The 52,231-nt window shown below is 69.4% G+C and carries 41 protein-coding genes; 21 read left to right on the top strand and 20 right to left on the bottom strand.

What is annotated here, in order from left to right; translation table 11 throughout:
- Nucleotides 1-360 precede the first annotated feature (360 nt).
- Nucleotides 361-645, bottom strand: a complete 285-nt coding sequence (locus tag ACWEKS_RS40970) for a DUF2631 domain-containing protein (RefSeq protein WP_379386585.1) — start codon at nt 643-645, stop codon at nt 361-363.
- 93 nt (nt 646-738) lie between these two features.
- Here ACWEKS_RS40970 and dxr point away from each other — a divergent pair, with 93 nt between their 5' ends.
- Nucleotides 739-1,878 carry a 1-deoxy-D-xylulose-5-phosphate reductoisomerase gene (gene dxr / locus ACWEKS_RS40965; protein WP_354837629.1) on the top strand — a complete coding sequence of 380 codons (1,140 nt, stop codon included), beginning with the start codon at nt 739-741 and terminating at the stop codon, nt 1,876-1,878.
- Nucleotides 1,879-1,900: 22 nt separating this feature from the next.
- Complete coding sequence (locus ACWEKS_RS40960) at nt 1,901-3,103, top strand: M50 family metallopeptidase (RefSeq protein WP_452345093.1); 1,203 nt, start codon at nt 1,901-1,903, stop codon at nt 3,101-3,103.
- On the opposite strand, the gene ACWEKS_RS40955 is transcribed toward ACWEKS_RS40960, so the two are convergent.
- A complete protein-coding gene (locus ACWEKS_RS40955) occupies nt 3,078-3,752 on the bottom strand; it encodes an endonuclease V (protein ID WP_452345092.1) in 675 nt (224 codons plus the stop codon). The two genes, ACWEKS_RS40960 and ACWEKS_RS40955, sit on opposite strands and share 26 nt — an antisense overlap.
- Before the next feature lie 256 nt (nt 3,753-4,008).
- Here ACWEKS_RS40955 and ispG point away from each other — a divergent pair, with 256 nt between their 5' ends.
- From ispG to ACWEKS_RS40940, 3 genes are all read left to right on the top strand, one after another.
- Nucleotides 4,009-5,142: a flavodoxin-dependent (E)-4-hydroxy-3-methylbut-2-enyl-diphosphate synthase gene (ispG, locus tag ACWEKS_RS40950; protein ID WP_379386894.1), complete on the top strand. Its 1,134-nt coding sequence runs from the start codon at nt 4,009-4,011 to the stop codon at nt 5,140-5,142.
- Nucleotides 5,143-5,375: 233 nt separating this feature from the next.
- The gene (locus ACWEKS_RS40945; RefSeq protein ID WP_452345091.1) at nt 5,376-6,239 is read left to right on the top strand and encodes a GNAT family N-acetyltransferase; all 864 of its coding nucleotides are present in this window, start codon (nt 5,376-5,378) and stop codon (nt 6,237-6,239) included.
- Between the two features lie 87 nt (nt 6,240-6,326).
- The gene (locus ACWEKS_RS40940; RefSeq protein ID WP_452345090.1) at nt 6,327-8,126 is read left to right on the top strand and encodes a penicillin-binding transpeptidase domain-containing protein; all 1,800 of its coding nucleotides are present in this window, start codon (nt 6,327-6,329) and stop codon (nt 8,124-8,126) included.
- 19 nt (nt 8,127-8,145) lie between these two features.
- On the opposite strand, the gene ACWEKS_RS40935 is transcribed toward ACWEKS_RS40940, so the two are convergent.
- From ACWEKS_RS40935 to ACWEKS_RS40900, 8 genes are all read right to left on the bottom strand, one after another.
- A complete protein-coding gene (locus tag ACWEKS_RS40935; RefSeq protein WP_379402444.1) occupies nt 8,146-8,343 on the bottom strand; it encodes a hypothetical protein in 198 nt (65 codons plus the stop codon).
- A gap of 223 nt (nt 8,344-8,566) precedes the next feature.
- Complete coding sequence (locus tag ACWEKS_RS40930) at nt 8,567-9,076, bottom strand: peroxynitrite isomerase (RefSeq protein WP_452345100.1); 510 nt, start codon at nt 9,074-9,076, stop codon at nt 8,567-8,569.
- A 74-nt stretch (nt 9,077-9,150) separates the two neighbouring features.
- Entirely contained in the window at nt 9,151-9,972 is an 822-nt protein-coding gene (locus ACWEKS_RS40925) for an ABC transporter permease (RefSeq protein WP_452345089.1), read from the bottom strand.
- Between the two features lies 1 nt (nt 9,973).
- On the bottom strand, nt 9,974-10,807 hold the full coding sequence (locus ACWEKS_RS40920) for an antibiotic transporter (RefSeq protein WP_452345088.1): 834 nt from the start codon (nt 10,805-10,807) through the stop codon (nt 9,974-9,976).
- A complete protein-coding gene (locus ACWEKS_RS40915; RefSeq protein WP_452345099.1) occupies nt 10,804-11,844 on the bottom strand; it encodes an ATP-binding cassette domain-containing protein in 1,041 nt (346 codons plus the stop codon). Before ACWEKS_RS40915 ends, ACWEKS_RS40920 begins: the two co-directional genes overlap by 4 nt.
- A 65-nt stretch (nt 11,845-11,909) precedes the next feature.
- A complete protein-coding gene (locus ACWEKS_RS40910) occupies nt 11,910-25,172 on the bottom strand; it encodes an amino acid adenylation domain-containing protein (protein ID WP_452345087.1) in 13,263 nt (4,420 codons plus the stop codon).
- 37 nt (nt 25,173-25,209) lie between these two features.
- A complete protein-coding gene (locus ACWEKS_RS40905; RefSeq protein ID WP_354837609.1) occupies nt 25,210-25,617 on the bottom strand; it encodes an AMP-binding protein in 408 nt (135 codons plus the stop codon).
- Nucleotides 25,618-25,764: 147 nt separating this feature from the next.
- Entirely contained in the window at nt 25,765-26,628 is an 864-nt protein-coding gene (locus ACWEKS_RS40900) for a helix-turn-helix domain-containing protein (RefSeq protein WP_452345086.1), read from the bottom strand.
- Between the two features lie 262 nt (nt 26,629-26,890).
- On the opposite strand from ACWEKS_RS40900, the gene ACWEKS_RS40895 reads away from it, so the two are divergent.
- Together ACWEKS_RS40895 and ACWEKS_RS40890 are read left to right on the top strand one after the other, a co-directional pair.
- A complete protein-coding gene (locus tag ACWEKS_RS40895; RefSeq protein WP_452345098.1) occupies nt 26,891-27,250 on the top strand; it encodes a DUF4254 domain-containing protein in 360 nt (119 codons plus the stop codon).
- A gap of 320 nt (nt 27,251-27,570) precedes the next feature.
- On the top strand, nt 27,571-27,933 hold the full coding sequence (locus tag ACWEKS_RS40890) for a hypothetical protein (RefSeq protein WP_452345085.1): 363 nt from the start codon (nt 27,571-27,573) through the stop codon (nt 27,931-27,933).
- A 22-nt stretch (nt 27,934-27,955) separates the two neighbouring features.
- Here the strand turns inward: ACWEKS_RS40890 and ACWEKS_RS40885 are convergent, their stop codons facing one another.
- Nucleotides 27,956-28,162, bottom strand: a complete 207-nt coding sequence (locus ACWEKS_RS40885; RefSeq protein ID WP_452345084.1) for a hypothetical protein — start codon at nt 28,160-28,162, stop codon at nt 27,956-27,958.
- A gap of 305 nt (nt 28,163-28,467) precedes the next feature.
- Between ACWEKS_RS40885 and ACWEKS_RS40880 the strand changes: the two genes are divergently transcribed.
- Both ACWEKS_RS40880 and ACWEKS_RS40875 read left to right on the top strand, forming a co-directional pair.
- Entirely contained in the window at nt 28,468-28,950 is a 483-nt protein-coding gene (locus tag ACWEKS_RS40880) for a hypothetical protein (protein ID WP_452345083.1), read from the top strand.
- On the top strand, nt 28,947-29,300 hold the full coding sequence (locus tag ACWEKS_RS40875) for a hypothetical protein (RefSeq protein ID WP_379402455.1): 354 nt from the start codon (nt 28,947-28,949) through the stop codon (nt 29,298-29,300). Before ACWEKS_RS40880 ends, ACWEKS_RS40875 begins: the two co-directional genes overlap by 4 nt.
- A gap of 12 nt (nt 29,301-29,312) precedes the next feature.
- Here the strand turns inward: ACWEKS_RS40875 and ACWEKS_RS40870 are convergent, their stop codons facing one another.
- From ACWEKS_RS40870 to ACWEKS_RS40840, 7 genes are all read right to left on the bottom strand, one after another.
- Nucleotides 29,313-31,010, bottom strand: a complete 1,698-nt coding sequence (locus tag ACWEKS_RS40870; protein ID WP_452345082.1) for a hypothetical protein — start codon at nt 31,008-31,010, stop codon at nt 29,313-29,315.
- Nucleotides 31,011-31,186: 176 nt separating this feature from the next.
- Complete coding sequence (locus ACWEKS_RS40865; protein WP_379386556.1) at nt 31,187-31,984, bottom strand: ABC transporter permease subunit; 798 nt, start codon at nt 31,982-31,984, stop codon at nt 31,187-31,189.
- Between the two features lie 3 nt (nt 31,985-31,987).
- Nucleotides 31,988-32,881, bottom strand: coding sequence for a 2-aminoethylphosphonate ABC transporter permease subunit (locus ACWEKS_RS40860; RefSeq protein ID WP_452345081.1), 894 nt, complete (start codon nt 32,879-32,881; stop codon nt 31,988-31,990).
- A 166-nt stretch (nt 32,882-33,047) separates the two neighbouring features.
- Nucleotides 33,048-34,229, bottom strand: a complete 1,182-nt coding sequence (locus ACWEKS_RS40855; RefSeq protein WP_452345080.1) for an ABC transporter ATP-binding protein — start codon at nt 34,227-34,229, stop codon at nt 33,048-33,050.
- A gap of 41 nt (nt 34,230-34,270) precedes the next feature.
- Complete coding sequence (locus tag ACWEKS_RS40850; RefSeq protein WP_452345079.1) at nt 34,271-35,335, bottom strand: 2-aminoethylphosphonate ABC transporter substrate-binding protein; 1,065 nt, start codon at nt 35,333-35,335, stop codon at nt 34,271-34,273.
- A gap of 109 nt (nt 35,336-35,444) precedes the next feature.
- Nucleotides 35,445-36,131, bottom strand: coding sequence for a phosphonatase-like hydrolase (locus tag ACWEKS_RS40845; protein ID WP_452345078.1), 687 nt, complete (start codon nt 36,129-36,131; stop codon nt 35,445-35,447).
- A gap of 25 nt (nt 36,132-36,156) precedes the next feature.
- The gene (locus ACWEKS_RS40840) at nt 36,157-37,272 is read right to left on the bottom strand and encodes a TIGR03364 family FAD-dependent oxidoreductase (protein WP_452345077.1); all 1,116 of its coding nucleotides are present in this window, start codon (nt 37,270-37,272) and stop codon (nt 36,157-36,159) included.
- Nucleotides 37,273-37,432: 160 nt separating this feature from the next.
- On the opposite strand from ACWEKS_RS40840, the gene ACWEKS_RS40835 reads away from it, so the two are divergent.
- The gene (locus ACWEKS_RS40835) at nt 37,433-38,164 is read left to right on the top strand and encodes a GntR family transcriptional regulator (protein ID WP_452345097.1); all 732 of its coding nucleotides are present in this window, start codon (nt 37,433-37,435) and stop codon (nt 38,162-38,164) included.
- Nucleotides 38,165-38,170: 6 nt separating this feature from the next.
- Here the strand turns inward: ACWEKS_RS40835 and ACWEKS_RS40830 are convergent, their stop codons facing one another.
- Entirely contained in the window at nt 38,171-39,184 is a 1,014-nt protein-coding gene (locus ACWEKS_RS40830) for an LLM class flavin-dependent oxidoreductase (protein WP_452345076.1), read from the bottom strand.
- 128 nt (nt 39,185-39,312) lie between these two features.
- Between ACWEKS_RS40830 and map the strand changes: the two genes are divergently transcribed.
- From map to ACWEKS_RS40810, 4 genes are all read left to right on the top strand, one after another.
- The gene (gene map, locus ACWEKS_RS40825; RefSeq protein WP_452345075.1) at nt 39,313-40,176 is read left to right on the top strand and encodes a type I methionyl aminopeptidase; all 864 of its coding nucleotides are present in this window, start codon (nt 39,313-39,315) and stop codon (nt 40,174-40,176) included.
- 8 nt (nt 40,177-40,184) lie between these two features.
- Nucleotides 40,185-40,526, top strand: a complete 342-nt coding sequence (locus ACWEKS_RS40820; RefSeq protein ID WP_452345074.1) for a hypothetical protein — start codon at nt 40,185-40,187, stop codon at nt 40,524-40,526.
- Between the two features lie 307 nt (nt 40,527-40,833).
- Complete coding sequence (locus tag ACWEKS_RS40815) at nt 40,834-42,375, top strand: cobyric acid synthase (RefSeq protein WP_452345096.1); 1,542 nt, start codon at nt 40,834-40,836, stop codon at nt 42,373-42,375.
- Between the two features lie 66 nt (nt 42,376-42,441).
- Nucleotides 42,442-43,005 (top strand): alpha/beta fold hydrolase, encoded by a 564-nt coding sequence (locus tag ACWEKS_RS40810; RefSeq protein WP_452345073.1) that lies wholly within the window; start codon nt 42,442-42,444, stop codon nt 43,003-43,005.
- On the opposite strand, the gene ACWEKS_RS40805 is transcribed toward ACWEKS_RS40810, so the two are convergent.
- A complete protein-coding gene (locus ACWEKS_RS40805) occupies nt 42,985-43,923 on the bottom strand; it encodes an alpha/beta hydrolase (protein WP_452345095.1) in 939 nt (312 codons plus the stop codon). The genes ACWEKS_RS40810 and ACWEKS_RS40805 overlap by 21 nt on opposite strands.
- Before the next feature lie 263 nt (nt 43,924-44,186).
- On the opposite strand from ACWEKS_RS40805, the gene mqo reads away from it, so the two are divergent.
- The 7 genes from mqo to ACWEKS_RS40770 form a co-directional block, all read left to right on the top strand.
- Nucleotides 44,187-45,719 carry a malate dehydrogenase (quinone) gene (mqo, locus tag ACWEKS_RS40800; RefSeq protein ID WP_452345094.1) on the top strand — a complete coding sequence of 511 codons (1,533 nt, stop codon included), beginning with the start codon at nt 44,187-44,189 and terminating at the stop codon, nt 45,717-45,719.
- A gap of 18 nt (nt 45,720-45,737) precedes the next feature.
- Nucleotides 45,738-46,187: a GNAT family N-acetyltransferase gene (locus ACWEKS_RS40795; RefSeq protein WP_354837578.1), complete on the top strand. Its 450-nt coding sequence runs from the start codon at nt 45,738-45,740 to the stop codon at nt 46,185-46,187.
- A gap of 140 nt (nt 46,188-46,327) precedes the next feature.
- Entirely contained in the window at nt 46,328-48,484 is a 2,157-nt protein-coding gene (locus ACWEKS_RS40790) for a magnesium chelatase subunit D family protein (protein ID WP_452345072.1), read from the top strand.
- 191 nt (nt 48,485-48,675) lie between these two features.
- The gene (cobO, locus tag ACWEKS_RS40785; RefSeq protein ID WP_354837574.1) at nt 48,676-49,296 is read left to right on the top strand and encodes a cob(I)yrinic acid a,c-diamide adenosyltransferase; all 621 of its coding nucleotides are present in this window, start codon (nt 48,676-48,678) and stop codon (nt 49,294-49,296) included.
- Complete coding sequence (locus ACWEKS_RS40780) at nt 49,290-50,675, top strand: cobyrinate a,c-diamide synthase (RefSeq protein WP_452345071.1); 1,386 nt, start codon at nt 49,290-49,292, stop codon at nt 50,673-50,675. Before cobO ends, ACWEKS_RS40780 begins: the two co-directional genes overlap by 7 nt.
- On the top strand, nt 50,662-51,036 hold the full coding sequence (locus ACWEKS_RS40775; RefSeq protein WP_452345070.1) for a cobalamin biosynthesis protein: 375 nt from the start codon (nt 50,662-50,664) through the stop codon (nt 51,034-51,036). Before ACWEKS_RS40780 ends, ACWEKS_RS40775 begins: the two co-directional genes overlap by 14 nt.
- Before the next feature lie 69 nt (nt 51,037-51,105).
- Nucleotides 51,106-52,231, top strand: a 1,126-nt coding sequence (locus ACWEKS_RS40770) for a DUF222 domain-containing protein (RefSeq protein WP_452345069.1), incomplete at its 3' end; no start/stop codon positions are given.

The following is a 52,231-nucleotide window of genomic DNA, read 5'->3' as shown; positions in this document are numbered from 1 at the left end:
GCCGCGATCGGCATCCCGCTGGGCGCCGCGGCCGGTCTGATCGGTGTCGGCGGGCCCGCCGCCATCGCGGTCGGCATCGGCCTGTTCAACCGCCTGAACGCACCGGACTCCACCCCGGCCAGCTAGCCGCTGAACGACTGCCGGACCGGGACCACCACGGTCCGGCCGGGCCGCGGCGGGCGGCGCGCCCGCCGCGGCGAGCAGCAGTGCCGGTGCAGGAGGCATTGCGTGACAACAGAATTCGGGCCGGATCGCTTGGGGGCGATCCGGCCCGAATTCGTTGGCGGTGCTGCCGGAAGGGTCCGGCAAAACCCGAATGCCCCACGGACATGTCCGTGGGGCAAGGGATTTCGTATCGAACTAGCGCGGGCGGCGCGACACGATGGAGTCGCGGATCAGCACGAAGGCGAGACCGGCTGCGAACAGCACCAGGAAGATGTAACCGACATTGCCGGTGCCCGAGGAGCTGCCCTGCTGGTTCTCGAACAGCATGGCCAGCAGGATCACGACGACGACCCAGCCGGCGGCGCGAGCGGTACGGCGCGACTCGCCGCTCCAGCCCCACGCGGCGGACGGAACCTCGGCGGTGTCGACCTTGGTGACAACCTCAGAGGGGTGCGCGGGTTCCAGTTCCGTGGCGGCCACTGTGGCTCCTTTACGGCTCGAATCGATTGCTGGCCAATATCGTGACATACGACCCAGCGTCGTAGCGAGCAGGGGGCAGGGGACAATGGATCCGTGTCCGACGTTGTGAGAGTTCTGCTGCTGGGCAGCACCGGTTCGATTGGTACGCAGGCACTGGAGGTGATCGCGGCCAACCCCGACCGCTTCGAAGTGGTGGGTCTCGCGGCGCGCGGGGGCAATGCGGACCTGCTGGCCCAGCAGATCGCGGCCACCGGGACCGGCAACGTGGCGGTGGCCGATCAGGCGGCGGCCGCGAAACTCGGTGTCGCGCTGTCGGGTCCGGACGCCGTGACCGAGCTGGTCCGGCGCACCGACGCGGACGTGGTGCTCAACGCGCTGGTCGGCTCGCTCGGCCTGGAGCCCACCCTCGCCACGCTGGAATCGGGGCGGCGACTCGCCCTGGCCAACAAGGAGTCTCTGGTGGCGGGCGGCTCGCTGGTGACCCGGGCGGCCAAGCCGGGACAGATCGTGCCCGTGGACTCCGAACATTCGGCGCTGGCCCAGTGCCTGCGCGGCGGCACCGCGGGCGAGGTCGCCAAACTGGTGCTCACCGCCTCCGGTGGACCCTTCCGCGGCTGGACCACCGAGATGCTGGAATCGGTGAATCCGGCCGAGGCCAAGACCCATCCGACCTGGTCCATGGGGCCGATGAACACGCTGAACTCGGCGTCGCTGGTGAACAAGGGCCTCGAGCTGATCGAGACGCACCTGCTGTTCGGCATCGACTACGACCGCATCGACGTCACCGTGCACCCGCAGTCCATCGTGCACTCCATGGTCACCTTCACCGACGGCTCGACCCTGGCCCAGGCCAGCCCGCCCGATATGAAGCTGCCCATCGCGCTCGCCCTGGGCTGGCCGGACCGCGTTCCCGGCGCGGCCGCCGCGTGCGACTTCTCCACCGCCTCCACCTGGACTTTCGAGCCGGTCGACAACACGGTCTTCCCGGCCGTCGAGCTGGCCCGCCAGGCCGGTAAGGCCGGCGGCTGCGTGACCGCGGTCTACAACGCCGCCAACGAGATCGCCGTGCAGGCCTTCCTCGACGGACTCATCCGATTCCCCGACATCGTGCGCACCGTCGCGCGCGTCGTCGAGTCCGCCGACCGCTGGAGCGCCGAACCCGGTAGCTTGGACGAGGTGCTCGCGGCCGATACGTGGGCGCGCGACACCGCACGCACGATCGTGCGCGGCTGACAGCAGGAGGGCTCGGAACCGGATGGTCTACGCGATCGGCTTCGTACTGTTCGCCCTCGGGATCACGGCCTCGGTCGCCCTGCACGAATGCGGCCACATGTGGACCGCGCAGGCCACGGGCATGAAGGTGCGGCGCTACTTCATCGGTTTCGGGCCCAAGGTCTTCTCCTGGCGGCGCGGCGAGACCGAGTACGGTCTCAAGGCGCTGCCGCTGGGCGGGTTCTGCGATATCGCGGGCATGACCGCCCTCGACGAGCTCGAACCCGAGGAGCTCGACCGGGCCATGTACCGGCAGGCCACCTGGAAGCGGCTGCTGGTGATGTCCGGCGGCATCCTGATGAACTTCCTCATCGGCTACCTGCTCATCGTGCTGCTCGCGGTGGGGTGGGGGCTGCCGCGTTTCGATCAGCCGCCGGCCACCCAGCTCGGGGCGATGAGCTGCGTGGCCAACATGGCTCCCGACCAGTCGCTGCTGCCCTGCACCGGGCAGGGCCCGGCCCAGCTCGCGGGTCTGCAGCGCGGCGACCGGGTGACCGCGGTCGCCGGCGTCCCGATCAAGACCTGGAACGACTTCCGCACCCAGACCGAGAAGCAGACCGGCACCTTCGAATACACCGTCGAGCGCGACGGCAAGACGCTGCCGATCCAGGTCACCCCGCAGATGGCAACGGTCTACACCGACAAGAACGGCACCCCGAAGACCGTCGCCAAGGTCGGCGTCGGCCAGGACTACTACGCGCCGGTCCAGCACAACATCCTCAGCGCGATTCCCGCATCGGGCGCGTTCACCGGCCAGATCGCGGTGCGCACCGTCGAATCCCTGGCCCAGATGCCCTCCAAGGTCGTCGACCTGTGGCACGCCGTCACCGGCGGCACCCGCGACCCCGAGACCCCCGTCAGCGTCTACGGCGCCTCCAAGATCGGCGGCGAGACCGCCGAACACGGCCTCTGGTCGATGTTCGTCCTGACCCTGGCCAGCCTGAACTTCTTCCTCGGCGCCTTCAACCTGCTCCCGCTGCTCCCCCTCGACGGCGGCCACATGGCCGTCGTCATCTACGAAAAGCTCCGCAACCTCTTCCGTAACCGCAAGGGCCTCCCCGACGGCGCCCCGGTCGACTACCTGAAGCTGCTCCCCGCAACCTACGTCGTAGTCGTCATGGGCGGCGCCTACATGATCCTCACCCTGGTCGCCGACATCGTCAATCCGGTGAAACTGTTCCCATAGCCGTTGGCGCGCTTGCGGATTCTATGGCGATCTCGCGCAGCAGGGTGCGGCAGAGCCGATCCGCCCGGCGGGTGGTTTCGGGCTGACGGTACTCCGGGGTCAGGGCCAGGACCTGTGCGCAGGCCGTATCCAGGTCGATCAGGTGGCCGACCGAGACGTAGACCGGTTTGACGTTGGTGCGGGTGCGAAGGGCGCGGCCGACCGGGTCGCCGTCGATGGTGATGACGGTGGAGGCGCCGCGCTCGGGAGCGGGCTCCTCGAAGTCGCCCCAGGCGTTCTTGGCGACTCCGATGGTCGGCACGCCGGTCAGGAGGCCGAGGTGGCAGGCGAAGCCGAAGCGTCGCGGGTGGGCCAGGCCCTGGGAATCGCAGACGAGCAGATCCGGTGTGACGGTGAGGTTTTCGAGTGCCGCCAGGGTGGTGGGGAGCTCCCGGAAGGCGAGCAGGCCCGGCACGTACGGGAAATCGGTGGTGCCGCGCGCGGTGGCGGTCTCGACGGTCTCGAGCGTGGTGGCGTCCAGCACCACAATGGCGGCCGCCACATTGCCGTCGTCGTCATAGGCCGAGTCAAGCCCCGCGATCGTCCGGAATTCCGGGGGCCGGGGGTTGGCGGCGATCACCCGGGCGCGCAGCCGATCTTGCAGTGCCACTGCCTCTTCCGGTGTCGCCGGCCACGGATCTGGATTCGCTACCTTCACTTTTCGGAGCGTAAACCTTCGCGTCGATTGCAACGAATATGAACCGTAGGCCCCGGGCCGATTCCGAGTCCTGTAGCCGGCGCGGGTACCCTTGTCGCCGCCGTCACAGGGCGACCGGTATTCGAGTCTCGGTAAGCTCGGAGCCGGTAAGGGTGAGGACTTAGTCGAAAGTAGGCAGCCGATCGTGAGCAGTGCCATCGCTTTGGGGATGCCGGCCGCACCGGCGGCCGTCCTCGCACCACGGCGCAAGACGCGCCAGCTGATGGTGGGCAATGTCGGAGTGGGGAGTGAGTTCCCCGTCTCGGTCCAGTCGATGACCACCACCAAGACCCATGACGTCAACGCCACCCTGCAGCAGATCGCGGAGCTGACCGCGTCGGGCTGCGACATCGTGCGTGTGGCCTGCCCGCGTCAGGAGGACGCGGACGCGCTGGCGACCATCGCCCGCAAGTCGCAGATCCCGGTGATCGCCGACATCCACTTCCAGCCGCGCTACATCTTTGCCGCCATCGACGCGGGCTGTGCCGCGGTGCGCGTCAACCCGGGCAACATCAAGGAGTTCGACGGCCGCGTCAAGGAGGTCGCCAAGGCGGCCGGTGACGCGGGCATTCCGATCCGGATCGGCGTCAACGCCGGCTCCCTGGACAAGCGGATGCTGGAGAAGTACGGCAAGGCCACCCCCGAGGCGCTGGTCGAGTCCGCGCTGTGGGAGGCGGGCCTGTTCGAGGAGCACGGCTTCGGCAATATCAAGATCTCGGTCAAGCACAACGACCCGGTGATCATGGTCGAGGCCTACCGCCAGCTCGCCGCGCAGTGCGACTACCCGCTGCACCTGGGTGTGACCGAGGCCGGCCCGGCTTTCCAGGGCACCATCAAGTCGGCCGTCGCGTTCGGCTCCCTGCTGAGCGAGGGCATCGGCGACACCATCCGCGTCTCCCTCTCTGCCCCGCCCGCCGAGGAGATCAAGGTCGGCACCCAGATCCTCCAGTCCCTCAACCTGCGCCCCCGCAAGCTGGAGATCGTCTCCTGCCCGTCGTGCGGCCGCGCCCAGGTCGACGTCTACACCCTCGCCGACCAGGTCACCGCGGGTCTCGAAGGCATGGAGGTCCCCCTCCGCGTGGCCGTCATGGGCTGCGTCGTGAACGGCCCCGGTGAGGCCCGCGAGGCCGACCTCGGCGTTGCCTCCGGCAACGGCAAGGGCCAGATCTTCGTCAAGGGCGAGGTCATCAAGACCGTCCCCGAGCACCTCATCGTCGAGACCCTCATCGAGGAGGCCATGCGCCTCGCCGAGGAAATGGGCGACACCACCGAATCCGGCGCTCCGGTCGTCACCGCCGGCTAGCCACACCTCAACCCGGCCCGGTCCGCATCGGCATCACCGCCGCTGCCGCCCGGGCCGTTCGTCGTTCGCGCCTCGGCCCGGGACCCGTACCGGCCGCCGCGTTCCGGAGTGATGTGGGGCGGATGTCGTACCGAGGGGTTGGATTGGGTTGGGGGTTGGGGCTTTTGCCTGATGGGTGGGCGGTTGGGGACAATCGTGCGGCGCGGGGCGGGAAGTTCTGGCAGGCTGTGAGCGTGCGGAGTGTGCTGGAGCCGACTCGCAGGGGCCGGACGTCCGGGACCCGTCAGCTCGCGAACCGCGATCTGACGCAGGTCTTGCGTGTGCTCGACACCGATCCGGTGGCGACCTGTATGGTCGCCGCGCGCCTGCAGGAGTACGGGCTGGACCCGCGCGGGGTGTACGGCGAACTGTGGACCCGGGGTGGGCCGGCGGAGTCGCTGTGTTTCTCGGGCGCGAATCTGGTTCCGCTGCGCGGTGGTCGCGACGATATGAAGGCCTTCGCGGAGCGTGCGATCAAGGGCCCGCGCCTGTGCTCGTCGGTGGTGGGGCGGCGTGAGCTGGCTCTGCCGCTGTGGGAGTTGCTGGCCGAGCACTGGGGGACGCCGCGGGAGGTGCGCGAGGATCAGCCGCTGCTCGCGCTGGAACGGCCCGCGAATATTGCGCCGGATTTGCGGGTGCGCCGGGTGCGGCCCGAGGAGATCGACCGGTATCTGGTCGCGGCGGTCGCCATGTTCACCGAGGAGATCGGGATCGATCCGCGCACGGGCGACGGCGGGCGCAGTTATCGCCGCCGGGTGTCGGGGCTCATCGAATCCGGCCGGGCCTGGGCACGATTCGAGGACGGTGAGGTCGTCTTCAAGGCGGAAGTCGGCGCGTTGTCGCGACGCACCGGACAAATTCAGGGCGTATGGGTCCATCCGGACAAGCGCGGCCAGGGTTACGGCACGGCGGGGACCGCGGCCGTGGCCAATGTGGTGGTCTCCTCCGGGCGCACGGCCAGCCTATATGTCAACTGCTACAACAAAATTGCGCGCCGTGCGTACAGCAAGGTGGGGTTCCGTCAGGTCGCCACCTTTGCGACCGTGCTGCTGGATTGAGCCACACTCTGTGATGTGAGCATGAAATCCGTTCCGGTGCAGTGTGTCGCGCCGGTTTGCCAGTAGTTGGCTCTAGCATCTGACTCGATGTCAACACGGGTCTTCATCACGCTGATCGCCGCCGCGGTCGCCCTCCCGGTCACCGTCGCCGCGGCCGGTTGCTCGTCGGGTCCGCAGGGCCCCGCGCAGGCGGCCGAGGCCTTCGTCTCCGCCTTCGCCGACCACGAGGTGCAGGCGGCGGCCGACCGCACCAGCCAGCCCGAAAAGGCCGGTGCCGCACTGGCTTCGGCGTGGGACCAGCTGCAGGCGGAGAAGCTGGTGGCCACCACCGGCGCCGCCCGCGTCACCGGTGACACCGCCATCGTCGACTACACCTACGAATGGCATCTGCCCAAGGACCGCGTCTGGACATACCAGGGCCAGCTGCAGATGGGCCGCGCCAACGGGCAGTGGCAGGTGCGCTGGTCCTCCGCCGACATCCACCCGCAGCTGGGCAATACCCAGACGCTGCAACTGCGTTCGAATCCCGCGCCCCGGGCGCGGGTGAACGAACGCTCGGGCAGTGACGTGATGGTGCCGGGCACGCTGTACCGGGTGCTGTTCAAACCGTCGGCATCGTCCGATCCGACCAGGGTCTCCGCGGCGCTGGCGAACGCCCTGCATCGCTTCGACGCGCATCTCACCCCGGACTCGCTGTTGCGCGCGGCCGGCAAGGCCGACGGCGCCTACACCGCGGCGCTGCTCTCGGAATGGGAGTTCGGCGAGGTGAATTCGCAGCTGCTGGGGCTGTCCGGGGTCACCTTCAGCAAGGAATTCGATCTGGTCCCCACCGACCGCCACTTCGCCCCCGACCTGATGACCCAGGTCCGCACGACCGTCATCGACGAGGTGGACGGCAAGGCGGGCTGGAGCGTGGTGACCGTGAATGCCAATGGCGTCGACACCGATGTGCTGCAGGAGGTCGATCCCCAGACCTCCCCGTCGTTCTCGCTCAGCGTCGACCGCTACATCCAGAACGCCGCCCAGAGCGCGGTGGATGCCCGCACCGAGCAGACCATGATGGTGGTGCTGCAACCGTCCACCGGCGCGGTGCTGGCCATCGCCCAGAACGAGGCGGCCGATGCCGACGGCCCGGTGGCGGCGATCGGCCTCTATCCGCCGGGCTCGACCTTCAAGACGGTGACCGCCGCCGCGACCATGACCGCCGGCCACGCCACCCCGGACACCGTGGTGCCGTGCCCGAGTCGAATCGTGGTGGGGGAGCGCACGATTCCCAACTACGACCTGTTCAGCGTCGGCAACGTGGCCATGGCGACCGCCTATGAGCGTTCCTGCAACACGTCGTTCGCCAAGCTCGCCTCGGAGCTGGGTGGCCAGGATCTGCGCACGGCCGCGGCCGCGCTGGGGCTGGGTCCGGACTACACGATGGCGGGCCTGCCGACGGTGTCGGGTTCGGTGCCGGCCGACGATGATCCGGTGCAGCGCGCCGAGGACGGCATCGGTCAGGGCAAGGTGCTGGCCAGCCCGTTCGGCATGGCGATGGTGGCGGCGACGGTGGCGCACGGTTCGACGCCTGTGCCGTATCTGATCGCGGGCCATCCGACCCAGGTGTCGGGTGATCGGCCGAAGTTGAAGCCGGAGATCATCGACGGGTTGCGGTTGATGATGCGCAAGGTGGTGCTCGGCGGTACGGCCGAGCGCATCGTGGATCAGGGTGAGGTCTACGGGAAGACCGGTGAGGCCGAGGTGGACGGCGGTTCGCACTCGTGGTTCATCGGCTACCGCGGTGATCTGGCCTGGGCGACCCTGCTGGTGCGCGGTGGCAGTTCGGACAATGCGGTGGTGGTGACGCGGGACATGCTCGCGGCGCTGCCTCCGGGCTACTGAGGACGACCGCCCGGCGGGGTCAGCGCTCGCTGTAGGTGTCGAGTCGCGAGCAGGCGACGGGATGGATCGCGCCGAAGTTGTCGGTCACGAAGCGTTGGTCGGCAAGGGCTTGGACGGGTGGTCCGTCACTGGACGCGTCGCCGAGGATCTCGGTGACGCCCGCACCGGCGAGGATCATGCCTGCGGTGGTGATCAGCAGAAGGGCCGAGCGCTTCATGTCCCTCTCCCTTGTTTGGGGATGAGTTGGGAGACCCGAACGTTCGCCGCTATCGGCGAACACGGTGGTGATCCGATGCTCATTAAGGGTTGGCTGACTGTTTGCCAATGGAAGAAACGGTAATCGGTCACTTATGCCGAGGCAACCCGCAAGTGTGCTGCCGCATTCCGGTTGGACGGAGATGCGGCAGGTTACGGGCCGGGTTGGAGTCCGAAGTTCCCTGTCAGTTTTGCCGCTGCATGGTTGCCGCGAGGTGATGGGTCAGCGGTTGCTCGACTGCGGCCATGCGCAGCGAGTACTCGAGGGTGTCGCCCGTGACGGTGATGGTGCGGCCCAGCGCGGTCACCGATTTCGCGGTGCTGCTGAGGCCGATCGAGGTGGAGTCGAGTTCCAGGCGCAGCTCGCCGTCCTCGGTCACCAGGCTGCCCTCGCAGATCTCGGTGATACCGGTGGGATGGGCCAGGATGAGCTCGATGCGGCCGGGGCTGATCGCCCGCAGGTATCCGGCCTCGCTGTGCATGGCCCGGCTGCCGTCGGCGGCGCGGGTGCGCTGCCGGTAGGTGAGGAAGGGGCGGCCGACGTGGCCGAAGTGCACTTCCTCGAGGTACTCGAACGGTTCGATGGTCGGGTATTCGCCGCGGCCGCGGCCGCGCCAGCTGCCCAGCAGCGGGGCCAGGTGGGCGATATCGGGGTGCGGCGCGACGGTGGTTTCGGGTTCGAGCACGGCGGACAGCTTAATCGGCCGACCCGTAGCTGCGGGAGGTAGCCGCGCCTGGGCGCCGACATTCCCGGATAGGGGTATTGATCTCAGCGGCGGCTGGCCCGGCGGTAGCCGTAGGCGGAGGGGATGGCGAACACGATGATCAGGCCGGCGGTCCAGGCGAGGGTCCGCGTCAGCGGGCCCGCCACCGGTCCGCCCTCGGCCAGCGCACGCATGGTGTCGACGGCGACCGACATGGGCTGATCGCGGACCACGGGCTGAATCCACTGGGGGTAGGCCGGGAGCGGCACGAATCCGGTGCTGAAGAACATGAGCAGTGACGACAGCAGTGCGACGGCCTCGACCAGGGTGGACTTGGCGGTGAACACGGCGATGGCGGTGACCATGGTGGCGAAGGCCAGCCCGAACAGCACCGGAATCCACAGGAAGGCGAAGGCCTGCAACGGTCCCTGCCGGAAGCGGAAGCCGAGCGCGGTGCCGAAGCAGATGATCACGACGGTTCCGGCGAAGATGCGGCAGCCCTCGGCGATGATGCGCGCGGCGAGCCCGGATGCGCGGTGCACCGGCAGCACCCAGAAGCGGGACAGGATGCCCGCCTCCCGTTCCCGGCCGAGCATGACGCCGCTGGCCACGGTTCCGGAGAGCGCGCCGACCAGGGTCACCATGGGGGTGGATCCGTAGAGGGCGCTGTGGCCGGAGAACTTCTGGATCTGTGAGCCCACCACGATGTCGAGCATGAGCAGCAGCAGGCACGGCACGATGAGGGTTTCGAGCAGCGTGATGGGGTCGCGGACCCAGCGCAGCAGCAAGCGCTGGGTCTGAATCCAGGTGTGCCGCAGCAGAGCTGGGGCCGAGCCTTCGCCGAAGACGATGGTGTCGGCGAGTTCGGGGTGGTCGAGGGTGGCCATATCAGGACCTCTTCAGGTTCTGCCGGGCGATGAAGTAGCAGGCCAGCGCGGTGCTGCCCACGAGCCACAGCAGCGGCGGCATCATGAGGGACCAGGTCACCGGGTGGGCCTTGCCGAGGGTGTCGCCGCCGAACGCGCGCAGTCCCTCGGCGAATTGGGAGACCGGCTGGTTGCGGACGAAGAACTGGACCCAGTGCGGGAATTGGTGGGCGGGGGCGAGACCGGTGGAGAGCATGCCGAGGATGAGCGGCGGCAGTACCAGCACCTGGGTGGTGGCCTCGGGGCTGTGGGTGGCGGTGCCGATGGCGTCCGCGCCGAGACAGAACGCGATGCCGATGGCCAGTCCGAGAGCCAGGAAGCCCAGGGTGTGCACCGTGCCGCCGACGAAGCGGAACCCGATCACGTGGGTGCTGACCACGGCCGAGGCGAGCCCGATGAGCAGCCGGAACACATTGGAGGACATGCGCGCCGCGGCGGGGACGAGCGGGTGCATGGGCATGGCGTCGAAGCGCCGGTCGAGGCCGGAGACCGCGTCGGTGGCGGCGCGGAAGGCGGCGGAGACCGCGGTGAAGGCACACGCCTGCAGGATGACGATCGGCGCCATGAACTGCGCGTAGCTGCTGAATCCCAGTCCGGCGAAGGACATCACGCGGTTGAGCGGGATGTAGAAGCTGGCGGTGAAGGTGATGGGTGCCAGGATGGCGGTGATGATTTCGCCGGTTTTGACCGAGGGCACGATGAGCCGCACCGTGAGCACCCACCACTGGGCGAGGGTGGCGGGGGTGGCGCGGACGTTGGTGAGCCACCCGGCGGGTGCGGCCTCGACGGCGGTCATGCCCGGGTCCGATCCTCGGCGCTGAAGCCCCCGTCCGTCGTCCGGAACCGGACCGACGGCGAATCATCTTCGGCCTCTTCGGATTTGGCGATGTGCCCGGTGAGCTCGAGGAAGACGTCGTCGAGGGAGGGGCGCCGCAGCGCGATGTCGACGAGTTCCATTCCGGCCGTGTCGAGCCGGCGCAGCGCCTCGGCGAGGGTCTTGGCGCCCTCCGGCGCGGGGATGGCGATCCGGTCCGAATCCCCGGTCAGCGCTTCGCGATTGGCGGCGGGCAGCAGGTCGCCGAGGGCGCGGGCGATGGCGGGCAGGTCCTCGATGCGCAGCGGCACGATCTCGCAGTAGCTGCCGCCGGTGCGGGCCTTGAGTTCGTCGGCGGTGCCGTCGGCGATGACCAGGCCGTGGTCGATGACGATGATGCGGTCGCAGAGCGCGTCGGCCTCTTCGAGGTACTGCGTGGTGAGCAGGGTGGTGATGCCGTGTTTGCGGAAGCCGCCGACCAGGTCCCAGACGCCCTGCCGGCTGCGCGGATCCAGGCCGGTGGTGGGTTCGTCGAGGAAGACCACCTCGGGCCGCACCACGAGTCCGCAGGCGATGTCGATGCGCCGTCGCATGCCGCCGGAGTAGGTGCCGACGCGGCGTCCGGCGGCCTGCACCAGGTCGAATTCCTCGACGAGTTCGTCGGCGCGGGCGCGGGCGGCGCGTTTGCGCAGGCCCATGAGGCGGCCGAACATGACGAGGTTCTCGTACCCGGACAGGGCGTCGTCGAGGGCGGCGAACTGCCCGGTCAGCATGATGGATCGGCGGACCGCGGCGGCGTCGGTGACGACGTCGTGCCCGGCGACCAGGGCGCGCCCGCTGTCGGGCGCGATGAGGGTGGACAGGATATTGACCGTGGTGGTCTTGCCCGCGCCATTGGGTCCGAGGATGCCGAGTACCTCGCCGGGCGCGGCCTTGAAGGTGATGCCGCGCAGCGCCCGGACCGCGCCGAAGGATTTCTCGACGTCTTCGACGACCACGCCGTCGACGCCGGTGTGCACGCTGCTCGGGGGTGCGACCGTCCTGGTTTCCACGTTTGTTGTATCGGGTTTGCCACTGTCGATGTTCACGGCGTCCCTCCCAGGTGTGCGTCGAGAATGCGTGCGATGGCCGCGAGCGCGTGCGGTGCGGTGAGTTCGTCGTGGCTGACGTCGATGTCGTGGTTGCTGATGGTCCCGGTGATCCAGGGTCGCCAGCCGGCGGGTCCGAAGATGTCGGAGGTGTGCACGGTGGCGCTGAAATACAGTGCGTCGCCATGGAATACGGGCCGCTGGTAGCCGGTGCGGGTGGCGGCGGAGGCGTTGTAGGAGGCGGCCATGCGTTCCAGGGTCTGCGCGTCGACCAGGCTGACGCCGCTCATGCGGTCGCGGATCATGGCCGCTGCCTGTCCGGCGCTGGTGTCGGCGGGGATGTCGGTGATCCCGAAGACCGAGCCGAAAGCCGCGACGAAGGAGCCGGCGGTGAGCTTGTCGATGCTGTCACCGTCGATATCGGTGCTGTCCGCGTCGAGCAGGGCCAGGGTGCCGACCTCGTCTCCGGTTGCCGCTAGCTGGGCGGCCATTGCGTGGGCGATCAGGCCGCCGAAGGACCATCCGAGCAGATGATAGGGGCCGCGCGGTTGCAGTCGGCGAATTTCGGCCACGTAGCGCGCGGCGAATTCGGCGATGCTGCGGGCGTGCGGTTCGCCGGACAGGTCCGGGGCCTGCAGGCCGTAGATGGGACGACCGGGGTTCAACACGTCGGCCAGGCCGAGGTAGGTCCAGGCGATGCCGGAGGACGGATGGATGCAGAACAGGGCGGGCTCGTCGCCGCCGGGCCGGATCGGCAGCACCACGTCCAGGCCGAGTCCCGGCGTCGAATCCGCCCGGATGGCAGCGAGTTCGGCCGCGGCCTGCTGGTCGCGCAGATACTGGCGCTCGGCCTCGGCGGCGAGCTCGGCGGCCGGTGAGGTGGCGAAATAGGCTGCGGCGGCGAGCGCGTCGGTCCACAGGTGGGCCAGCATGGTGATCTCGTGGCGGGGCAGCAGGGTTTCGGGGAAGGTGAAGGCGGCCTGTAGACGGTCCCCGGCCACGACGGCATTGATCTCGATCTCGGCGGTGACGGGCACGTCGGCGTGCTCGGTGGCGTGCAGGTCGCCGAACTCGTCGGTGGGCAGCCAGCCGAGATCTTCGAGCCCGGCCGGAATGTCGGCGGTGGCGTAGCGGCCGAGGTAGTTGAACCCGATGCGGCCGGGCACCCGGTCGGGCAGTTCGGCGGCGGTCTCGGGGTTGAGGTAGCGCAGCATGCCGTAGCCGATGCCCTTGTCCGGCACGGACATCAGCTGGTGTTTGACCGCCCGGATGGCCGTGCCCATGGCCGGTCCGCCGGCGAAGGCGTCGCGAATCGGGATGTCGGACAGGGCGAGTCGCACCGGGTACACGGTGGTGAACCAGCCGATGGTGCGCGACAGATCGGCTCCCGGAACGATTTCCTGCTGTCGCCCGTGCCCTTCGAGCCGGATCAGCACCGCCGCGCCGGGTTCCATGCGCCAGCGCATGACGGCCAGCGTGAGCGCGGCCAGCAGGGTGTCCTCGACGGTGCCGTCGAACAGTGCGGGCAGGGTGGTGAGCAGGGCGGTGGTGACGTCGGCGTCGAGTTCGATCTCGACGGTGCGGACGGCCGGCACCCGGTCGACGGCGGGATCGAGCGCGCGCGGCCCGATCGGCGGGTCGGGGGTGGCGGCCACCTCGCGCCAGTAATCCAGTTCGGCCGTGCGGGTTTCGCATTGCGCGGCCTCCTCGAGCGCGTGCGCCCAGCGGCGCAGGGAGGTGCCGGTCGCCGGCAGGATCGGTGGCGTGTCCCCGCTGATCTGCGCCCAGGCGGCGATCAGGTCCGGAATGAGGATGCGCCAGGACACGCCGTCGATGACCAGGTGGTGGGCGACCAGGATGAGGCGGCCGCGGCGGTCGGCGGGGCTGCCCGGGGCCGGGTCCAGCCACACCAGCTGCAGGACGGTCCCGGTGGCCGGGTCGAGGCGGCCGAGCGCGGAATCCAGTTCGGTGACGGCGTATTCGCGCAGGTCTACCGCATCGGCGGTGTCGAATTCGATGCGATGCAGGAGCGTGTCGACATCGACTGCGCCGGGTTCGCGGATGCTCATCCGCCAGTCGCCGTCCGCGTAGGCGAGCTGGGCGCGCAGGGCGTCGTGGTGGTCCACGACGGCGGTGACGGTGGCGACGAGCTGCTCGCGCCCGATGCCCTGCGGCAGTTCCAGCACCGCGGTCTGCGCGAATCTGCGGTGGTCGCCGCCGCGTTCGAGCATCCAGCGCACGATGGGGGTGAGCGGCAGCTCGCCGACTCCGCCGCCGGGCAGCTCCGCGAGGACGACGGTCTCGCCCGCGGCCGCCGCGAGCGCGGCCAGCGCTGCGACGGTGCGATGCTCGAAGATCTGCAATGGCGTGAGTTCGATGCCGCGCAGCCGGGCGCGGGAGACCAGCTGGATGGCGAGAATGCTGTCGCCGCCGAGGGCGAAGAACGAGTCGTGCACGCCGACCCGGTCGCGGCCGAGCAGTTCGGCGACGAGTTCGGCGAGCACGGTTTCCAGCTCGGTGCTCGGTGCCCGGTATTCGGTCGCCGCCTCGAACACCGGCGCCGGCAGCGCCTTGCGGTCGAGCTTGCCGACGGCATTGAGCGGGATGGCGTCGAGCACCACGAACGCGGTCGGCACCATATAACCGGGCAGCCGGTCGGCGGCGTGGGCGCGCACGGCGGCCAGGTCGACCTCGCACCCCGGCTCCGGCAGCAGATACGCCGCGAGCGCGGTGGCGCCGCCGGGTCCGGGAACGCCCAGGGTGACGGCGAATTCGACGCCCTCGGCGGCGGACAGCGCGGCATCGATCTCGCCGAGTTCGATGCGCTGGCCGCGCACCTTGACCTGGAAGTCGGTGCGGCCCAGGTATTCCAGGCGCAGTTCGTCGAGGTAGCCGGTCCAGCGCACCAGATCGCCGGTGCGGTAGAGCCGTTCACCGGGCCGCCCGTACGGGTCGGCGACGAAGCGGGCCGCGGTGAGACCGGGTCGCGCGTGATAGCCGCGCGCCAGGGCCGGTCCGGCCAGGTACAGCTCCCCGGCCACACCCATCGGCACCGGGCGCAGGCGATCGTCGAGGACGAGGGTGCCCGCACCTCGGATCGGAGTGCCGATGGTGACCGGCTGCCCGGCGGTCAAGGGTTCGGAAGCCGTTGCCCAGATGGTGAATTCGGTGGGCCCGTAGAGGTTGATCAGTGTGCGCCCGCTCGACCACCGGGCCACCAGGTCCGGGCCGATGGCCTCGCCGGCCACTGCCAGCACCCGCACGCTGGACACCGCCTCCGGGTCCAGGGTCGCCAATGCCGACGGCGTGATCACCAGGTGCGTGACACCCTGCGCCGCAATGAGATCCGACAGCGCCTCGCCGCCGAACACCTCGGGCGGGGCGACCACGGCGGTGCCGCCGGACCCGAAGGCCATGAGCGCCTCGAAGGCCGAGGCGTCGAAACTCGGTGAGGCGACCTGGAGTACGCGGCAGTGCTCACCCAGGCCCAGCAGTTCCCGCTGGGCCCGCACGAGGTCGGCGATGCCTCGATGCGAGACGGAGACGCCCTTGGGTGTGCCGGTGGACCCGGAGGTGTAGATGAGCCATGCGGGCTGATCAGGGTACGTGGTCATGGCACGGATCCGGCTCTGCCCCACTGCGATCCGCACGCTGGAGGCGGCGGGATCGTCGAGTACCAGCCAGCCGACGGTGTCGGGCAGCAGCGGCCGGTGGGCGCTGGTGGTGAGCCCGAGCACCGCACGCGAGTCGGCCAGCATGTGATCGATGCGGTCCAGGGGGTGACGCGGGTCGATGGGCAGGAAGGCCGCCCCGGCCTTGGCGCAGGCCCAGATCGCGGTGATCAGTTCGACGCCGCGCGAGAGGGCCAGCGCCACAATTGTTTCCGATCCCGCTCCGGCGGCCGAGAGCTGCATGGCCAGCCGCTGGGAGGCGGTGTCCAGCTCGCGATAGGACACCGCGCGCCCGTCGGCGATGATGGCCGGGCACAGGCGGTGGGCGGTGGCGGCGGCCCGGAAAACCTGGGCGAGTGTGGTGATCCGTTGGTGGCTCGGGCCGCGCAGCGGCACCAGGGCGGTCCGTTCGGCGGCGTCGAGCAGGTCGATATCCGACAGCCGGACCCCGGGGTCGGCGGTGACGGCGGTGAGGATCCGCTGCCACCGGGTCACCAGCCGCGCGGCGGTGGCCTCGTCGAACAGGTCGGTGGCGAAGGTGAGCGTGCCGTCGAGCCCGGCGGCCTCGGTGCCGGGCAGCGGGGTGCGCAGATCGAAGGTCAGGTCGAACTGCGAGGCGTCCCGCTCGATGGGCTCGACCGTCACCCGCAGACCGGGGAATTCGACGGTCGGTGGCTGGAAGTTCTGCAGCGACAACGACACCTGGAACAGCGGATGCTGGGCTGTCGACCGCGGCGGGTCCAGAACCTGCACCAGCCGCTCGAACGGCACCTCCGCGTGCGCGAAGGCGTCCAGATCGGTGGCCCGCACCTGCGCCAGGAACTCCCGGAACCCGGTGGCGGGATCCACCGGTGTGCGCAGGGCGAGCGTATTCACGAACATGCCGACCAGGTCGTCGAGGGCCGCCTCGCCGCGCCCGGCCACGGCGGTCCCGATCAGAATGTCGGGCGTGCCGGACAGCCGCGACAGCAGCACCGCCAGCGTCGCATGCAACACCATGAACAGGCTGGTGTCGGTCGCGGCCGCCAATTCGGTGAGCGCAGCGTGCAATCCGGCGTCGAGCCGGAACTCCAGATCCATGCTCCGCAGGCTCTGCACCGCCGGTCGCGGCCGGTCGGTCGGCAGCTCCAGCACGTCGGGCGTCGCCGCCAGCCGTTCCTTCCAGTACCGAATCTGCTGTGCGGCACGCGATTCCGGATCGGCCTCGTCGCCCAGTAGTTCCCGCTGCCAGATCGAATAGTCGGCGTACTGCACCCGCAACGGCGGCCGCTCGGCTTCCGCGCCGCCACTGCGCGCGAGATACGCCGTCACCAGGTCGGTGGCCAGCGGTGCCATGGAGGCCCCGTCCGCGCTGATGTGGTGCACCACCAGCACCACCACGTGCACCTCGGCCGGGCCGGTCAGCCGGAGCACACGGACCCGCAGCGGGGCTTCGCGGGTGAGATCGAAACCCGCCCCCGTGCTTTCGGCAATGGCCGCGCGCAGGTCCGGGCCGTAGTCCGTCTCGGCGAAGCTGATCTGCGGCGCGGCCGCTTCGGCGCCGAGCACCACTTGCCGGGGGCCGTCCGCGTCGGCGGGGTAGATGGTGCGCAGCGATTCGTGCCGGGCGACCACGTCGGCGACCGCCGCGCGCAGGGCCGCAGTATCCAGCTCGCCGGTCAGGCGCAGGGCCGCGGTGATGTTGTAGGCGGCGGAGCCCGGGTCCAGGCGATTGAGGACCCACATCCGTTGTTGCGCCGGGGACAACGGGATTCGGTCCGGGCGGATGCGCGGGGCCAGTACCGGCAGCCCGGGAGTCTCGGTGCCGGGGACGATGCGGGACGACAGTTGCGCGACGGTGGGCGCGTCGAAGAGGTCGCGCAGGGCGATGGTCGCGCCGAGGGCGGCGTTCACCCGGGCCACCACGCGGGTGGCGGTGAGCGAGTTGCCGCCGAGGTCGAAGAAGGAGCGGTCGATGCTGACGCGCTCGGCGTCGAGGACGTCGGCGAAGACCTGGGCGACGGCCGTTTCGACGGCGGTGCGCGGGGCCAGGTAGCGCTGGTCGAGGGTCGCGAAATCCGGTGCGGGCAGCGCATTCCGGTCGAGCTTGCCGACCGGGGTCAGCGGCACATCGTCGAGTGCGATCAGGTAGCTCGGCACCATGTAGCCCGGCAGCGCGGCGGCGACGCGGGTGCGCAGCAGTTCGGTGTCGAGGGTGTGCCCGGCCGCGGCGACCACGTAGGAGACCAGCACCGTCTGCCCGCCCGGGCCGGGGCAGCCCAGGGTGGCGGCGTAGTCGACCTGCTCGTCGGCGGCGAGCACCGCGTCGATCTCGCCGAGTTCGATGCGCAGGCCGCGGATCTTGACCTGGAAGTCGCTGCGGCCCAGGTATTCCAGCTCCAGCTGTGCGCCGTCGGGTGTCTTGACCTCCACCCAGCGCACCATGTCGCCGGTGCGGTACATGCGCGCGCCGGGCGCGGCATACGGGTTGGCGACGAAACGGGCGGCGGTGAGCCCGAATCGGTTGAAGTAGCCGCGCGCCAGTGCGGGCCCGGCCAGATACAGCTCCCCGGTCACCCCGATGGGCACCGGCCGCAGCCAGCCGTCGAGTACCAGGGCGGCCGCGCCGCGAATGGGCGCACCGATGGTGATCGGCTCGCCCGCCAGCAGCTCACCCGGTCCGGTGGCCCACACGCTGAATTCGGTGGGGCCGTACAGGTTCACCAGGCGCCGCCCGGCGGACCAGGTGGCCACCAGTTCGGGCCCGGCCGCCTCACCGGCCACCGAGAGGCAGCCGAGTTCGTCGAGTCCCGCCGGATTCATGGTGGCCAGTACCGACGGCGTGATGACCGCGTGTGTCACCCCTTCGGTGCGCAGCAGTTCCTCGAGTGCGCTGCCGCCGTACACATCCGGCGGTGAGATGACCAGCCGCCCGCCCGCGCCGTGCGCCATGAGCAGTTCGTGCACCGAGGCGTCGAAGCTGGGGGAGGCCACCTGCAGGGTGCTGGAGGTCTCGTCCAGGTCCAGCAGACTCTGCTGCGAGGCAACGAGATTGGCGAGTCCACGATGGCTCAGCAGCACCGCCTTGGGCTTGCCGGTCGAGCCGGAGGTGTAGATGAGGTAGGCGGTCTGGGCCAGGTTTATGGGCCCGCCGCGTTCGGCGTCGGTGATGTGCGCGTCGGACACCGTCATGACCCGGCGGATGGTGTTGAGGTCGTCGAGCAGCAGCCAGTCGATACTGCCGGGCAGGGTCTCGCCGACCGCGCACACCGTCACCCCGATGGGCGCGCGGGAGTCGCTCAGGATGTGCTCGATGCGCTCGACCGGATAGCTGGGGTCCAGCGGCAGGAACGCCGCCCCGGTCTTGGCCAGCGCCCACACCGCCACCACGGATTCCACCGACCGGGTCAGGGCCAGCACCACGAAGCTCTCGCGGCCGACCCCGCGCCGCAACAGGACTCGCGCGAAGCGGTTGGACCAGGCATCGAGGTCGCGGTAGGTCATGCTGAGGGCGCCCGAGCTGAGGGCGATGCCGTCCGGATTGACACGCGCGCCCGCGGCCAGGATGTCGGGCAGGGTGCGCAGGGGGCTGGGCGTGCCGCCGCGGACGGGCAGCAGCTGGGTGCGTTCGATGGGATCGCAGTGCTGCAGTTGCGCGGTGCGGCGCTCGGGATGGTCGGCGATCTGGTCGAGCAGCAGCACGAACCGGTCGAGCAGCCGGCGCGCGGCGGCCTCGGGCAGCTCATCGGCCATGAATTTGACGGTGATGGTGAGGCTTTCGCTGCCGTCGGCGGCGCGCTGCGGGATCACCATGAGGTTCAGTGGGTAGGGGGTGGCGTCGGTGCCGGACACGTCGAGGATCCGCATGCCCGCGATATCCAGTGCGCGCGAGAGGGTTTCGCGGTCGATGGGATAGGACTCGAAGACGGTGAGGGTGTCGAACAGCTCGGGCAGCCCGACCGCCCGGTGGATGGCGGCCAGCCCGACGTGCTGGTGGTCCAGCAGCCGCGCCTGCTCGGCCTGCACCCGGGCCAGCAGATCGCCCACGCGCTCACCGGGATCCAGCCGCACCCGCACCGGCAGGGTGTTGATGAACAGCCCCACCATCTCCTCGACCCCGGCGAGCTGCGGCGGCCGCCCGGAGACGGTGCCGCCGAACACCACGTCGGTGCGGCCGGTGAGCATGGTCAGCAGCAGCGCCCACGCGGCCTGCACGGCGGTGTTCACCGTGGCCCCGGCGCTGCGCACGGTGTCGGTGAGCCGTTCCAGTCGCGCCGAGGTGAATTCGGCCGAGACCATGCCGGATTCGGTCGAGGTGATGCCCGCGAGGGTGGGCACCGCGCGGGTCGGTGCGTCGACCCCGGCCAGCGCCTCGGTCCAGGCCGCCAGGGACGCGGCGTCGTCCTGCTGATCGAGCCAGGCCAGGAATTCGCGATACGAGTGTGCCGGAGCCTGCGCGATCTCGTGCCCGGTGACCGCGGCCAGGTAGCCGGCCAGCAGCTCGCGCACCACCAGCGGCGTGGACCAGCCGTCCAGGGCCAGATGGTGATTGGTCATGAGCAGCGTGTACGCCTCGGGTTCGGTGCGTACCAGGCTGAAGCGCAGCAGCGGCGGCCGGGCGAGGTCGAAGCGGGTGCCCGCGTCCACGGCGATGAGCCGGGCCAGCTCCCGCTGCCGTTCGGCCGGTTCCTCGATGGTGGTGAGATCGATGTCCTGCCAGGGGATCTCGGCCTCCCCGAGCACCAGCTGCCGGGGGCCGTCGGCGGTCTCGACGTAGGCCACCCGGAGCACCTCGTGCCGAGCCGTCAGCGCCGCCGCGGCCGTGCGCAGCCGCCCGGCATCGACCCGGCCGGCCAGCGACAGCCGGGTCTGGACGGTGTACCCGTCGGCGGTGTCGGTGTCGTAGCGGGCGTGGAAGAGCAGGCCGTACTGCAGCGGCGACAGTGGCCAGACCTCGGTGAGGTCCGGGTATTCCCGCTCCCAGGCGTCGATCTGCGCCTGATCCACCGTGACCAGCGGGAAGTCCGAGGGCGTGTGCCCGCCGGCTCCGGTGTGCCGGGCATGGGCCACCAGCGCGGTGACCGCCCGCCCCCACAGCCGCGCGAACTCCCGCACCTGCCCGGGCGTGAGCAGCCGCGACGCGTAGGCCCAGGTCACCTCGAGGCCGGCGGCGGTGTGGAAGGCATTGATGTCGACGACCGCCGCCAGCGGTGCGCGATCGTCCTGGGTGGCGGCGAATCTGACCGGCACCCACGGGGTTTCCGCGCCGCCCGGATGTTCCACCCCCGCGCCCGTGCGGCCGAGATAGTTGAAACTGATCTGCGGCGTGGGCGAATCGTCGAGCCGGTTGGGTCCCGTGCCGAGGTAGCGCAGCATGCCGAAGCCGACGCCCTTGTCGGGAATCGCCCGCAGCTGCTCCTTCACCGCCTTCAGTGCCGCGCCCGCCGCGGGCCCGCCCCGGAAGGCGTCGTCGAGGTCGAGGTCGCCGAGGTCGAGCGCCACCGGGAACACGCTGGTGAACCAGCCGATGGTGCGTGAGATGTCCGCACCCGGCAGCACCGATTCCTCGCGTCCGTGCCCCTCCACGGTGAGCAGCGTCCGGCGGGTGCGCCGCCAGCGGCTCGCCGCCAGCGCCAGCGCGGTGAGCAGGGCGTCGTCGAGTCCGCAGTGGAAGCGCGCCGGAATGAGTTCCTGTGCGGCCGTGGCGGTATCGCTGTCGATGACGGTCCGCAGCTGGCCCATGGTGGCCACGGTGTCGAGCTCCGGATCCAGGGCCCGGGTGCCCAGCCGCGGGTCCGGTGTGGTGAGGATCCGCCGCCATTGCGGGATCTCGGCCGCGCGCGCCGGGGTCTGCTCGACCTGCCCGTGCGCCCAGCGCCGGAAAGAGGTCCCCACCGGCGCGAGCGGTCCGCCCGCCCAGGCGGTGGCCAGATCCGGCAGCAGGATGCGCCAGGACACGCCGTCGGTGACCAGGTGGTGCAGCACCGCCCACAGCAGTGGCGGGGCGTCCTCGCGGTCGATGAGCACGAAGCGGGCCACGATGCCGGCGGCGGGATCCAGCAGGTCGGCCGCGCGCTGCAGTGCATCCTCGCCGTCGGTGCCGGGTGCGGCGGTCACGGTTTCGATGAGGGCCCCGGCCTCGATCGTGCCGGGCGCGCCGACCCGCCACTCCCACGGGCCGCTGCCGTTCGCGGGCCGGTGGGTGAGGGTGCTGCGCAGCAGGTCGTGCCGGTCGAGCAGGGCCTGCACCGCGGCCGTGAGCCGGGATCGGCCGGCTTCGCCGGAGGCGAAAGTGTGTTCAGCGCCGGAGGCGAAAGTGTCTTCAGCGCCGGAGGCGGAAATGTCTTCAGCGCGGGGGAGCGGAATCAGCACGGCCTGAGCGAATCTGGGCCAGGTCTCGCCCTGCTCGAGCATGGCATGCACGATCGGGGTGAGCGGCACCGGGCCCACCGCGCCGCCGGGCAATTCCTGGACCACCGGGCCGGTCACCTCGGTGGCGACGACGGCCAGCGCCGCGACGGTCTTGTGCTCGAACACATCCCGGGCCCGCAGCCCGAGTCCGGCCGCCTTGGCGCGCGCCACCAGCTGGATGGCCACGATGCTGTCGCCGCCGAGGGCGAAGAAATTGTCGTCCGCCGCAACCGATTCCACCCCGAGCACCGCGGCGAAGACCTCCGCGAGCGCCCGTTCCCGCTCGGTGGCGGGCGCGCGACCGGCGCGGGGGCCGGATCCGAAATCGGGTCTGGGCAGCGCGCGGCGATCCACCTTGCCCGCCGGGGTGAGCGGCAGCGAGTGCAGCACCATCACGACCGATGGCACCATGTGCGCCGGAAGTGACTGGGCCACGGTGGCTTTCACCTGCTCCGGCGCGACCACCGAATCGGCCGCCAGCACATAGGACACCAGCGCGGTGGCACCGCCGGGCGTGGTCGCGCCCACCGTGACCGCCATCTCGACCCCCGGATACCGCGCCACCGCGGCGTCCACCTCGCCGAGTTCGATACGGAAGCCGCGCACCTTCACCTGGGTGTCGCCGCGGCCCAGGTACTCCAGTTCCCAGCGGCCGCCGCGCCGGCGCCACCGCACCAGGTCGCCGGTGCGGTACATGCGCGCGCCCGAGTCGAACGGGCTGGCCACGAAACGCTCGGCGCTCAGGCCGATGCGCTGGTGGTAGCCGCGGGCCAGACCCGGCCCGCACAAATACAGTTCACCCGTCACGCCCGGCGGCACCGGACGCAGCCACGGATCGAGGACGACCGCACCCATGCCCCGCGAGGGCGCGCCGATCGTAATGGGATCGCCGGGGGCGAGCGGGGCGCTCAGGGTGGCGGTGACGGTGGCCTCGGTCGGGCCGTAGCCATTGATGACACACCGCCCGGCCCAGCGGACCGGCAGCTCGGGCGGGCAGGAGTCGCCGCCCACCACCACGGTGCGCAGCCGCGGCAGCGTGTCCGGTTCCAGCGAACCCGCCACGGCCGGTGTCACATTCAGGTGGGTGACCTCCAGGTGCCGCAGCACCCGCGCCAGCTCGTCGCCCGCGTAGGCGGCCGGCGGCACCACGGCCACCGTCGCGCCGACCGCGAGGGCGACCAGCAGTTCCTCCACCGAGATGTCGAAACTCGGCGAGACCGCGTGCGCCACCACGGCATCCGGTCCGACGCCGAATGCGGCGCCCGAACCGGTGACCAGATTCGTCAGGCCGCGATGGGTGACGGCGACGCCCTTGGGCAGCCCGGTCGAGCCGGAGGTGTAGATGAGATAGGCGACCTGGTCCAGGTGCAGGGGCGCGCGCCGGTCGGCGTCGGTGATCGGACCGGAATCGCTTGCGGCGATGAGTTTCTCGGTGGCCGGGTCGTCCAGCACCAGCCACTCGACCCGATCCGGCAGGGCCGCCCGGGAACCCGCCACCGTCACGCCCGCGACCACGCCGCTGTCGGTGAGCATGTGCTCGATGCGGTCGACCGGATAGCCGGGGTCGACGGGCACGAACGCCGCGCCGGTCTGGGCGACCGCGCACATGGCCAGCACCGACTCCGCGGAACGCGGGATCGAGATCGCCACCGTGCGTTCCGGTCCGGCCCCCGCCGCGATCAGCACCCGGGCCAGCCGATCGGTGTACTCGGTGAGCTCACGGTAGGTGAACGCGGTGCCGTCCACCCGCAGGGCGATGGCCGACGGGTCCCGGCCCGCCCCCGCCGCGAGGATCTCGGGCAGCGTGCGCGGACCGGCGCCGTCGCGGCCCTGTGCGGGGGCCAGTTCGGCGCGTTCGGTTTCGGAGAGCGCGGTCACCGCCGCCAGCGGTTGTTCGGCGCCACCGGCCAGGAAGCGGTGCAGGAACTCCAGGAAGCGCGCGTGCAGCACCGCGAGTTCGGGCTCGTCGTAGCGGTTCGGATTGGCCTGGAAGTCGATGTGCGTGCGTTCCGCGCCGCCGCCCGGATAGACGTTCACGAACAGGTCGTCGATGAGGCCCGAGGTCAGCACGTGCAGCTGCCCGGTGACCCCGCCCAGGCGGATGCGGGTGTCGGCGAGCATGAGATTGACCGTCGGGCCGAAGCCCGCGACCTCGTCCATGGCCCAGCCGAGGTCGCGGATGATGTCCTCCTGCCGGTACCGCTGGCGGCGCAGCGCGGCGGTGAGCTCACCCTGGGTGGCGCGGACGAGATCGCCGACCGTGGCGGTGGGGGAGGGACGTAGCCGCAGCGGCACCACATTGGCGACCATGCCGCCGGAGCGGCGCAGGACGGCGGTGGTGCGGCCGGACACCGGCAGGCTCAGCACGATCTCGCCCGCCCCGGTCATGGCGCCGACGTAGGCGGCGAAGGCGGCCACCACGACCGGCGCCGGACTGGTGGACAGGGCGGTGGTGAGCGAATCCAGCAGGGCCGCCGTGGATTCCGGCAGTGTGCCGCTGAGCAGGCGGGGGTGGGCGTCGACCGCGCCGGTGCGCTTGCCCAGCAGCGCCGGTTCGGGCAGGCCCGCCAGATGCGCGCGCCAGTACTCCCGGTCGGCCTGGAGCTTGTCCGAATCCCGGTATGCCGCATCGGCTTCCACGATGCGCTGCAACGGCTCGGCCCGGCCGGGCGGAATCTCGTGCCCGGCGGCGGCCTCGTTGTAGATCTCGGAGGTGCGCTGCAGCATGGTGAGCGCGCCGACGCCGTCGATCAGGATGTGGTGGAACCGCGAGTACCAGTACCAGTGGTCCGGGCCCAGGCGCAGCATGGCGATCAGGCACAGCCGGTCGCGGGTCAGGTCCAGTGGCGCGGTGTATTCGGCGTGCATCCATGCCCGGGCGGCGGCCACCGGATCGGGCGCGTCGCTCAGGTCGACGGTGTCGATCGTGTCGTCGAGCGTGGTGTCCACGAGCTGCCGGGGCAGCTCGTCGATTTCTGTCAGGCGCAGGTATCCGGTGCCGAACTCGCGCCCGGCGCGGCGGATCGCGTCGGCGAGCAGTTGCACGTCGACGGGGCCGGTGAGCTCCACGTACTGGGCGATCGAGACGGGCGTGTCACCCGCCAGCTGCTGGGCGAACCAGATGCCGCGCTGGGCCGCCGAGAGAGCGAAGGCCGCGGACGAATCAGGGGTGGATGTGGACAGGGTGCTGAAAACCATTCTGAAACATCCTGCGGGCGAGATTGATTCGGTACGGTCAGGCTGCGGCCTCCCGTGCCGGCGGCAGTTCCGCCGCGGTGAGCGGGGCGTCCGAACCGGTGAGGTACTGCACCAGCGTGGAGCGGTCGTCGAGCACCAGCCAGCGGCTCGGATCGGTGATCCGCTCCCGGCCGTCCTTGGTGGTGACGCCGAAATCGGCACGGGCCACCGTGGTTTCGGTGGTGAGCGGCACCGGAATCGCGCCGATCTTGGTGATGGCCAGACGGGACACCGCGGCCTCCAGCTGCGGAGTCTCCGCGATCGCGATGCGGGCCCCCGGGTGGGCTCCGAGCCGCAGCAGCATGCGCGCGAGGCGGTTGCTCCAGCGATCCAGTTCGGCGTAGCTCAGTTCGCAGTCGGCGGCGGTCATCGCGATGGCGGCGGGCGATTCGACCGGCTTGCACATCGAACATCATCCTCTCGGAGGGGCGCTTGCGGTGGCGTTCGGTATGTATCTACTGTCGCCGCCGCGCGCCGCGGCCGATAGCGACCACAGTGCTGCCGAAACCCGCTCCGAGGGTGCGGATGAACCCACCCTGGGGTGGGTGGAAGATCAGCCGCCCAGGCCCTCCATGGTCTGGGAGATCATGGCGATGGAGTCGCGCGGGCTCAGCGCCATGGCCCGGAGCTGGTCGAACATCACGCCGTAGCGGCGCACCTCCGGGTGGCCCTCGATCAGTTCGTCACTGGCGATGCCCTCCACGTAGACCAGCTCCGGGTCCGCGGGGTCCGGGAAGTCCAGCAGCGTGAAGGAGCCCAGCATGCCCGGGTGCGCGCCGGCGTCGAAGGGCAGGATCTGCAGGATCACATTGCGCTTCTCGGTGTGCTCCAGCAGCAGGGTGAATTGCTGGAACATCACCTCCGGGCCGCCCACCAGCCGGCGGATGACGGCCTCGTCCAGCACCACCCACAGCTCCAGCGGATCGTCCTTGGTGAGCACCTTGGCCCGCTCCTGGCGCGCCCGGATGCGTTGCTCGATAACCTGATCCGAGATCTTGGGCATGGTGGTCTGGTACACCGCGTTCGCGTACGCCTCGGTCTGTAGCAGGCCGGGGACATAGGTGGACTGGAAGAACCGAGCCGAGAGCGCCTCGGCTTCGAAGTTGATGTAGGCGCCGTAGACCTCCGACACCGCATCCTCGAAAGACCGTGCCATGCCTGGGCGGAGCGCATCCACCAGCAACTGCAAGGCATCTGAACGTTGCGGCTCGCCGATGCCGTAGAGGTCCAGCATGGCCGTCAGGGTGCGGCGCTGGGGCCTGGCCTGTGCGGTTTCGATGCGGTAGAGGGTGGTCACGTTGATGCCGGTCTTCGCGCTGACCACTTCTTTGCTGAGCTGCGCATTCTCGCGCATCTCGTGCAGCATCGCGGCGAGCCGCCGCAAACGGACGGTGAGCACGGTGCGCTTGCCTGCCATGACAACCCTTTCCCTTGTCGCACTTGCTAGAACGCAGTATTGCGTTCTTGCATTTGTAAGAGCATGATCCAGCTAGCCTATTCGTGAACAACCGATCCGATGACCGGTATAGCTGAATCCGGAGACCAATCATGTTGGTGCGATTAGTGATGCTGTCGGGTGCGTATAGGGAGTCTCGATGACCATGTCGATAGCCGGCGTCCTGCCGACCGCTCCGCAATTGCTCTGTGCCTTCCAGGGGAGGCGATTTCAAGATCGAGTGTTGCTACGGTCGGCGCACGCTCTCGCCGAACTGCACGAACGTCGCGGCCAGCTACGGGATCCCATGATGATCAACGAGATCGATTGTCGCCGCAGCGAACTCGTTGACGATATCAATGATTGGGTGGAACAGGAACTGCCGCAACACCGCAACGGCGCCACGCTGCACACCGAGAGCCTGGGCGCGGTCGTCGACCGTATGGCCCGGAGCTGGGTGGAGGCCAATCAGGTGATCGATCACGAGGGCGCGGCCAGTGACAACACCCATAAACACTGGTACCACCTGGCCGAACTGGTGGACGGCTACACTGATCTCGTAATCGACGTGGCCGGTGGCCGCCGCCGTTTACCAGAACAATGATTCCAAATGCATTGACACAATTGATGTATTGCCACCGAATCGTTGATCGTCAGCGGTGACGTCAGCCGAGTCGTGTTATCGGACCAATAGGTCGCTCGAACCGTAGGACGTCGCCCGCCCGAGACGGCGGGCGCAACGGGGCGCCCCGCCCGGCGTGCCGCGTGGTCGACTGGCGCGGCACGCCCGCCTGGATAAATCGCGGAGCGCCCCAAAACCATCCGTGCGGTTTTTGTTCACGCCATGTTTCATTCACATGGCGGCGGATTCACAAAATTGCGGGTGTAATACGGCGTTTCACATTTCGAGGGAGGGAGTTCGTCATGAACACGGGCGAGGGCACGGCCACCGAGCTCTACCGGCGGGCCCAGGACGGCACATTCCGCCTGGAGGTGGGGGCGGCGCGAACCTGCGCCGCACACTTCCTGCGGTTCGCAGACGCACTGGACCCGCAAATCGAGCGCAGCCACGATACCCATACTCTCACCGGCTTCGGGGATTTCGACTCCGCCCACCAACTCCGGCGCGGTTTCGAACACAAGGGCCGCCAGCTCACCGAGGCCCTGAGCGCCCTGCAGCACTCCGCCCTCGACATGGCCGCCGCCTGCCTGCTGGCCGCCGGCCTGATCGAGGACACCGACGCCACCTACTCGCGCACCCTGCTGGCCGCCACCGCCGGCCTCTGAGACTTCGGGTCTTGTTGATCCCTCACCCGGAGAAGGTTGGGCCGGTATCCGCCGAACGGGTACCGGCCCAATTCTTGTCGCACACCACATCCGAAGGCACCTGCAGCACCGCGAAGATCGCCCCTACCACCAGGAACTGCACCGGCAGCCACCCGTTGGCGCACACCGCGAACTGCGGCAGCACCGCCGCGAAGAACACCACCGTCTTCGGATTCGTCGCCCCTACCACCCCGAATGCCACCACATGCGACAGGCGCTATCACCCCGAGGTAATGGCCCGCAACGGCCGTGAGTGCCGAAAACCGTTGCCCCGCTGATGATCATCCATCGAGCTCCTCCGATAGCAGCCACGCTCGACCGCCGCCCGGCAGCCACGCTCTCCACTCCGAGGCCTGCGCGTGCACACGGATCAACTGGTCCCGCAGACGCCCCGCCGCAGAAACTTGCAGACATCCCGTGGTGGCGTCGCCGATCCAGGTCGTATTTCACCTGATCAGTGGCCGATTGTCAGACATCCGAGGTAGTGTGGATGTCATGAGCGCTGCCTATGACGTGGTCCCATTCAGCGATTTGCTACACAAGCCGGCGGTGACCGCCGGCCGGTTGGATCGGGTTCGCGCGCTGCGGTTGCGGCGGCGCGACGCCGGTGATCTGGCGCTGATGCGGGTGGAGCAGTTGGATGCCGAGGGAGCGGTCGTCGATTTCACGTCCCGGCTGCTGGCCGGGCTGGTCCGGCGTCTGGGTGCGGACGCGGTCCGGGAGGTGCTGCCCGACGCGTTGCCGTGGGTGACATTCCTGCCGGATTCGGATGTCGATCGGTTTGTGGCCGAGCTGGTATCGGTGGCGCAGGGTGCCGCGTCGCTGGAGAACCTGGCCCCCCTCGCCACCCTGCTGAATCAATGGCGGCACACCGCGGAAATCCATGCGGACCCCGCCCTGCTGGCGCTCCTGACTCGCGAGCCCGAAGGCGATCTGGGTGCGGTCGAACCGCCGGACCTCCCCGGGGGTGACGAGTGAGTCCCAAGCGAGGTGATCGCGCTGCCCCGCCTGCCATCGACCCGGAATATGAAATTCGTTTCGCTACAACCGAAGCCGTTGCCGGATGGGAGGACCTCACTCGACAGGCCGCGGCCAACCTGCGCCGTGCATTCGACACGATCCGCGACGATCCGCGGTCCACCGCGAATCCGGACCGGCACCACCGTCTCAAGGGCGCACTGGGATCAGCACTGTGGAAGGGGGCTACCTTGGAGCGCTGGCAGTACGAGGTGACCGGCGGTGGCCGCATCTGGTACCTGATCGACGACGACAAACGAACCGTGTGGATCATGCACGCCGGCACGGGTCATCCCAAGCTCACCGATTGAGATGGGTTGGGGTCAGCGGTCTTTCCAGTAGTTGTCGGGGCCTACCAGGTTGAGGATGGTGCGGGAGGGGGCCTCGAGGTTGGGTTCGAGGGAGGCGTCGACTGCGAGGTTGATATAGAGGGAGTAGGACTCGTAGAGGTAGCGGTATTCCTGGCTGCCCCAGCTGGAGTAGGTGGCCTTGAAGAGGGTGTCGGTGTTGGCCTGGCAGACGCTGGAGCCGACGCCCTGGGTGGGGCACCAGACGTCCCAGATCTGGTCCTGGCCCTTGAGGCCGTTGTAGAGGGTTTCGGCCTCGGTGTTGGAGGGGAAGGCGAAGACCTCGATGGAGGTCAGGATCTTCTCGGAGGCGTCGAGGTAGACGCCGGTCATCATCTGCTGGCACTTGTTGTTCTGCAGCGCCGTCTTCACGTTCTGCGACATATTGCTGGAGACGCAGTCCTTGGGGCCGAAGGAGTGACGGGTGAACACCACGCCCTTGCTGTCGGTGAAGCTCTGCGGCAGTAGGGCGTCCGCCGTGAACGGGGTCTTGTCGGTGGACTGCTTGTTGAGGGTGTTCTTGTCGAAGCCCGCGGTGGTGCTCGTCGGCGGGGCCGTCGTGGTGGTGGTCGTGGAGGTGCCGGCGGCCGAGTTCTTGCTGGAGTCCTTGCCGGTGAGCACCACCGCGCCCACCGCGATGGCGATGACCAGTACCACCAGCAGGGCGCCGAGGATCACCTTGAGTGCCGTGTTCGCTGAATTGGACTGCGGTGCAGTCGAATACGCCACCGGCTGCTGCGGGGCGGACCAACCGCTCGGTGGGCTCGGCGTGGTCGGCGCGCCGAACGCCACCGTCGGCATGGCGGGCGCACTGGCCGGCTGTCCGGCGTGCCGATCCAGCACCGCCAGCGCCTCGGGCACATAGTTCGCACCGTCGGGCGTCAGATACACCGCCCGCAGGGTGTCACTCCACTCCGTCGCGGAGGGCCGGGCATCCGGCCCGAATCCGCCATTGCCGAAGGCCCGGTCGAACAGCGCCCGCACCCGCGGGTCGAGATCGGCGGGCACCCCGGACGGCTGCCACGGCGCACCGGGCGCCCCCGCCCCGGCATCCGGCAGCAACGTCCGATACACCAGCACCGCCAGGTCGTACCGATCCTTGAACCGGTCGTGGGTCGCTTCGAGCGTCGTCGGCCCGGCCGTGTCGATGACGTACACCAGCGGCGCGGCCGGCTGCCACAGCACGTTCCTGGCGGACAGGTCCCCGTGCACGAATTGCCGCTCCTCGAGCACCCGCGCGATGTCGCTCAGCCGGATCGCCAGCCCGGCCCGGAAATACGACGCCACCTGCCCGGGCGCGGCCCACAGCTGATCCAGCGTGCGCGGCCGCCCGTCCGGCTGCAGGAAGTCCATGGGGATCAGCGGCAGCACGGTCCCGGCCAGCATCCCCTCGTGCAGCACCAGATCGATCGGCCAGTTCACCGCCTCGGCGGCGTCCCCGGTGGATCCGCCCGCAGCCTCGGCGGCGAGGACGGTCTGCCGCCCGAAGAGCATGGCCTGCCGGGCTGATTCGATGACGTCGGGACCGGTGACCGGGGTCCGGTACAGCTTGTAGAGCCGCTGCTGCCCGCGCGGATCCCGGCACAGGTACTGCACCGACCGGTTGCCCCCGGTATAGAACGGTTCGCTGTCCACGTCATAGGACTCACCGGACAACCCTGCTACGACCACCATCGAACTACCCCCGCCCGAGCAGTAACTCCGACAACGCGAACGAACGCGACAACGCGGCGAGCCTAACCGTTCAACTGTCCGCCACGCCCGGCAATAAACGCAAGACACCGCTGACCGTCCCCTCACTGGCAGCGGTCAGCGGTGTGGTGCGGTCGACCCGAAAGCTGACCCGGCAGTCAGCGCAGCGCCGCACGACCTTTCAAGCGGCCCAGGATCACCAGGGCGAGGAGCGTGACCAGCACCAGCAGCGTGGTACTGGCCGCGGCATCGAAGACTTCGCCGCGGTCGGTGGCCGCGAAAATGGCCACCGGCAGGGTTTTCCAGGTCGCGGGGTAGACCATGATGGTCGCCCCCAGCTCACCCATGGACAGTGCGATGGCCAGCCCCGCCGCCGCGCCGAGCGCGGGCAGCAGCAGCGGCAGCGTGATCCGGAACAGGACCCGCGCCGGTCCGGCGCCGAGCGATTCGGCGGCCTGCCGATAGCCGGGGTCGAGCCGGTCCAGCGCCGCGGAGACCCCGCTGAAGGCGTAGGCCAGCACGAGCACCGTATGCGCCAGGATCACGATCCATTTGGTGCCGCCCAGCAGCAGCGGCCGCTCGTTGAAGGTGATGAGCACGCCCAGGCCGATCGCCACCGATGGCACCGCGACCGGCACATGGAACACCGCGTCGGTGAGCCGCCGCAGCCAGCCGGGCGCCTCCATCGACGCCAGCGCCGCCCAGGTGCCCAGCGCCAGCGAGAGCAGACCCGCCAGCAGCGCGGTCTGCAGGCTCACCGACAGGCTCGCGGACTCCTCACCCGACAGCGCCCGGGAGAAGTTCGCGAACCCCAGCTGCGAGGGCAGCGGCCCGTTCCAGCGTCCGGCCAGTGCCGCCGCCACCACGGTCGCGATGGGTGCCACGAACACCACGGCCACCACGACCCCGAACACGGCGAGCACCGCGGCCCGCCCGCGCCTGGTCCACACCAGCATGGTTCAGCTCTCCTTCCGCGCACCGGTGAGGCGCGCGAACAGCAGTCGGTATCCGAGATACAGGCCGAGCGACAGCAATACCTGCACCGAGGCCAGCACCGCGGCCCCCGGCAGATCGAAGGTGACGATGCCGCGCGTGTAGATCAGCGCGGGCAGCGTGATGACACCCTTGGCCCCGGTGAACAGCACGATGCCGAATTCGTTGAGGGTCAACAGGAGCGTGAGGCTGCCGCCTGCCGCCAGCGCGGGCCAGGCCTCCGGCATCACCACCTGCGCCAGCACCCGCCACGGCGAGGCGCCCAGACTGGAGGCCACATCCAGCTGTTCGCGCGGCAGCTGCGCGAACGCTGCCAGCAGCGGCCGCACCACGAACGGCGTGAAGAAGGTGACCTCGGCGAGGATCACGCCCCAGGGCGTGCTGAGGAAGTTCACTACCGGCCGCGTACCACCGGTGATCTGGTTGATGAGCGCGTTCACCGCCCCCGCTGTCCCGTACAGGAACGTGAAGGCCAGTGTCACGAGGAAGGACGGCAGGGTCAGCACCGAGTCGATGAGCCGACCCACCAGTTGCGCACCGGGAAACGGCACGAATGCCAGCACGATTGCCAGGAATGTCCCCAGCAGCAGGCAGCCGATGGTCGAGCTGACCGCGATGGTCACGGTGCGCATCAGCGCATTCCGGAACGACTCTTCGGCCAGCACCGCCGACCAGGTCCCGACCCCTCGCCCGGACTTGGTCTTGGTCGATTCCAAGAGCACCCGCACGATCGGATACGCCGCGATCAGCAGCACCGTCAGCACCGGCGGCAGTGTCCACAGCACCGGCCGCCATGACCGTCCCGGCTCGCGAGTCCCGGGAGCCTCTGCCGCGGAAGGAGATTCGAGCAGGGCGGTCACGACGGCCTCCCGTCCCGCATCGCGGCCGACCCGGCGAACCGCTCGGACCCCTCGTCGGCGGTCACCGCGCGCCGTCCCGACACCGTCCGCCGTTCTTCCCGCAGCGGACTCGATGTCACTGCGGCATAGTCGAATTCACCCGTGGCTCGACGGGTCGGCGGGGCGGTCATGCGCGGACCTCGCCGTCGGCGGCGGAGTCGGTGCCGATGCCCGGCGGGATGAGCACCCCGGCCGGGTCGGGGAAGCGTACGCCGATGTGGTCGCCGGGCGCGATCTCGGTGTGGCCCAGGACATCCGCGGTGAGTTCGGCGGGGATGCCCGCCACATCGAGGTGCAGCCGGGTCGAGGCGCCCTTCCAGACGCTGGTGATCACGGTGGCGCGCAGCGCATCTCGTTCGGTGAGCGGCACGATGCGCACGGTATGCGGCCGGACGCACAACTGGGCGTCGGCATTCGGTGCCCAGTCCGGGCGTCCCACGCCGGGCGGCGGCGCGTCCGTGCGCAGCGTGTGCTCGCCGACGGTCACCAGGGCGGCGGTGCCGGAGACGTGTTTGACCGTGCAGGCCAGCAGATTCGCGCCGCCCAGGAAGGATGCGGTGAATTCGGTGGCGGGTTGCTGCCACAGTGTGTGCGCGGTATCGATGTCGACCAGCCGCGCGTCGCGCATGACCGCGATGCGGTCGGCCAGCGCGAGCGCCTCGGCCTGGTCGTGGGTCACGTACAGCATCGCCGTGTCCGGCAAGGCCTTTCGCAGCTGCTGCAGCTCGCCGAGCATGTTCTGGCGCAATTGCGCGTCCAGCGCCGCGAGGGGCTCGTCGAGCAGCAGCACCCGGGGGCGGATGGCGAGCGCCCGCGCGATGGCGACGCGCTGCTGCTGCCCGCCGGACAGCTCCCGCGGCAGCCGCTTGGCGTAGGCGCCCATGCCGACCATGTCCAGGGCCTCGGTCACCCGGGCCCCGATCTCGTTGCGCGGCACGCGATGTGCCTTCAGTCCGAAGGCCACATTGTCGTGCACCCGCATGTGCGGGAACAGCGCGTAGGACTGCACCACCACCCCGATGCCGCGCTTGGCGGGGGAGAGGTCGGTGACGTCGCGGCCGGCCAGCCGCACCGCGCCCGAGGTGGGCCGGACGAACCCGGCCAGCGCCTTGAGCGCGGTGGACTTGCCGGAACCGCTGGGCCCCAGGAGCGCGACCGTTTCCCCCGCGGCCACCCGCAGGTTGAAATCGGCCAGTGCCACAGTGGATCTACGGCCGTGGCCGTAGGTGACTCCGACCCGGTCGAACACGATGGCCGGTTCGTCGGTGGTCTCGCCGGCCACCGTGGATGTCGTCAACGCGGAGGACATGGTTGCTGCTCCTGGGGCTGGTATCGGACTGACGCCGTGCGCTAGCTACCGGTGGCCTTGGTGTAGGCGGCCACGTCGGCGTCGAGGTTGTCGAGCACGGAGGTCCAGTCGGGGTGCAGGACGGTCACGTCCTTGATGGTCGAGGCCGGGGACGGGCCGTTGCCGGTGGCCGGGGCGCTCGCCAGATCCGTGCGGGACGGGATGGCGAAGGTGTCGGGCAGCGACTTCTGCACGTCGGCCGAGAGCAGGAACTCCATCAGCTTCTTGGCCGCGTCCGAATGCGGCGCGCCCTTGGCCATGCCCATCAGGTAGGGCAGCGAGACGGTCGACTTCTTGCCGTCGGCGGACGCCGGGAAGAAGACATTGAACTTGGAGCCGCTCTTGACGCTCTGCAGGTTCATCTGCACATCGCCGTTGGCGATGAGGATCTCGCCCTTGTCCACCTTGGCCTGCAGCTTGCCGGTGGAGGAGGACGGGCCGACATTGTTGGCCTGCAGCTTGGCCAGGTAGTCGAGCGCGCCCTGCTTGCCCATGAGCTGCTGCAGCAGCACCAGCACCGCGGTGCCGTCACCGGCCTGGCCGGGGGTGGAGTACTGCAGCTTGCCCTTGTAGTCGGGCTTGAGCAGGTCGTCCCAGGTCAGTTTGGTGGCGTCGACCGACGGGTTGGCGATGAAGCACAGGTAGTTGCCCGCCAGGGAAACCCACTTGCCGTTGGCGTCCTTGTCGGCGGCGGCGACCGCGCCGGTGTCCACGCCGCTGGCCTGCAGCAGCCCGGACTTGTCGGCCTTCTGCATGAACGGCGGCAGGGTGACGACGACATCGGCCTGCGGGTTGGACTGTTCCTTCTCCACCCGGCTGACGACCTCTCCGGAGCCGGCTTCCACCTCGTTGACCGTGATGCCGGTCTGCGCCTTGAACTTCTCGAAGACGGGCTTGTACCAGTCGCCGAGGCCATCGACGGAGTAGACGGTGACCGTCTTGCCGTCCTTCGAGTCGCTGCCGGTGCCGCCGCAGGCGGTCAGGCTGAAGGCGACCGCGGTGGCGGAGGTCAGGATGAGAGCGGTGCGGGCGATGTTGCGTGCGAGGCGGTTGTTCGAAATACGCACGGTGACTGCACTTTCAGTTCAGGGGACGGTCGAGTCGGAGACTGGGTGGAATCGAAGGAATGGGGGTACCCCGTCGCCCGGGCGAGGCGCGCCCGGGCGGCGGAATTCTCTAGCCGCGCTCGGCCAGCAGCAGCTGCGCGAATTCGGTGACCGACGGCACCACGTGGGTCGCTCCCGCGGCCCGCAGCTGCTCCTCGGTGTGCGCGCCGGTCAGCGTGCCCGCGACGATGCGCGCGCCCGCGGCCAGGCCGGTGGCGATATCGCTGGACGTATCACCCAGCACCGCAACGCGATCCACGGCGTCGGCCTGCAGCCGCAGCACGGCGGTGAGCACCATGTCGGGGTAGGGGCGGCCGCGCCCGGCGTCGGAGGGGACCAGGGCCAGATCGGCGATGTCGTTCCAGCCCAGCGCGTTCAGCAGCCTGTCCTGGGTCTCGCGGCTGAACCCGGTGGTCAGCGCCACCTTGATGCCCGCTGCCCGCAGCGCCGAAATAGCCTCCGCGGCACCGGGAATCGGGTTCACGCCCGCCTCGGAGAACTCCGCGTAGGCGGCCTCGAAGGCGCGGTTGGCCAGCTGGGCGCGGTCCTCGTCGCCGAGCAGGGTGCGGAAGCACCAGATCTTGGACTGGCCCATGGTGTCCCGCACGAAGGTGCGAGCCGCCTCGCGCTCCGGGCCCTCGGCGGGCACGCCCGCGGCGGTGATGGCCGCCTCGAACGCCCGCTCGACCAGCCCGTCGTCGGCGACGGTGGTGCCCGCCATATCGAGGACGGCGAGTTCGATCTGCTTGTCGGACACGGTGATTCCTTTGATCGAGGAGGTCTCAGAGCGAGAGGAGGTCGGCGGTCTCTTCGCCGAGGGCGGGGCCGAGCGTCATGCCGCGGCCACCCGGACCGGTGACGACCCAGACGCCGTCGGCCGCCTGCGCGCGGGTGACGATGGTGCCCGGATCGATGGACTGGCTGTACACGCCCGCCCAGCGCCGCACGATCGGCGGCAGCTTGCGGCCCAGCAGTTCCTCCATCACGCCGGTGAGGTGCTCGTAGGGGGCCTCGTCCACGTCGAAGGTGAACGGCTCGTCGTACTCGTGGGTGTCGCCGATGGTGAGCCCGCCGTGCAGCCGCTGCACGGCCAGCAACTGCATCTTGTGCTGGGCGGCCGTGAACGGCTGCGCCTCTTCACGATTGAGCCGGTCCAGCTCCGGGCCGGCGAAGGCCGGGTAGTAGCGGAAGCTGTCGCCGTCGGCGATGGCGGTGGTGAGCGGTTCGCCCAGGGGGGCGGTCTGCATCATCTGCAGCCGCACCCGGCGCACCGGAATGTCGCCCACCAGTTCGCGGGTCAGGCCGGTGTGCGCGGCGCCCGGGCAGACCAGCACCAGATCGCCCTCGTGGCGGCGGCCGCGGTCGTCGATCACGGTGGTGCCGGTGACGGCGCGGGCCTCGGTGCCGGCGAAGAAGGCATAGCGTTCAGTGGCCTCCATGTAGCGCCGCAGGGCGGGCAGCGCCTGCCGGGACTCCACGGCGGCATCGGTCGAACAGTGCAGGCCCGCAAGGAATTTGCCGCGCAGCGCGGGGTTCAGCACGCGCACCCGGTCGACATCGAGCAGTTCGAAGCCGCGTTCGGCGGCCGAGGGGTGGGCCGTGGCGGCCTCGGCCACTGCGAGCTCGTTCTCCGAGCGCACGAGCGTGAGGGAACCGGCCGCGCGGAAGCCGACGCCGGGGACCTGGCCGCCGATCTCCTCCCACAGCTGCCGCGAGCGCAGGGTGAGCTCCAATTCGTGTGCGCTGCGCCCCGATACCCACACCAGACCGAAGTTGCGCACGGTCGCGCCGCGGGCTTCGACCTCGCGCTCGAGCTGGATGACGTGGTGGCCGCGCCGGATGGCGGCCAGAGCGTGGGCGGTACCGAGGATCCCTCCGCCGATGATGACCAATCGCATGGGAATCATCCTGAGCAATGGTCTAGACCTACGAGTGTTTCGTGTGGAAACGGTAGGTTAATAATTGGTATAGACCAATTCTGTGTAGGCTGGGGTCATGGACACGAGGGAGGCAGCCGGGGTGGAAGACCAGGTGGAGCCAGGCCGTCCGCTGGGCGAAATGCCCGGCGCCGGAACCGATTCCGCGCCGAACGCGCGCCTGCCGAAGTCGTACCGCGTGCGCGCGGAACTCGAGGCGCTGCTCACCGAACTCTCCGAGGGCGACCCGCTGCCCTCGGAACGCGAACTGGCCCTGCGGTGCGGCGTCGCCCGCGAAACCGTGCGTCAGGCCGTGCGAGAACTCTTGGTGGAAGGCCGTATTCGCCGTCAGGGCCGCGGCACGGTGGTCTCGCGCCCGAAGATGGTGCAGCCCCTGTCGCTGCGCTCCTACACCGAGGGCGCGATCAAGTTCGGCCGCAAACCCGGCCGTCTGCTCGTCGAATGGACCGATATCCCGGCGGACCAGGACACCGCCCGGGACCTCGCGCTCGAACCCGGCACACCGGTCATGCATCTGGAGCGCATCCTGCTCGCCGACGGTGAGCGCATCGGCCTGGAGAGCACCTGGATGCCGCTGGACCGCTTCGCCGTGCTGCGCGAGTTCTACAACCCGGAGACCTCGCTGTACGCCGCCACCCGCGGCATGGGCGTGGTCTACGCGGTCGCCACCGAGCGCATCGAAACCGTGCTCGCCTCACCGCGCGAGGCCGCCCTGCTGGAATGCACGACGGCCCTGCCGATGCTGCTGCTGCACCGCCGCAGCGTGGACGGTGAAGGCGTGCCCATCGAACGCGTGCGCTCGCTCTACCGCGGCGACCGCATCGCCTTCCAGGCCAGACTCACCGATTACTGACGCCGATCAGCCGAGCTGCGGGGCAACCTTGCCGCCCAGCAGTTCGATGGTGTGCAGCACCTTCTCGTGCGGCAGCGTGCCCACGCTGGCGTGCAACATGAACCGGTCCAGTCCGAGCGTGTCACGGACATCGGCGATCTTCTCCGCCACATAGTCCGGCGTGCCCACGAACAGCGAACCGCTCTGCGAGCGCAGGGCATCGAACTGCTGCCGGGTCATCGGACCCCAGCCGCGCTCGCGCCCGATTCCGGACATGGCCCGCGCGTACGGCGCGTAGAAGTCCTCGACGGCTTCCTTGTCGGTGTCGGCGACATACCCGTGCGCGTGCACCGCCACCGGCTGCGGCTCGTGCCCGCCTTCCTCCAGCGCCCGGTGATACAGATCCACCAGCGGCTTGAACCGCGCCGGCTGCCCGCCGATGATGGCGATGGCCAGCGGCAGGCCCAGCAGCCCTGCGCGCACGACGGATTCGGGGCTGCCGCCCACCGCGATCCACACCGGCAGCGGCCGATTCTCGGTGCGCGGGTAGACGATCGCGTCGGTCAGCGGTGCGCGGAACCTGCCGGACCAGGTGACCGGCTCCTCCTCGCGGATCTTCAGCAGCAGCGCGAGTTTCTCCTCGAAGAGCTCGTCGTAGTCGCTGAGGTCGTACCCGAACAGCGGGAACGATTCGATGAACGACCCACGCCCGGCCATCAATTCGGCCCGCCCGTTCGAAATCCCGTCCAGCGTCGAGAAATCCTGGAAGGCCCGCACCGGGTCGGCGGAGCTCAGCACGGTCACCGCGCTGGTGAGCTGGATCCGTTCGGTGCGTGACGCGATGGCCGCCAGTACGACGGCCGGCGAGGACGCGGCGAAGTCCTTGCGGTGATGCTCACCGACGCCGTAGACGTCCAGCCCGGCCTGCTCGGTGGCCACCGCCTCCTCGACCACCTGCCGCAACCGCTCGCCCGCGGTCGGCATCGGCCCGTCTCCGCCGACAGGATGAGTTTCAGCGAATGTCGTCAGTCCCAGTTCCACGGCCGGAACCCCTCTCGAGTCTTGTTTCCAAGTCAACTAGAAGCATAAACGGACCACGGTCCGGAAGAATTCCCCCGTACCCGGACCTGGGAATCTCGCGATCCGGACCGGCAGATAGTCTGGTACCTATGTCTGTGCGCACCCGCAAGCCCCTCGCTCCCGGGCAGCAGTCGCCCATTCGCGAGGTCCCGAAGAACATCGAGCGACCCGAGTACGTCTGGAAGAAGACGGCCAAGGAGGGACACGAGCCCTGGGTGCAGACCCCGGAGACCATCGAGAAGATGCGGATCGCGGGCAAGATCGCGGCCCAGGCCCTGGAAGAGGCCGGTAAGGCCGTCGCTCCCGGCGTCACCACCGACGAGCTGGACCGGATCGCGCACGAGTACATGCTCGACCACGGCGCGTACCCATCGACCCTGGGCTACAAGGGATTTCCCAAGTCCTGCTGCACCTCGCTGAACGAGGTCATCTGCCACGGCATTCCGGACTCGACCGTGATCGAGGACGGTGACATCGTCAATATCGACGTCACCGCCTACATCGGCGGCGTGCACGGCGACACCAACAAGACCTTCCTCGCCGGTGATGTGGACGAGGAGGTGCGCCTGCTGGTCGAGCGCACCGAAGAGGCCACCATGCGGGCCATCAAGGCGGTCAAGCCGGGCCGCGCGCTCAATGTCATCGGCCGCGTCATCGAGGCCTACGCCAACCGTTTCGGCTACGGCGTGGTCCGCGACTTCACCGGTCACGGGGTCGGGCCGACCTTCCACTCGGGCCTGGTCATCCTGCACTACGACCAGCCTGCCGTGGAGTCGGTCATCGAGCCGGGCATGACCTTCACCATCGAGCCCATGATCAACCTGGGCGGCATCGACTACGAGATCTGGGACGACGGCTGGACCGTGGTCACCAAGGACCGCAAGTGGACCGCCCAGTTCGAGCACACCCTCGTCGTCACCGACGACGGCGCCGAGATCCTGACGCTCCCGTGAGAGTCGCGATGCCCCAGCGGGGTACCAGAACTCGGGCGATCGGCTCCCGCGGCCCGCGGCGGAAGAATTCGCGGGTCCTCCCGCCCAACCCTCGCGACGAGGGCCTGGGCGCGCTCCGCGCCACCATGCGCCGCCACGTCGAACTCGCCGCGGGACGGCAGGTGCCGGAAACGGACGACGCCCCCGGCGAGCAGCCCGACGTCGAGGTGACCAACGGCACGGACGTCGAAGCGGACGACGGCCGCGACGTCTACACGAGCCGGGATGCCTACACGAGTAGCGGCCGAGACCCCTACCTCAGCCGGGACGCCTACACCGGCGGTTCGCGAGCGGGGAACAGCCCGCGGTGACGGCTGCGCTGCCGGTCGCGGGTGCCACCTCGGCCGCCGGGAAAAGCGTTGTGGTGGCGGGGTTTTGCCGCCAGCTCGCAGTAGAGGGCGCGGAACGCGTCCGGCCTCACCGGCCTCGCCCTCGGCTGCCGGTGGAGCGTCGGATCGCAGGGGTGAAGGGTGCTGCTGCGGCAGCGGGCGCCACCTCCGAAGCGGGGGTGAGCATTGTCGCGGCCGGGCTTTGCCGGATGTCGGCGAGGCGTGGGGTGAAAGTCGTACCGCGGAGCATGGGGAGCGGCTCTGCGGTGGACGGTATCGGGTGACCCGGGTGAAGGGCGCTCTGCTGGTCGCGGGGACCACCTCCGATGCGGGGAAGAGTGTGGTGGTGGCGGGGCTCTGCCGCATGCTGGCGCGGCGCGGGGTGCGGGTCGCACCGTTCAAGGCGCAGAACATGTCGAACAACTCGGTCGTCACCTTGGATGGTGGGGAGATCGGCCGGGCGCAGGCGCTGCAGGCCCGGGCCTGCGGGCTGGAGCCGAGCGTGCGGTTCAACCCGGTGCTGTTGAAGCCGGGGAGCGACCGGCGCTCGCAGCTCGTGGTGCGGGGCAAGGCCGTCGATACCGTGGGGGCGAAGGATTACTTCCGGCATCGTCAGCAGTTGCGCGCCATCGTCGCCGAGGAATTGGCTTCGCTGCGAGCCGAGTTCGATGTGGTGATCTGCGAGGGCGCGGGGTCGCCTGCCGAGATCAATCTGCGCGCAACGGATCTGGCGAACATGGGTTTGGCGCGAGCGGCGGATCTGCCGGTCGTGGTGGTCGGCGACATCGATCGCGGGGGAGTGCTCGCCCACCTGTTCGGGACCGTGGCGGTTCTGGAACCCGAAGATCAGCAACTGATTTCCGGGTTCATCATCAACAAGTTCCGGGGCGATGTGGACCTGCTGCGACCGGGGCTGGATCAGCTCGCCGAGCTGACCGGGCGGCGCACGCTCGGTGTCATCCCGTTTGCCGAAGACCTCTGGATCGATGCAGAGGACTCGCTCGGCACCGTCGCCGACGCTCCCGTCGGCCGCTCCCGGCCGCCGCTGGGCGCAGAGTGGCTGACGGTCGCCGCGATCCGGCTGCCACGCATCTCCAATTCCACCGATGTGGAGGCGCTGGCCTGCGAACCCGGGGTGTCCGTGCGCTGGGTGAGCGACCCGTCTCGCCTGGCCGGAGCGGACCTGGTCGTCATTCCCGGCAGCAAATCCACCGTCGGAGACCTGGAGTGGTTGCGGCGCACCGGGATTGCCGACGCCCTGACGGCGCGTGCGGCGGTCGGCGGCCCCATTCTCGGCATCTGCGGCGGCTACCAGATGCTGGCCCGCACCATCGTCGATCCGGTCGAATCCGCCGCGGGCACCGTCCCCGGCCTGGGCCTGCTGGACCTGGAGATCGAATTCGCCGACCCCAAGGTGCTGCGCCGTTCCAGCGGCCGTGTCCCGAATCATGGTGTGCCGGGCCGTGCCGGCGACCTCCCGGTGCACGGCTATGAGATCCACCACGGCCGCGTCACCCGGCAGGGCGACGACCCGTGGTTCGAACTCGACGGCGCTCCCGAAGGCAGTGTGCGCGAGGCGATCTGGGGTACCCATCTGCACGGAGCCCTGGAGTCGGACGAGTTCCGCCGCGCCTGGCTGCGCGTGGTCGCCGCACGGGCGGGCCGCACCGATTTCGTTGTCTCCGACACTGTTTCGGTGGCCGAGGTGCGCTCCGCCCAGCTGGATCTGCTGGCCGATCTCATGGAGAAGCACCTCGACCAGGACGCGCTCGAACAGCTCATCACCGCGGGTGCGCCCGCGGATCTCCCCGTTCTGACCGTCAATAAGTGACCGCCGTCACAAAAAACCGCCCGACTCGCGTTCGGCCCCTCCGGCGCTCCTGTAGCGTGATCGAACATGGAATCTCGGCGGATCACGGTCGGTGACCGCGAGTGGGCGGTGCGAGTCGGCGGACCCGAAACCAGGCACCACGTCCTGCTGCTACCCGATGCGGGCGATCCGGCCGACATTTACGACCAGGTCTGTGCCCGGTTGCAGACCTCGGACCTGCACACCATCGCGATCGAATCGATCGACGGTCTCGACGCCACCACTGTTTTCGCCATCCTCGACCAGCTGAAGGTTCCGTGGGCCAACCTGGTCGGCAGCGGCGCGGGCGCGGACCTGGCCTGGCAGCTGGCCGCCCGCGGCTTCGGCCGCTTCATGAGCCTCATCGTGGCCGGCGGCGGTCACCCGGCCGCGCCGGGCGCGGACGGCGCCGTCAAGGACCCTTCCTGCCCGCCGGTGGAGATCCCCACCACCCTGCTGGCCACCAAGCGCCTGCCGCGCCCGGTGGCCGAGGCTTCCAGCCGGTTCGTCTACGGCGAATTCCGGCTGGTCCCCATGGATGTCACCGATGTGGCCGCCGAAGCGGGCCACGAGCTGGCCACCGAAGTGGTGCTACGCACCAGCTTCTGGTGAGTCGGCCAGCCACTTCAGCCAGGAATCCAGCTCCCTGAACGCCTGGGTGCGCGGCGTCTCCGACGACAGGAACACGTCGTGCCGCGCGCCCTCGATCGGCACGATATTGGTGCGCTCGCCCAGGCAGCCCGCCCAGCGCTGGATCTGCTTGACGTCGAGTACCAGATCCGCCAGGTCGGCGGCGGGTCCGTACTTGCTCATGAACTTGGTGGCCTTCGACCGCAGGATCAGCGCGGGCACACCGATGTCCAGGCCCTTGTGCAGCCGGAGCTGACCGCGGCGAATCGCCCGCAGCCAGCCGGCGTGAACCGCGTAGCCGCTCAACGGTTTCCAGTCCAGGTTGTAATCCCACTCGCCGGAGACGCTGTGGTGCAGGCTGTCACCGTACGCGGTGGAGACGCCGAGCGGCAGCTTCGCGAACCCCCGCAACCGGCCCAGTCCCTCCAGCAGCGGCGTGCCCACCGAGCGGTAGTAGCCGGGTCCCTGCAGGTCGAACCAGGGGCTGTTGAGCGCCAGGCCCGTGATGCCCTGCGCCCGAGCGCCACCGGTGGCCTGCAATCGGTTCAGCCACAGCGAGGTCACCAGGCCACCGGTGGAGTGCGCCATGATCAGCACCGGCAGCTCGGTCTCCTCGCGGATGACCCGCAGCGACCGGTTCAGTTCCCCGTCGTAGAGCGCCAGGTCGCTCACGTAGTGCGGGGTCTGCCCGGCCCGCTGCGAGCGCCCGCATTTGCGCAGATCCAGCGCGTAGAAGGCGTAGCCCTGGGCGGCCAGGTGCTGGGCCAGGTGCTCCTGGAAGAAGTAGTCGGTGAACCCGTGCACGTACAGCACGGCCCGGGTGGCGACCGGGGCGTCGGCCGGGGCGTAACGGACCAGGGTGGCGACCACGTCGCCCTCACCGTCCGGATCCGGACCCATCGGAATGGTCAGCTGCTGGTAGTCGGCACCCAGCACATCGGGCTGCCAGGTGGTGGTCGACGACGTGGTGGATGACGTTTCGGAGGTCACACGCCCAACATAGACCGCGTCCCGACGATGTCCATTTGGGAGGGATCTCTCACATTCGGGGATTTCGAAGCAAGATTCGGGAATGGTCAGGGGCAGAATTGAGTCCAAGTGAACGACGGGTAACCTAACCTCCACCTGGTGACCCACAAATGACAAGGAAGTCGATCAACGCCGTGTCGAACGCTGCCACGATTGAAAAGACCGATGTAGTACTCATCGGTGCCGGCATCATGAGTGCCACCCTCGGTGCCTTGCTTCGACAGGTGCAGCCGGATTGGTCGATCACCATCTTCGAGCGCCTGGAGGCCGCGGCCGCGGAGAGCAGCGACCCGTGGAACAACGCCGGTACGGGCCACTCCGCCCTGTGCGAGCTGAACTACACGCCGCAGAACGCCGACGGCTCGGTGGAGATCACCAAGGCCATCGACATCAACGAGCGCTTCCAGGTCTCGCGCCAGTTCTGGTCCTACTCGGTCGAGAACGGCGTGCTCGCCAACCCGTCGAACTTCATCAACCCCATCCCGCACGTGAGCTTCACCCACGGCCCGGACGGCGTGGAGTACCTGCGCAAGCGCCATGAGGCGCTGTCCAAGCACCCGCTGTTCGAGGGCATGGAATTCATCGACGACGCAGCCGAATTCAGCCGTCGCCTGCCCGTGATGGCCAAGGGCCGCGACTTCTCCGACCCGGTCGCCCTGAACTGGACCGACTCGGGCACCGATATCGACTTCGGTGAGCTCACCAAGGAACTGCTGGCCTACCTGGGTGCGTCCGGCGCGGACATCGCCTTCGGCCACGACGTGCTGAACCTGACCAAGCAGTCCGACGGCTCCTGGCTGGTCAAGGTGCGCAACCTGCGCAGCAACAAGGTGCGGGTCATCAATGCCAAGTTCGTGTTCGTGGGCGCGGGCGGCGGCGCGCTGCCGCTGCTGCAGAAGTCGGGCATCAAGGAGATCCGCGGCTTCGGCGGCTTCCCGGTGTCGGGCCTGTTCCTGCGTTGCACCAACCCGGACCTGATCGCCCAGCACGAGGCCAAGGTGTACGGCCAGGCGTCGGTCGGCGCGCCGCCGATGTCGGTGCCGCACTTGGACACTCGCGTCATCAACGGTGAGAAGGGCCTGCTGTTCGGCCCTTACGCCGGCTGGACGCCGAAGTTCCTCAAGGACGGCAAGCTGACCGACCTCATCAAGTCGGTCAAGCCGAACAACCTGTTCTCCATGCTGGGTGTGGGCGTCACGGAGATGGGACTGGTCAACTACCTGGTCTCCGAGCTGCTCAAGTCGCAGAACGGCCGCATCGGGGCCATGGAGGAGTTCATCCCGCGCGCCGACGGCGACGACTGGGAGCTGATCATCGCCGGTCAGCGCGTGCAGATGATCCGTCGCAAGGGCATCGGCGGCGTGCTGGAGCTGGGCACCGCGGTCGTCGCTGCCGAGGACGGCACCATTGCCGGTCTGCTCGGCGCGTCCCCCGGCGCGTCCACCTGTGTCAGCGCCATGCTGGATGTCATGAAGAAGTGCTTCCCGCGCGAATTCTCCACGTGGGAGCCGAAACTCAAGGAAATGGTGCCGTCGCTGGGCGTCAAGCTCTCCGAGAACCAGGCCCTGTACCGCGAGGTCTGGGACTGGTCCACCAAGGCTCTGCAGTTGGATTCGGTGGATTCGGACAACACGCCCAAGCCCGTCGGTATCGCTTCTCACGCCTAGATGTGATAGCAAGACGCGATGATGTCAACGGTTGCTCTCAAACGGTCGTGGTCCCAAGACCTGGACACCGCGACGCTGTACAAGCTGTTGAAACTTCGCGTCGAGGTGTTCGTCGTCGAGCAGAAGTGTGCGTACCCGGAACTGGACGGGTTCGACCTGCTGCCGGAAACCCGGCACTTCTGGCTCGACGATGAGGGCGAGGTCATCTGCACCCTGCGCCTCATGGAGGAGCACGACGAGGGCGTGAAGTCCTTCCGCATCGGCCGCCTCTGCACCACCCCCGAGGCCCGCGGCCACGGCTACACCACCCGCCTGCTGCAGGCCGCCCTGGCCGAAGCCGGCTCGGCGACCGTCCGCCTGAACGCCCAGACCTACCTGCTCGACATGTACACCAAGCACGGCTTCAAGCCCGACGGCGAGGAGTACATCGAAGACGGCATCCCGCACATCCCGATGCGCCGCGGCTGACCCCGCACCCACCGAACAACCCTGCGCCCGCTGTGAAACCCACAGCGGGCGCGGCTGTTTCGTCCAGTGGCCCAGGTCGCCAGCGCGACCGGGAAGGGGTGCTCGGGGTGGGGGACCGGGGCGCCCTTAGAGTTGGGGTCGTGTCCGTTTCTCCTGTGGCTTACTCCGAGAGTGTTCGTACGGCCGTTGATGAGGCCGGGTTTCCGTTCTCCGCGGTGGTGGGGCAGGAGCGGTTGCAGCTGGCGCTGATCCTGTGCGCGGTGCATCCGGGGATCGGCGGGGTGCTGGTGCGCGGGGAGAAGGGGACCGCGAAATCGACCGTGGTGCGGGCGCTGGCGCAGTTGCTACCACCGGTGGTGGACGAGTCCGGGGCGCGGCCCGCGCGGCTGGTGGAGCTGCCGGTGGGCGCCACCGAGGACCGGGTGGTCGGGTCGCTGGATCTGGAGCGGGTGCTGCGGGACGGGGAGCAGGCGTTCAAACCGGGGCTGCTGGCCGCCGCGCATCACGGCGTGCTCTACGTCGACGAAGTGAACCTGCTGCACGACCATCTGGTGGACGTGCTGCTCGATGCGGCCGCCATGGGGCGGGTGCACATCGAGCGCGACGGTGTCTCGCACACGCATCCGGCGCGATTCGTCCTGGTGGGCACCATGAATCCGGAGGAAGGCGAGCTGCGGCCGCAGCTGCTGGACCGATTCGGGCTCACCGTGGACGTGGTCGCCTCCCGCGATGTGGACGTGCGCATGGCCGTCGTCCGCCGTCGCCTGGACTACGAGGCGGATCCCGGCGCCTTCGCCGGCCGCTATGCGGCCGCGGATCGTGAAGTGGCCGAACGCATTCTGACCGCCCGCGACAAGCTCGCCGACGTCGGTCTCGACAATGTCGAGCTGCGCCGCATCGCCGCCCTGTGCGCGAGCTTCGATGTCGACGGCATGCGCGCCGACCTGGTGGTGGCACGCACCGCGACCGCCCATGCGGCCTGGCGCGGCGCGACCGCGGTCACCGAGGCCGATGTCCGCGTGGCCGCCGAACTGGCGCTGCCGCACCGCCGTCGCCGCGATCCCTTCGACGAACCCGGCATCAGCGAGGAGCAACTCGACGACGCCATGCGGAACGCGGCCGAGGAAGCGGCCCGCGCCGAGGAGGACGACAGCCTGGGAAAAGGTGAAGCGGTCCCGCCGAACAACGGTGCGGGACCGCAGGATCCGGCGGACGGGGGCGAGGATTCCGGCCTGAACCCGGAACACGCCAATTCACCTGGCGCCGAACCGGACTCGCGCGATGGCGGCCCTGGGTCGTGCGATGGCGCGGACCCCTTGCCGAGGGACTCCGATGCCCCTGGTAGCGGCCCGGATTCGGACCATGGCCTCGAGCCGGACAGCGGCCCGGATTTCCCTGGGGGAGGCCAGAATCCACCGGGTGACCCGCGCCCGCACGACGACGATGGGCGTGGCCGGAACGACTCGGCCGGCCGTGAGGGCCGCGTCGCCGCTCCCACCGCAACCCTGCCCAAGCCCCCGCGCTGGGAGGTCCCCGGCGTCGGCGAGGGCGCGCCCGGCCGCCGCTCCCGTGCCCGCACCCGTCAGGGCCGCGTCGTGCGCACCACCGACGACACCTCCACCGGCCTGCACCTGCTGGGCACCATCTTCGCCGCGGCCCCGCGCCAGTTCGAGCGCGGCCGCCTGTCGGGCCCCCTCGCCTTCGCCCCCGACGATCTGCGGGGCGCGTATCGCGAAGGCCGCGAAGGCAACCTGGTCGTCTTCGTCGTCGACACCTCCGGCTCCATGGCCGCCCGCGACCGCCTCGCGGCCGTTTCCAACGCGGTGGTGGCGCTGCTCCGCGACGCCTACCAGCGCCGCGACAAGGTCGCCGTCATCACCATGCGCGGCCAGGACGCGGAACTGGTCCTTCCGCCCACCACGTCGGTCGACATCGCCGTCCGCCGCCTCGCCGACCTCCGCACCGGCGGCAAAACCCCACTCGCCCAAGGCCTCCTGAAGGCCCGCGACCTCATCCGCCGCGAACGCACCCGGGACCCCCACCGCCGCCCCCTCCTCGTCCTCCTCACCGACGGCCGCGCCACCGGCGGCACCGACCCGCTCCCGCGCGCCCGAACCGCCGCCCGCATGCTCGCCGCCGACGCCGTCACCGCCATGGTCATCGACTGCGAACGCGGCATGATCCGCCTGAACCTCGCCCGCGACATAGCCACCGCCCTCCGCGCCGGCTACCTCCAATTGACCGCCCTCACCGGCGATTCCGTCGCCGGCATCGTCCGCGCCACCCGAGCCGCCTGACCGTCGTCGGCGAAGCCGCACATCGCGGCCGGCCGATCCGGATCAGGGCGGGCGCCGGGGTTCCGGAGCGGCCCGGGCCATGACCAGAACCGGTGACCCGTCGTCGTGCGGGACCGGGGCGCGGATCGGCGCGCCGGGTGCGTATGGCACCGTGATTCACCGACGAGTCGGTGTGGAAGGAGCTGGAGACGATGCCGAAGGGTGTGCCGCTGCCGGAGAGCATTCCGGATGACGGGCTGACGACGCGGCAGCGTCGGAATCTGCCTGTGCTCGCGGTGCACACCGGGCCCGGGAAGGGGAAGTCGACGGCGGCGTTCGGGATGGCGCTGCGGGCCTGGAATCAGGGGTTCGATGTCGCGGTGTTCCAGTTCGTGAAGAGCGCGAAATGGAAGGTGGGCGAGGAGGCCGCGTTCCGGACGCTCGGGACGCTGCACGACGAGACCGGGGTCGGCGGGGCCGTGGAGTGGCACAAGATGGGGGAGGGCTGGTCGTGGACGCGGAAGCAGGGGTCCGATGAGGATCATGCGGCCGCGGCGCTGGCGGGGTGGCAGGAGATTCGCCGCCGCCTGGAGGCCGAGCAGCATCGGTTCTATGTGCTGGACGAGTTCACCTACCCGCTCAAGTGGGGCTGGGTCGACGTGGACGAGGTCGTCGAGACGCTGCGCAACCGGCCGGGCAACCAGCACGTGGTGATCACCGGCCGCGACGCACCGCAGGCGCTGATCGAGGCCGCGGACCTGGTCACCGAAATGACCAAGGTGAAGCACCCGATGGACGCGGGCCGCAAGGGCCAGCGCGGCATCGAATGGTGAACACGCCCGCGGTCGTCATCGCCGCGCCCGCGTCGGGGAGCGGGAAGACAACCGTGGCCACCGGTTTGATCGGGGCACTGCGCCGGGCCGGGCACCGGGTCGCGCCGTTCAAGGTGGGCCCGGACTACATCGACCCGGGATATCACGGGCTGGCGGCCGGACGGCCCGGGCGGAACCTGGATCCGGTGCTGGTCGGGCCCGACCGCGTGGTGCCGCTGTACCGGCACGGGAGTCAGGGCTGCGATCTGGCGGTCGTCGAGGGCGTCATGGGCCTGTTCGACGGGCGCATCGACGAACACCACACCGAACCCGTCGCCGAGGGCTCGACCGCCCAGATCGCCGCCATGCTGGGCGCGCCGGTCATCCTGGTGGTCGACGCGCGCGGGCACAGCCAGAGCCTGGCGGCCCTGCTGCACGGATTCGCGACCTACGACAGCGGAATCCGGCTCGGCGGAGTGATTCTCAACCGGGTCGGCAGCGAACGCCACGAGCAGGTGCTGCGTGCGGCGTGCGCCCGCGTCGGACTGCCGGTACTGGGCGCACTGCCGCGGCTGGCCGAATTGGCGGTGCCGTCACGGCATCTCGGCCTGATTCCGGCGGTGGAGCACGGCTCGGCGGCTCAGTCCGCTGTGGACGCCATGACGGATCTCGTTGCGGCACATATTGATCTCGCGGCGGTGGCCGCCTTGGCCGCGTCGAGCGCACAGGGGCAGGACTGGGATCCGGCCGCCGAGGTGACGGCGGCGGAATCCGGGCCGGTGGTGGCGATGGCGGGCGGACCGGCCTTCACCTTCGGGTACGCCGAACATCGCGAATTGCTGGCGGCGGCGGGCGCGCAGGTGCGAGTCTTCGACCCGCTGCGCGACGAATTGCCCTCCGGTGCAGCCGGACTGGTCCTTCCGGGCGGCTTCCCCGAAGAGCACGCCGCCGAACTCGCGGCCAACACGGGCCTGCTCGACGCCATCGCCGAACAGGCCGGCCACGGCCTCCCGATCCACGCCGAATGCGCGGGCCTGCTCTACCTGACCCGCACCCTCGACGGTCACCGCATGGCCGGGGTCATCGACGCCGAAGCCGAATTCGGCCCGCGCCTCACCCTCGGATACCGGGATGCGGTGGCGCTCACCGATACTCCGCTCTGGAGCGCGGGCGCACGCGTGCGCGGCCACGAATTCCACCGCACCCGTCTGGTCACCCCCGGATCCGCCGCTGCGGCCTGGGCCTGGCGCGCTCCCTCCGGCGAGACCGTCCGCGAGGGTGCGGCAGTGCATCGCGTCCACGCGTCCTACCTGCACACCCACCCCGCCGGAAATCCAGCGGCCATCGGCCGATTCGTCACCACCGCCGCTGATTTCGCCCGCACCCATGCCCCGGCCTGAATTGGCTGTCGGGGTTGGACTCCGTCCCGGGACAACTGCCGACGCGATCCTCGCTGCCATTCGAAACGCGGTCGGTGACAGGGTGATTCGCTGCTTGGCGACCGTCGAGCGACGGGTCGGAGAGCCTGGAATCAGAGCGGCGGCCGACCGGTTGGGTGTCGAGCTGGTGGGATTCACGCTCACGGAGCTGGAGGCCGTTTCCGTTCCCAATCCGTCGGAGCGGGTTGCGCTTGCCGTGGGGAGCGCGAGTGTTGCCGAGGCGGCTGCTGTGCTGGCCGGCGAGGGAGGGAATTTGGTCATCGCCAAAACCGTCTTCGGTGGGGTTGTTATCGCTGCGGCAGAATTGAATTCGAAGTCGTAAATGTGAAAAGCCAAGTGATACAGGATATTTCGGGTTCCTAGGTTGTTGCTATAGCGGTAAAATCAATGCATGAATTCGACGGGGGTGACACTCGACAAGTGCGGCATCGCAGAACTGGCGACCGCCGTCGAAACCCTGTCGAATTCCGTCCTCCACGGCAACCTCACTCCGCTCGCCGATGGCGAGGTCGTGGAGTTGATGCAGCGGTTGGAGACCTGCAAACGTCAACTGTCGGCGCTGGATTCACGCCTGATCATCGAGGCCTGCAACCGCTCGCTGCCCGAAGGCAGTGGGGCGAAGGCTGTGGTGCCGTTCCTGCGCCAGACCTTGGGGTTGTCGAAATATGACGCGTCGGTGCGGGTGAAGATCACCCGCCAGTGCGGAGAATTCTTCGAGCCCACCGGTCATCTGCGTCCGGCCGCGTTGGCCGGGACCGCCGAAGCCTTTGAGGCAGGGGATATCTCGCGTGATCATGTCCGCAACATCATCGACGTGATGAACCACCTGCCTGCTGACATTCCCGCCGAGACCCGTGCCGAGGCCGAGGACATCCTGGTCGGCCACTCCCGGGTCGGGTGGCCCGATGACCTGCCCAAGATCGGTCGCGACATCCTCGCCCGTATCGACCCCGACGGCAAGGTCGTCTCCGACGCTGATCGTCGTCGTCGCCGTGGCTTGATCCTGGGTCGTCCCGGGGTGGATGGCATGTCGTGGATCGAGGGCTGGATCACCCCCGAGCTGCGGGCACTGCTGGATGCCGTGTTCGCCAAGCTCGCGCGCCCGGGCATGTGCAACATCGACGACGCCGACAGCGTTGCCGCCACGGTCAAGGTGGTCGATTCGAAGGTGTTGGAGGCTGCTGCGCGTCGTGACCGTCGTGATGCCGGTCAGCGCACCCACGACGCCCTGTTCGCGCTGCTGCAGCCCGGCATCGACCCGGCCAAGCTCGGCTCCCACCGTGGTCTGCCGGTGCAGGCCATCCTGACCATGTCCGTCGCGGATCTCGAGCGTGGGGCCGGGGTCGCGACCACCGCGTCGGGCGGGCACGTGTCGATCAGCGAGGCGTTGAAGCTGGCCGAGGGCACCCGCCCGGTGCTGGCGGTCCTCGACGCCGACGGGCTGCCGCTGTACCTGGGTCGCTGCCAGCGCCTGGCCACTCCGGCTCAGCGTTTGGCGTTGATCGCCCGCGACAAGG

This window comes from Nocardia sp. NPDC004711 (genome assembly GCF_053601595.1).
This window is presented reverse-complemented; position numbering and strand designations above follow the sequence as displayed.

Excerpts from the sequence above, each read along its gene's own strand:
- ACWEKS_RS40910 (WP_452345087.1), bottom strand. The coding sequence starts at position 25,172 with ATGGTTTTCAGCACCCTGTCCACATCCACCCCTGATTCGTCCGCGGCC.
- ACWEKS_RS40920 (WP_452345088.1), bottom strand. The coding sequence starts at position 10,807 with ATGACCGCCGTCGAGGCCGCACCCGCCGGGTGGCTCACCAACGTCCGC.
- ACWEKS_RS40870 (WP_452345082.1), bottom strand. The coding sequence starts at position 31,010 with ATGGTGGTCGTAGCAGGGTTGTCCGGTGAGTCCTATGACGTGGACAGC.
- ispG (WP_379386894.1), top strand. The coding sequence starts at position 4,009 with ATGCCGGCCGCACCGGCGGCCGTCCTCGCACCACGGCGCAAGACGCGC.
- ACWEKS_RS40890 (WP_452345085.1), top strand. The coding sequence starts at position 27,571 with ATGAACACGGGCGAGGGCACGGCCACCGAGCTCTACCGGCGGGCCCAG.
- ACWEKS_RS40855 (WP_452345080.1), bottom strand. The coding sequence starts at position 34,229 with ATGTCCTCCGCGTTGACGACATCCACGGTGGCCGGCGAGACCACCGAC.
- ACWEKS_RS40840 (WP_452345077.1), bottom strand. The coding sequence starts at position 37,272 with ATGCGATTGGTCATCATCGGCGGAGGGATCCTCGGTACCGCCCACGCT.
- map (WP_452345075.1), top strand. The coding sequence starts at position 39,313 with ATGTCTGTGCGCACCCGCAAGCCCCTCGCTCCCGGGCAGCAGTCGCCC.
- ACWEKS_RS40880 (WP_452345083.1), top strand. The coding sequence starts at position 28,468 with ATGAGCGCTGCCTATGACGTGGTCCCATTCAGCGATTTGCTACACAAG.
- ACWEKS_RS40940 (WP_452345090.1), top strand. The coding sequence starts at position 6,327 with ATGTCAACACGGGTCTTCATCACGCTGATCGCCGCCGCGGTCGCCCTC.
- ACWEKS_RS40960 (WP_452345093.1), top strand. The coding sequence starts at position 1,901 with ATGGTCTACGCGATCGGCTTCGTACTGTTCGCCCTCGGGATCACGGCC.
- ACWEKS_RS40935 (WP_379402444.1), bottom strand. The coding sequence starts at position 8,343 with ATGAAGCGCTCGGCCCTTCTGCTGATCACCACCGCAGGCATGATCCTC.
- ACWEKS_RS40805 (WP_452345095.1), bottom strand. The coding sequence starts at position 43,923 with ATGGGTCCGGATCCGGACGGTGAGGGCGACGTGGTCGCCACCCTGGTC.
- ACWEKS_RS40865 (WP_379386556.1), bottom strand. The coding sequence starts at position 31,984 with ATGCTGGTGTGGACCAGGCGCGGGCGGGCCGCGGTGCTCGCCGTGTTC.
- ACWEKS_RS40795 (WP_354837578.1), top strand. The coding sequence starts at position 45,738 with ATGATGTCAACGGTTGCTCTCAAACGGTCGTGGTCCCAAGACCTGGAC.
- ACWEKS_RS40775 (WP_452345070.1), top strand. The coding sequence starts at position 50,662 with ATGCCCCGGCCTGAATTGGCTGTCGGGGTTGGACTCCGTCCCGGGACA.
- ACWEKS_RS40925 (WP_452345089.1), bottom strand. The coding sequence starts at position 9,972 with ATGGCCACCCTCGACCACCCCGAACTCGCCGACACCATCGTCTTCGGC.
- ACWEKS_RS40820 (WP_452345074.1), top strand. The coding sequence starts at position 40,185 with ATGCCCCAGCGGGGTACCAGAACTCGGGCGATCGGCTCCCGCGGCCCG.
- cobO (WP_354837574.1), top strand. The coding sequence starts at position 48,676 with ATGCCGAAGGGTGTGCCGCTGCCGGAGAGCATTCCGGATGACGGGCTG.
- ACWEKS_RS40780 (WP_452345071.1), top strand. The coding sequence starts at position 49,290 with ATGGTGAACACGCCCGCGGTCGTCATCGCCGCGCCCGCGTCGGGGAGC.
- ACWEKS_RS40835 (WP_452345097.1), top strand. The coding sequence starts at position 37,433 with ATGCCCGGCGCCGGAACCGATTCCGCGCCGAACGCGCGCCTGCCGAAG.
- ACWEKS_RS40900 (WP_452345086.1), bottom strand. The coding sequence starts at position 26,628 with ATGGCAGGCAAGCGCACCGTGCTCACCGTCCGTTTGCGGCGGCTCGCC.
- ACWEKS_RS40905 (WP_354837609.1), bottom strand. The coding sequence starts at position 25,617 with ATGTGCAAGCCGGTCGAATCGCCCGCCGCCATCGCGATGACCGCCGCC.
- ACWEKS_RS40810 (WP_452345073.1), top strand. The coding sequence starts at position 42,442 with ATGGAATCTCGGCGGATCACGGTCGGTGACCGCGAGTGGGCGGTGCGA.